At 49.3% G+C, this 49,797-nt stretch carries 46 protein-coding genes, 1 tRNA gene and 1 pseudogene; 20 read left to right on the top strand and 28 right to left on the bottom strand.

The window, feature by feature from the left end; all coding sequences use genetic code 11:
• Positions 1–113 precede the first annotated feature (113 nt).
• Positions 114–362, top strand: coding sequence for a hypothetical protein (locus CRG49_RS01925; RefSeq protein WP_097784572.1), 249 nt, complete (start codon positions 114–116; stop codon positions 360–362).
• A 207-nt stretch (positions 363–569) separates the two neighbouring features.
• On the opposite strand, the gene CRG49_RS01920 is transcribed toward CRG49_RS01925, so the two are convergent.
• The 4 genes from CRG49_RS01920 to dndC are packed head-to-tail and all read right to left on the bottom strand — an operon-like array spanning position 570 to position 5,554.
• Positions 570–2,141, bottom strand: a complete 1,572-nt coding sequence (locus CRG49_RS01920; RefSeq protein WP_095501660.1) for an FtsK/SpoIIIE domain-containing protein — start codon at positions 2,139–2,141, stop codon at positions 570–572.
• Between the two features lie 30 nt (positions 2,142–2,171).
• A complete protein-coding gene (locus tag CRG49_RS01915; RefSeq protein WP_095501661.1) occupies positions 2,172–4,217 on the bottom strand; it encodes an AAA family ATPase in 2,046 nt (681 codons plus the stop codon).
• A gap of 3 nt (positions 4,218–4,220) precedes the next feature.
• Positions 4,221–4,439, bottom strand: coding sequence for a DNA modification system-associated small protein (locus tag CRG49_RS01910; protein WP_095501662.1), 219 nt, complete (start codon positions 4,437–4,439; stop codon positions 4,221–4,223).
• Positions 4,436–5,554, bottom strand: a complete 1,119-nt coding sequence (gene dndC / locus CRG49_RS01905; RefSeq protein ID WP_095501663.1) for a DNA phosphorothioation system sulfurtransferase DndC — start codon at positions 5,552–5,554, stop codon at positions 4,436–4,438. Before dndC ends, CRG49_RS01910 begins: the two co-directional genes overlap by 4 nt.
• A gap of 73 nt (positions 5,555–5,627) precedes the next feature.
• On the opposite strand from dndC, the gene CRG49_RS01900 reads away from it, so the two are divergent.
• A complete protein-coding gene (locus CRG49_RS01900; RefSeq protein ID WP_095501701.1) occupies positions 5,628–5,891 on the top strand; it encodes a helix-turn-helix domain-containing protein in 264 nt (87 codons plus the stop codon).
• A gap of 83 nt (positions 5,892–5,974) precedes the next feature.
• Here the strand turns inward: CRG49_RS01900 and metE are convergent, their stop codons facing one another.
• From metE to hscA, 8 genes are all read right to left on the bottom strand, one after another.
• On the bottom strand, positions 5,975–8,248 hold the full coding sequence (gene metE / locus CRG49_RS01895; protein ID WP_095501664.1) for a 5-methyltetrahydropteroyltriglutamate--homocysteine S-methyltransferase: 2,274 nt from the start codon (positions 8,246–8,248) through the stop codon (positions 5,975–5,977).
• A 60-nt stretch (positions 8,249–8,308) separates the two neighbouring features.
• Complete coding sequence (metF, locus tag CRG49_RS01890) at positions 8,309–9,202, bottom strand: methylenetetrahydrofolate reductase (protein ID WP_095501665.1); 894 nt, start codon at positions 9,200–9,202, stop codon at positions 8,309–8,311.
• A 538-nt stretch (positions 9,203–9,740) separates the two neighbouring features.
• The gene (locus tag CRG49_RS01885) at positions 9,741–10,079 is read right to left on the bottom strand and encodes a hypothetical protein (protein ID WP_095501666.1); all 339 of its coding nucleotides are present in this window, start codon (positions 10,077–10,079) and stop codon (positions 9,741–9,743) included.
• Positions 10,079–10,273, bottom strand: a complete 195-nt coding sequence (gene iscX / locus CRG49_RS01880; protein WP_095501667.1) for a Fe-S cluster assembly protein IscX — start codon at positions 10,271–10,273, stop codon at positions 10,079–10,081. The genes CRG49_RS01885 and iscX overlap by 1 nt, the downstream gene beginning before the upstream one ends.
• A 203-nt stretch (positions 10,274–10,476) precedes the next feature.
• Positions 10,477–10,818, bottom strand: a complete 342-nt coding sequence (fdx, locus tag CRG49_RS01875) for an ISC system 2Fe-2S type ferredoxin (protein WP_095501668.1) — start codon at positions 10,816–10,818, stop codon at positions 10,477–10,479.
• Between the two features lie 19 nt (positions 10,819–10,837).
• The gene (locus CRG49_RS01870; protein ID WP_095501669.1) at positions 10,838–11,221 is read right to left on the bottom strand and encodes a TIGR02328 family protein; all 384 of its coding nucleotides are present in this window, start codon (positions 11,219–11,221) and stop codon (positions 10,838–10,840) included.
• A 36-nt stretch (positions 11,222–11,257) separates the two neighbouring features.
• The gene (locus tag CRG49_RS01865; protein ID WP_095501670.1) at positions 11,258–11,695 is read right to left on the bottom strand and encodes a tetratricopeptide repeat protein; all 438 of its coding nucleotides are present in this window, start codon (positions 11,693–11,695) and stop codon (positions 11,258–11,260) included.
• A 53-nt stretch (positions 11,696–11,748) separates the two neighbouring features.
• Positions 11,749–13,611, bottom strand: coding sequence for a Fe-S protein assembly chaperone HscA (hscA, locus tag CRG49_RS01860; protein ID WP_095501671.1), 1,863 nt, complete (start codon positions 13,609–13,611; stop codon positions 11,749–11,751).
• Positions 13,612–13,839: 228 nt separating this feature from the next.
• Here hscA and hpnD point away from each other — a divergent pair, with 228 nt between their 5' ends.
• From hpnD to CRG49_RS01845, 3 genes are all read left to right on the top strand, one after another.
• Complete coding sequence (gene hpnD / locus CRG49_RS01855) at positions 13,840–14,688, top strand: presqualene diphosphate synthase HpnD (RefSeq protein WP_095501672.1); 849 nt, start codon at positions 13,840–13,842, stop codon at positions 14,686–14,688.
• Between the two features lie 427 nt (positions 14,689–15,115).
• A complete protein-coding gene (gene hpnE, locus CRG49_RS01850) occupies positions 15,116–16,441 on the top strand; it encodes a hydroxysqualene dehydroxylase HpnE (RefSeq protein ID WP_095501673.1) in 1,326 nt (441 codons plus the stop codon).
• 124 nt (positions 16,442–16,565) lie between these two features.
• Positions 16,566–17,285, top strand: a complete 720-nt coding sequence (locus tag CRG49_RS01845) for an SDR family oxidoreductase (RefSeq protein ID WP_095501674.1) — start codon at positions 16,566–16,568, stop codon at positions 17,283–17,285.
• A 249-nt stretch (positions 17,286–17,534) separates the two neighbouring features.
• Here CRG49_RS01845 and CRG49_RS01840 read toward each other — a convergent pair whose 3' ends face one another.
• Entirely contained in the window at positions 17,535–17,831 is a 297-nt protein-coding gene (locus CRG49_RS01840) for a HigA family addiction module antitoxin (protein WP_095501675.1), read from the bottom strand.
• 28 nt (positions 17,832–17,859) lie between these two features.
• Positions 17,860–18,138 (bottom strand): type II toxin-antitoxin system RelE/ParE family toxin, encoded by a 279-nt coding sequence (locus CRG49_RS01835; protein ID WP_095501676.1) that lies wholly within the window; start codon positions 18,136–18,138, stop codon positions 17,860–17,862.
• A 361-nt stretch (positions 18,139–18,499) separates the two neighbouring features.
• On the opposite strand from CRG49_RS01835, the gene cysD reads away from it, so the two are divergent.
• The gene (gene cysD / locus CRG49_RS01825) at positions 18,500–19,414 is read left to right on the top strand and encodes a sulfate adenylyltransferase subunit CysD (protein WP_095501677.1); all 915 of its coding nucleotides are present in this window, start codon (positions 18,500–18,502) and stop codon (positions 19,412–19,414) included.
• Between the two features lie 96 nt (positions 19,415–19,510).
• Positions 19,511–20,404 (top strand): LysR family transcriptional regulator, encoded by an 894-nt coding sequence (locus tag CRG49_RS01820; RefSeq protein ID WP_095501678.1) that lies wholly within the window; start codon positions 19,511–19,513, stop codon positions 20,402–20,404.
• Positions 20,405–20,788: 384 nt separating this feature from the next.
• On the opposite strand, the gene CRG49_RS01815 is transcribed toward CRG49_RS01820, so the two are convergent.
• The 3 genes from CRG49_RS01815 to CRG49_RS01805 all read right to left on the bottom strand — a co-directional run bounded on the left by CRG49_RS01815 (position 20,789) and on the right by CRG49_RS01805 (position 25,454).
• Positions 20,789–23,239: a heavy metal translocating P-type ATPase gene (locus CRG49_RS01815; protein ID WP_095501679.1), complete on the bottom strand. Its 2,451-nt coding sequence runs from the start codon at positions 23,237–23,239 to the stop codon at positions 20,789–20,791.
• A gap of 22 nt (positions 23,240–23,261) precedes the next feature.
• Positions 23,262–24,473 carry a GTPase HflX gene (gene hflX, locus CRG49_RS01810; RefSeq protein WP_095501680.1) on the bottom strand — a complete coding sequence of 404 codons (1,212 nt, stop codon included), beginning with the start codon at positions 24,471–24,473 and terminating at the stop codon, positions 23,262–23,264.
• 132 nt (positions 24,474–24,605) lie between these two features.
• Positions 24,606–25,454 (bottom strand): phosphatidylserine decarboxylase, encoded by an 849-nt coding sequence (locus CRG49_RS01805; protein ID WP_095501681.1) that lies wholly within the window; start codon positions 25,452–25,454, stop codon positions 24,606–24,608.
• Between the two features lie 160 nt (positions 25,455–25,614).
• On the opposite strand from CRG49_RS01805, the gene uvrA reads away from it, so the two are divergent.
• Together uvrA and CRG49_RS13460 are read left to right on the top strand one after the other, a co-directional pair.
• Complete coding sequence (uvrA, locus tag CRG49_RS01800) at positions 25,615–28,467, top strand: excinuclease ABC subunit UvrA (RefSeq protein ID WP_095501682.1); 2,853 nt, start codon at positions 25,615–25,617, stop codon at positions 28,465–28,467.
• Between the two features lie 420 nt (positions 28,468–28,887).
• Positions 28,888–29,160, top strand: coding sequence for a hypothetical protein (locus tag CRG49_RS13460; RefSeq protein WP_229436953.1), 273 nt, complete (start codon positions 28,888–28,890; stop codon positions 29,158–29,160).
• A gap of 214 nt (positions 29,161–29,374) precedes the next feature.
• Here CRG49_RS13460 and CRG49_RS01790 read toward each other — a convergent pair whose 3' ends face one another.
• Positions 29,375–30,070 (bottom strand): VIT family protein, encoded by a 696-nt coding sequence (locus CRG49_RS01790; protein WP_195714687.1) that lies wholly within the window; start codon positions 30,068–30,070, stop codon positions 29,375–29,377.
• A gap of 830 nt (positions 30,071–30,900) precedes the next feature.
• Between CRG49_RS01790 and CRG49_RS01785 the strand changes: the two genes are divergently transcribed.
• The 6 genes from CRG49_RS01785 (at position 30,901) to CRG49_RS01760 (ending at position 35,618) form a co-directional block, all read left to right on the top strand.
• Positions 30,901–31,431 (top strand): transposase, encoded by a 531-nt coding sequence (locus tag CRG49_RS01785; RefSeq protein WP_095501684.1) that lies wholly within the window; start codon positions 30,901–30,903, stop codon positions 31,429–31,431.
• A 259-nt stretch (positions 31,432–31,690) separates the two neighbouring features.
• Positions 31,691–32,419, top strand: a complete 729-nt coding sequence (locus CRG49_RS01780; RefSeq protein ID WP_095501685.1) for an ankyrin repeat domain-containing protein — start codon at positions 31,691–31,693, stop codon at positions 32,417–32,419.
• 463 nt (positions 32,420–32,882) lie between these two features.
• A tRNA-Pro gene (locus CRG49_RS01775) sits at positions 32,883–32,959 on the top strand.
• 169 nt (positions 32,960–33,128) lie between these two features.
• Positions 33,129–33,437, top strand: a complete 309-nt coding sequence (locus tag CRG49_RS01770; protein ID WP_095501686.1) for a hypothetical protein — start codon at positions 33,129–33,131, stop codon at positions 33,435–33,437.
• A 161-nt stretch (positions 33,438–33,598) separates the two neighbouring features.
• On the top strand, positions 33,599–34,585 hold the full coding sequence (locus CRG49_RS01765; protein WP_095501687.1) for a malate dehydrogenase: 987 nt from the start codon (positions 33,599–33,601) through the stop codon (positions 34,583–34,585).
• A gap of 148 nt (positions 34,586–34,733) precedes the next feature.
• Positions 34,734–35,618 carry a DMT family transporter gene (locus CRG49_RS01760; protein ID WP_095501688.1) on the top strand — a complete coding sequence of 295 codons (885 nt, stop codon included), beginning with the start codon at positions 34,734–34,736 and terminating at the stop codon, positions 35,616–35,618.
• 59 nt (positions 35,619–35,677) lie between these two features.
• Here the strand turns inward: CRG49_RS01760 and lepB are convergent, their stop codons facing one another.
• From lepB to modA, 6 genes are all read right to left on the bottom strand, one after another.
• Positions 35,678–36,664: a signal peptidase I gene (lepB, locus tag CRG49_RS01755; RefSeq protein WP_095501689.1), complete on the bottom strand. Its 987-nt coding sequence runs from the start codon at positions 36,662–36,664 to the stop codon at positions 35,678–35,680.
• Positions 36,664–38,457, bottom strand: coding sequence for a translation elongation factor 4 (lepA, locus tag CRG49_RS01750; protein ID WP_095501702.1), 1,794 nt, complete (start codon positions 38,455–38,457; stop codon positions 36,664–36,666). Before lepA ends, lepB begins: the two co-directional genes overlap by 1 nt.
• 134 nt (positions 38,458–38,591) lie before the next feature.
• The gene (locus tag CRG49_RS01745) at positions 38,592–39,293 is read right to left on the bottom strand and encodes a 5'-methylthioadenosine/adenosylhomocysteine nucleosidase (RefSeq protein WP_095501690.1); all 702 of its coding nucleotides are present in this window, start codon (positions 39,291–39,293) and stop codon (positions 38,592–38,594) included.
• A 170-nt stretch (positions 39,294–39,463) separates the two neighbouring features.
• Entirely contained in the window at positions 39,464–40,126 is a 663-nt protein-coding gene (locus tag CRG49_RS01740) for a sulfate/molybdate ABC transporter ATP-binding protein (RefSeq protein ID WP_095501691.1), read from the bottom strand.
• A complete protein-coding gene (modB, locus tag CRG49_RS01735; RefSeq protein WP_095501692.1) occupies positions 40,126–40,800 on the bottom strand; it encodes a molybdate ABC transporter permease subunit in 675 nt (224 codons plus the stop codon). Before modB ends, CRG49_RS01740 begins: the two co-directional genes overlap by 1 nt.
• A gap of 66 nt (positions 40,801–40,866) precedes the next feature.
• Positions 40,867–41,610 carry a molybdate ABC transporter substrate-binding protein gene (modA, locus tag CRG49_RS01730; RefSeq protein WP_095501693.1) on the bottom strand — a complete coding sequence of 248 codons (744 nt, stop codon included), beginning with the start codon at positions 41,608–41,610 and terminating at the stop codon, positions 40,867–40,869.
• 362 nt (positions 41,611–41,972) lie between these two features.
• Between modA and CRG49_RS01725 the strand changes: the two are divergent.
• The 4 genes and pseudogenes from CRG49_RS01725 (at position 41,973) to rlmB (ending at position 45,642) form a co-directional block, all read left to right on the top strand.
• Positions 41,973–42,622: pseudogene (locus CRG49_RS01725) on the top strand (AzlC family ABC transporter permease).
• On the top strand, positions 42,619–42,918 hold the full coding sequence (locus tag CRG49_RS01720) for an AzlD family protein (RefSeq protein ID WP_095501694.1): 300 nt from the start codon (positions 42,619–42,621) through the stop codon (positions 42,916–42,918). Before CRG49_RS01725 ends, CRG49_RS01720 begins: the two are co-directional and overlap by 4 nt.
• Before the next feature lie 92 nt (positions 42,919–43,010).
• Positions 43,011–44,729 (top strand): phospho-sugar mutase, encoded by a 1,719-nt coding sequence (locus CRG49_RS01715; RefSeq protein WP_095501695.1) that lies wholly within the window; start codon positions 43,011–43,013, stop codon positions 44,727–44,729.
• 163 nt (positions 44,730–44,892) lie between these two features.
• Positions 44,893–45,642, top strand: coding sequence for a 23S rRNA (guanosine(2251)-2'-O)-methyltransferase RlmB (gene rlmB, locus CRG49_RS01710; RefSeq protein WP_095501696.1), 750 nt, complete (start codon positions 44,893–44,895; stop codon positions 45,640–45,642).
• Positions 45,643–45,713: 71 nt separating this feature from the next.
• Here the strand turns inward: rlmB and CRG49_RS01705 are convergent, their stop codons facing one another.
• The 3 genes from CRG49_RS01705 to pdxH form a co-directional block, all read right to left on the bottom strand.
• The gene (locus CRG49_RS01705; RefSeq protein WP_095501697.1) at positions 45,714–46,640 is read right to left on the bottom strand and encodes an aldose 1-epimerase; all 927 of its coding nucleotides are present in this window, start codon (positions 46,638–46,640) and stop codon (positions 45,714–45,716) included.
• 82 nt (positions 46,641–46,722) lie between these two features.
• Positions 46,723–47,853, bottom strand: coding sequence for a pseudouridine synthase (locus CRG49_RS01700; protein WP_154143276.1), 1,131 nt, complete (start codon positions 47,851–47,853; stop codon positions 46,723–46,725).
• A 249-nt stretch (positions 47,854–48,102) separates the two neighbouring features.
• Complete coding sequence (gene pdxH, locus CRG49_RS01695) at positions 48,103–48,735, bottom strand: pyridoxamine 5'-phosphate oxidase (protein WP_095501698.1); 633 nt, start codon at positions 48,733–48,735, stop codon at positions 48,103–48,105.
• Positions 48,736–48,841: 106 nt separating this feature from the next.
• Here pdxH and dut point away from each other — a divergent pair, with 106 nt between their 5' ends.
• On the top strand, positions 48,842–49,294 hold the full coding sequence (dut, locus tag CRG49_RS01690; RefSeq protein ID WP_095501699.1) for a dUTP diphosphatase: 453 nt from the start codon (positions 48,842–48,844) through the stop codon (positions 49,292–49,294).
• A gap of 73 nt (positions 49,295–49,367) precedes the next feature.
• Here dut and CRG49_RS01685 read toward each other — a convergent pair.
• Positions 49,368–49,797 (bottom strand): IS3 family transposase (locus CRG49_RS01685; RefSeq protein ID WP_157807891.1); only part of this gene is annotated, 430 nt, incomplete at its 5' end.

Here is a 49,797-nt window from a genome sequence, read left to right as displayed (position 1 = left end):
GCCCATGTGGCAGGGCAACGTCAAGCCTTGCAAAGCAAGATTGGGGCGGCCAAAACGGTTGATGCGCTCGATAAAATCAAGATTGAGTTCACCGCGCCGCCGGAGGCTACTTGATGGCTAAAGTTATCCATTACATCCGTTTCACGGCTATTGGTTTTGATCAATTCATCAATACTCTCCTAGGCGGTTATCCTGATGAGACACTATCTGCGCGCGTTTACCGTAATGCCATCAAACCAGATTCTGCCAAAAGCTGGTTAATGGCAATGGCCGTAATTAATAAACTGTTTTTCTGGCAGGCCAACCATTGCCGAGGCGCATACAACCAAGAGCGTGAGCGCAATCACAGCCCTAAAGAGTAATGCTATTTCATAAGAGCTGGATTGATTAAAGCCCATTTAAAAATAATTTAAATGGGCTTTAATCATGTGCAAAAGGTGGTAGGATTTATATTTTCAAAAAGTGCAAAAGCTGCCAAAAATTCGTGCAAAAGGTGTTGGCGACTTACAGATGTGCATAGAAAAAGCCGTCTGAAAAATATTTTTCAGACGACTTTTTTCTATTTAAACCTACACATCAAATCCATGCAGAAAAAACGGAGTACCATTATCCCATTTAACTAAATGATCACCTTTACCAAGTAAAAGTTCAGCACCCGTTTCATCTAAGATAATCTTAGATTCAGTAGACTTTTGCACACTTAGTGCAATCCTTGCCGGTAAATTACTACGCAGTGTACCATCTAATATTTTTGCATCAGGACGCTGGGTACTCAAAATTAAATGTATTCCAGAAGCCCTTGCTTTTTCAGCCAACATCATTAGTTGCTTTTCAATTCCATTATGATATTTGAGTAAATTAGCTAGCTCATCCACTACAATCACACGATAACGTGGACGGATATGTTCAGGAAGTTGGGCAATTTTTTCAACTCGATGTTGGCTCATAAGTAAATAGCGCTTTTCAGATTCTTCTACACTTTCAAGAAGAAATTGGTACATTTCATCATAGTTATCTAGAATCCGCTCCTCATAAAGATCTTCTTCATTTTCAAATATCCGATAATCAACTTTTTTTGGATCAAGGATCGCCACTTCCATCTTGTCCTGACCTTTACATAAATCAAATAAGCTGCGTAATAGTGTACGCACAAATACAGATTTTCCCGAGCCAGTAGTACCACCAATAAGCAGATGCGGTGCAGAAGCCAAATCTTTAAAATGAGCTTTGCCGTATTCATCTATTCCTACACACACAGGCAATATATAATCTTTATTATAACTTTGTAGGGCCTCTGCAAATTTTTCTGCGCCTAATTTATGCCATGTATTCTCGTCACGTAGCAGCTTCACATCATAAGCATGACTTTCATTGTTGTAACATGGCACAATATGTAAAGCGCTCTCTTTCACACCTAATTCTGAGCACAAGCCTTGGTGATATCTATCTAAATCAGCATATTTGCTCAAACGCAAACGATAAATATCATAACGTGCCCCTGCGTGATGGAATTTCAAATCTGCGATACTAATATTTTGGCGTATGAATGCACTACGCAGGCGTTGTTCTTGGTTCTCGAATGGTATTTTCTCTCCTTCTTGGTAATCTGAAACTATTTTTTGTTTTCCTAAACCTGCATTTTTCACAGCTAAATCAGCTAACTCATTTAAGAAGATTTGTCTAGCTGCTAATTCATCATCAGGCTTAAAGCGCTTACATCCCTCCCAAAAATGTTCCAGCTCCACTGCTCCTGTATGCCATAACGAATGGATAAATATATACAAATCTTCTTTACTTAAATCTTTATCAGGATTCAATCTAAATAATGCCTCACTTAGCATAACCAACCATAGCCTTGAATAATCCTGAAAACAGGTTTGAAAAGAAGCAATCTCCGTACCCTTAGCATTTGGTGCTGGAATAAGTTTATTTGGAGTATCAGTGAAGCCCTTAACAAAACAATAACCTATACACAACATTGCCCAATCGTAATGGCCATCAAAGGCTGGAAGTGCACCTGCCTCATTGAGCTTAACACGAATTTTTTTTGCTTCTTCGCTGGAAATAATTCGCTTTTCACTCATCAAAGTATGAAAAAAGTCGGTATCCCACTTTTTATCAGTATGTTCTAATCGGTACATGATGTTTCCCTGTATATCTCAGATAGCTGATTATTCAAAATAAACGTCAGCAGTAACCTGCGAACGCGCGCCGGCACTTGCCAAAGATTCAGCTTCCACTAAATAAGTACGACTGATATGCGGCTCTAAACGATGATAAACCTCAGGCGTGATTTCTGTATCCTGCGACAATAAAATAACTTGCTGATTTAAACTGCTCCAATGCTTAAATAAGCCTTCACGATGACCTTCATCCAAACGAGCTAACGGAGTATCAATGATAAACGGTGCCTGATAGCGTGTGACCTCTGCCAATGCTGATACCAACGACATAATGAGAATCTGCATTTGTCCTGCTGATAAATCTACACGTGATTCGTATCCGTCTCGGCCAAATAAACCCATTTTTCCACTTGCTTCAATGCGTATGCGGTCTATACGTTCATCATGCGCAATCGAACGGTTAATCCGTGTAGCAGCTTCACCAACTGCTTCAACTTTCTTTTTCAATAATTCCTCTGTTAAGCGTACAATTACTTTATCCATCTCACCAGCACGACGGGATTTAATTAACTGAGGATTACTTTCACTAATTTTATTTTGTAAATCAGAAACTTCTTTAAGACAGCGTTCTTTAGTTTTTTCATGTTGAATCAAATTACTTTTCAGATGGCCTGTACGTTCTTTATATTTATCGGCTTCCTGATTAGCCTCTTTCAGTTGTTCAACCAATTCATCGTTGTTGGTTCCTTTCAAATTTTCTATTTCAGCAATAATATGCTTTCGTTCAGCTTCTTTTTTTGCATTTTCTTCAAGCAATTTACCAATCTCACCCTGCGGCATACCACTCAAACGAGCGATTTCATTTTGAATTTCAGCATGGGCATTAACGGAAAGATAATTATGTTCGATTTTATCGGCACAGTTTTCAGGTAACGGATAAAACAATTGTTCCCAACAATCTTCTACAGCCTCTTTCAGTAATGGCTGACTGAAAATCACACCAGCCATTTGCCCTAATGCCTGATTTACTTTTTCACTACCAACAAACGTATTCCAAAAATCATCAACTTTTTCGGCAATTTGGTTTTTTCCTGCTTCATGGTTTAAACGATTTTTCTCATACTCTAATTGTTTCTGCAAATCGTTCAAGCGGCCTCTAGGTAAAAACGCCAGCGGCATGGCTTTAATAGCAGCTTTGATATGGCTTTGGAATTCAGCCATTTCTTTGTCTAGTTTCTCACGTTGAGCCATTAAATCTTGAGATGAACGTATATCACTACCACCACCAAGCTGTTGCATTAAACTATCTCGTTTTTCTGTCCAATGCTGCCATTGTGCGTTTGCATCAGATAATTCTTCGTTAAACACATCCAAATGGGCTTCAGCGTGGCTTAACTTACGTTCTGCATTTGCTAATTCTTCCTGCATTTTATTACTACTGTTTTGAGAAATATTTTTAGTACAATAATCTCTCAAGCTAACACGCAACTTCTCCAATAAAGTAACACCTAATAAACCTTTCAGAGCCTGGTTAAGCCAAACCCCCGCACCACTTCCTTCTGCCGTTTTAACGATTTTCTCCCCATCAAAAAAGAAAAAAGGTGCATAATCAATAGGTAAAGCGAATGCATTAAGATATTTTCCTGCCATATCTTCATCAATCAATTCATAATAGCCATTTTTAGCTAATTCGATGATCATTGAACTATCAGTAGGTTTGTATTTTCCGTCAACATCGAAATACCATTTTCTTTTGATACGTAACCCGTATTCTTGTCCTTGATAGTGCTGACAAATTTCCAGTTCTAATACCATTTCACTGCGGCCATATTTCATTTCTGCTTGATGATGCAGGGCAGATTGCAGAAACTCAACATAACTTTTTTCTTTACCTTTGAGACCAGCTCGTTGGAGATGACTAATCGCATCTTTATCGTATAAACAAAGATAAACTGCTTCTAAAAGCGTGGTTTTACCATGACCATTTTGAGCACCAATTAAGACAATATTTCTCTCATCCTTTGGCTCGGGAAAATGAAAAACAGCATTATCGTAAGACTTAAAATTCCGTAACCGGATTGAATGTATCCACATAATTTATTTCCAGTAGTTTTTGTTATCAAAAATTTCATCAAACATTTCTGTCATACCACGTCTGCGAATTCGCTCTTGTTGGTCGCGCTCCCATGCTACTAGTTCTGCCAATGCTTCAATGGATACACCATGTTCTTCAGCAATTTCAATCATGAGCTTTTTGGCCGCTTCATCACTCCAGAGTAGTAAATCAGCTACTTTTTCTTCGATTTTCCTGTTCATGCTTTTTTCCTTGTATGAGATTGAATCAAATCTTCCGCCCAAATCTGTTTAATCAAATCGACTTCTTCCTGCGTAATCAATTGCTGCCCGTAAACTGCTTGAATTTCCAACAACTTCGCTAAAATCATTTGTCTCGCTTCGACGGTAAACGGTCCTGGAATATGCTTACCATCTTTAATCGTGATGGTGCCGTTGCGCCGCTCGACTTGGCGGTATTCAGGCTTATTACGGATTTCTACCAACCAATCTCTAAAATTAATTAGCGGCTGATACTCAGTTTTTCCCACATCAACAAAACCTTGTAAGCTTCTATCTTTATTCACGACTGTGCATGTCCAACAGCCAAAACGGCTGGAATTAGTACCACAACCAGGCGCTTCTTCCTGTGACAATACAATTGGACATTCGCCCCCCGCAGCTTCACGGTAAAGTTTGACCAATGCAGAATGTGAACCACCCCACGGTGGATTGTTGCTTGCTAAAAACTCCCATACATCGTCAGTGCTTAAATCAACAATTGGGCGATATACAAAGGCGTTGGGCAAACTACCATGCGGCGTAAGATTAGAATCAGTAAGGTTTTGGTGACTTTCAATGCTCGCTTTACGAGTAGAGGATTCATCTTTGCGTACACCTAAAATAATGATGGCTGCACCATTCTCGGCAACTTTATCCAAAATAAATTTACTGGTTGGCTGAATTTTTAAACGGTCAGTACACCACCGCATACTGCGATTAGGCGATGGATAACCTTTACCAATTAACAGCGTCCAGAATGTCTCTTGTAATTTTGGTGTAGTAACCTCACCACTAACCGGCAATTTGAAAATCTTAGCGGCTTTTAAAATTTTATTAAGTTCACCGCGCATATGCTGCACAACCAATGGGCTTTCCACTAATGTGTCATTGGATACAAAAAATACCTCCCGCTTACGCATACTGGCAGGCAAAGCAAGCAAAGCCTCAAAAACCAAATGCGCCACTAAAGTACTGTCTTTACCGCCTGAAAATGTCACAATCCAAGGATAGGACTGCTGCAAACTCAAATATTCTTCAATAATTTGTTCACGAATATTGTCAAATGGTGTTTCTGTATAAATAGGGATGGCGTTCATAAACTACTTTTAAGATTAAATGTTATTTGCACCTAAAACAGGTGCAAATAACATTGTACCTAAAATCGGTGCAATGAAAAACCTGCGCCTCTCTATTTATTCAACTGAGCATTTGTATTTACGACAAATGCTAACTGCACGACGCATTGAGCTTGGCTTATCCCAAAGAGCATTAGCCGAACGGCTTGATGTTGTACATTCTTTTATTGGCAAAGTTGAAACTGGAGACCGCCGCTTAGATTTGTTTGAGTTTTTGGTTTATTGCGAAGGTTTAGAATTAGATTCCTTGAAAGTAATAGAAGAAATAATTCATCGAACCAGGCCACAAAAATGGTAGAAAATATTGATACAACAAAAATGCCGTCTGAAAGATTTCCTCTTTCAGACGGCCTTTATCACTCAATTCAAATCAACTCAAAATCAAGCCAATTCTTTGCGCAGTTTCTCGGTAACGTTCATCATCACCTCCAACTGCTCGATGGTTTCTTTCCAGCCGCGGGTTTTCAAGCCGCAGTCTGGGTTGACCCACAGGCGTTCTACCGGTACGACTTCGATGGCTTTGCGCAGCAGGTGTTCGATTTCGCCTTCGGTCGGCACGCGCGGGCTGTGGATGTCGTATACGCCCGGGCCGATGTCGTTCGGGTATTTGAATTCGCCGAATGCGGTCAACAATTCCATGTCGGAACGTGAGGTTTCGATGGTAATCACGTCCGCGTCCATGCTGGCGATGGCCGGCAGGATGTCGTTAAATTCTGAGTAACACATATGGGTGTGGATTTGGGTACTGTCTTCGCAACCGGTTGACGACAGGCGGAAAGCTTCGCTTGCCCAAGCCAAGTAGGCATCCCAATCGGCACGTTTCAACGGCAGGCCTTCGCGGATGGCCGGTTCGTCGATTTGAATCACTTTAATACCGGCTTTTTCCAAATCCAATACTTCGTCATTTAAGGCCAAGGCGATTTGTTTGCACACGGTGCTGCGCGGAATATCGTTGCGCACAAATGACCATTGCAGAATCGTTACCGGACCGGTCAACATGCCTTTCATCGGGCGTTTGGTCAGGGTTTGGGCGTAGGTTGACCAAGCCACAGTCATGGCGTTCGGGCGGCTGACATCGCCGTAAATCACCGGTGGTTTTACGCAGCGTGAGCCGTAGCTTTGCACCCAGCCGTATTGGGTAAAGGCAAAGCCTTCCAGCAATTCGCCGAAATATTCCACCATGTCGTTACGCTCGGCTTCGCCGTGTACCAACACATCCAAATTGAGTTTTTCTTGCTCTTCAATCACCAAGGCGATTTCTTTTTTCATCGCGGCTTCGTAATCAGCGGCAGACAATTCGCCTTTTTTGAACGCGGCACGCGCTTGGCGGATTTCAATGGTTTGCGGGAACGAACCGATATTGGTGGTCGGCAGCAACGGCAGGTTCAGCCACGCTTGTTGCGCTTTAATGCGCTCGGCAAACGGTGATTTGCGTTGATCGGCATCGGCCGGCAAATCGGCCAAACGTTTGGCCACTTCGGCGCGGTGGATTTCGGTACTGTTGGCGCGTGAATCGGCAGCGGCTTGGCTGTCGGCCAATTCGGCGGCAACGGCTTCGCGGCCTTGGTTCAATGCGGTTTTCAACACGCGTAATTCTTGGGTTTTCTGCAAGGTGAAAGCCAACCATGAGAACAAGGCAGGTTTGTTGGCTTTCAGCTTTTCTTCTACCGACAAATCATATGGCGTGTGCAGCAGCGAGCATGAGCTGGAAATCCACAAGCGGTCGCCCAATTTGGCTTTCAACGACTCAAGTGTGGCCAATACGTTGTTCAAATTGACGCGCCAAATATTGCGGCCGTCAATCACACCGACAGACAATACTTTGTCGTAATCGGCAAATGCATCCAATTGCTCGGGCGCGCGCACCAAATCAATGTGCAAACCGGCCACAGGCAAGGCTTTCAGACGGCCTGCGTGTTCTGCAACCGAGCCGAAATAAGTGCTCAGCAAGATTTTGGCATTGACTTGGCTTAAAGTTGCGTAAACATCTTGGTAAGCATCCAACCACGCTTGCGGCAGGTCAACCGCCAATGCAGGCTCGTCGATTTGAATCCATTCGGCACCGGCAGCAGCCAATTCGGTCAGGATTTCAACATAAACCGGCAATAATTTTGGCAACAGGCTCAAGCGGTCGAATTCGGTTGCGCCTTTTTCTTTACCGATCCACAGGTAAGTCAGCGGGCCGACGATGGTCGGTTTGGCTTTATAGCCCAAGGCTTGCGCTTCTTTCAATTGTCGAACATAGTGCGCGGCATTGGCTTTGAATTCGGTATCGGCGTGGAATTCAGGCACCAAATAGTGGTAGTTGGTGTCGAACCATTTGGTCATTTCGATGGCAAACTGATCTTTATTACCGCGCGCCAATTGGAAATATTGTTCCAAAGTCAGGTTTTGGCTGTCGAAACCAAAACGCGCCGGAATCGAGCCGGTAGCCACTTGCAAATCCAAAATGTGGTCGTAAAAAGTGAAATCGGCCACCGCCACAAAATCCGCATCGGCTTCGGCTTGGTGTTTCCAGTTTTTCTCACGCAAACCCTTTGCCACGTCCAGCAGCTCTTGTTCGCTCACTTCTTTGCGCCAGTATTTTTCTTGCGCAAATTTCAATTCACGGAATGCGCCAACGCGCGGGAAACCTGAAAAATGTAATGTAGCCATGTGCTCTCTCCTGATTAAAAATGTTCGTTATTGATTCAAAAATAAAAGCTTATTCAATATTTAAGCGGCTTGCGGCAATGGGCGTACACCCAAAGTGTGACAAATCGCATAAGTCAATTCGCTGCGGTTGAGCGTATAAAAGTGGAAATCTTTCACGCCTTCACGCGACAATACTTTGACCATATCGATGGCAATGCTCGCCGCCACCAAATTGCGTGTGCCTTGATCGTCGTCCAAACCGTCGTACATACGCGCCAGCCAGTTCGGAATCTTCACATTGGTCACTTGCGCCATCTTGCCCAATTGCTTGAAATTGGTTACCGGCAAAATGCCCGGCACAATTTCGGCATCAATGCCAACCGTGACGCAGCGGTCTCGGAAGCGCAGATAGCTTTCGACATCAAAGAAAAACTGGGTAATCACATGATTGGCACCGGCATCGATTTTGCGTTTTAAATTAATCAAATCCGCCTGCGCCGATTTGGCTTCGGGGTGCACTTCCGGATAAGCGGCCACGGAAATATCGAAATCGGCCACCGAACGCAACACTTTGACTAAGTCTTCAGCATAAAACGGCTTTTTCGCATAACCTGCCGGCTCATCACCACGCAGCGCCACAATGCGGCGGATACCACTGTCCCAATAATCTTGCGCAATTTGTTTCAACTCTTCAGGCGAAGCATCGATGCCGGTCAAATGCGGTGCAGCATCCAAACCGGTTTGCTGCTTGATGTTTTTGACGATGCCGTGTGTGCGGTCGCGCTCGCCCGAATTGGCGCCATAAGTCACCGAAACAAACTTAGGATGCAGGTTTTTCAGGCGATGAATCGAATCCCACAGCATGGTTTCCATTTGCTCGTTTTTCGGTGGGAAAAATTCAAACGATACGTTGATATCGCCTTTTAAATCACACAAACTGTTGTTTAGTGCATTAATTTCTTTTGCGTAACTCATGGCTTTTACCTCTTGTGCAATGGTGCTGTGTTTTCTGTTAACGCTATCTTATTTTTTTCTTTATCATGAGTCAATTTCAAAATTTTCCAATTAATCATGAATTTTTTTAATAATAAAGTAAATTTGTATTTTTATCAGATTTTCATAATCCTTTTTTAATTCAGATAAATATTAAAAATGCCGTCTGAAAAAGAGTGTTTTCTTTTTCAGACGGCATTTTCAAAAGATTCATGCTTAATGCACACAATCGAACGCGGAATGCTCAGCACATATCCACTTAAATATGAATTTCGTTCATCAAAAATAAAAAGGCCGTCTGAAAGTGAATACTTTCAGACGGCCTCTTAGTTTTTCAAAACTCAATTTGAACCAAGAAAATAAGGGTCGTCATTCCCGCGCAGGCGGGAATCCAGAATTATCGGTTTCAGGAATGCTGAACTATTTCAGAAATTTGACGTTCTGGATTCCCGCCTGCGCGGGAATGACGGCCTAAAGATTTCTAAAAATTTACGAGTTTTACAAAGATCTCGATCGCTTTTCAATCTTTATCCTGCTTCTGCATTTTCAACCAAAACAAATGGCGACAAGAATCGGTAAAGCGCTTACGCTCAGGTGTGATGCGACCATGCTCCGGATGCTTCAACACCTGATAGCTGATTTCACACGGCAAACAAGCAGCCGCCTCGGGCTCGATATCGAAATTACCTTCGTCTTGCTCCACGCGGTAGCGCAACACCGCTCCATCGACAAAACGGTACATCGTTTCATCCAACACGCCGTCTGAAAGCTTTTCAGACAGCGTGTCTTCTTTGGTAATCACGGCCACGTCGCCCAAACCATGCGCGGCGCGGACATACCGTCCCAGCGGCAAATCCATTATTCAGCTTCTTCAATCCAAGCCTGTTGCACGGCTTCGAGAATACGCTCACCACAACGCGCCGGATCGTCGTCAAATTCCGGCAGCGCCATAATCAATTCGCGCAAGTGGGTGAATCGGATGGTTTTCGGATCGATGTCGCCGTGTGTGTCATACAATTCTTCGGCGATGCGTTGGGTATCAGTCCATTTCATGAATGTGTCCTTTCGATGTGTAGCGACTTGGATGTTTATCAAAGCGCTTTATCCATACAGCATACCAGGTTACCAATAAAAGCATCTTGAGTATATTTCTTTACCCTATACTTTTCAAATTTAAGCCTTATTCCAAGATGTTCACACACGCACAGTTTTTACTTTAACTTCAATCTGCTTGTGCAACGGCTCCAACTTGTTCATTAATGATCTTCACGCGCATGGTTGATGGTGTATTTCGGAATTTCCACCACCAAATCTTCATCGGCCACCACTGCTTGGCAGCTCAAACGTGAATCGGCTTCCAAGCCCCATGCTTGGTCGAGCAAGTCTTCTTCGATTTCGGTCGGCTCTTCCAAGCTGTCGAAACCTTTGCGGATAATCACGTGGCAAGTGGTGCAGGCGCATGATTTTTCACAGGCGTGATCCACTTCGATGTCGTAATCCAACAAAACGTCCAATACGGTTTTGCCTTCCGGCGCATTCTCGATGACCGCGCCTTCAGGGCACAATGTTGCGTGTGGTAATACGGTAATTTTTGGCATTTTTATGTTCTCGTTGATGTCAATGGTTTGTGTCGGGCATGTGTAACACGATGCCTTTTTGCTTTAAATTGTCCAAACACTCTTGCAGATAATCCGCATCATGCTCGGGGTAAATCGGGTAGTCGGCAGGTAATGGCGTTTGCTCGGTATAAGGCGGCTCGGTTTTACCGCGATACAGCGGGTCGAACCACGCTTCATCAGGCCGATAACCGCGCCGGTGCATTTCCTGCATAATCAGCACATGATACTGAAAAAGCTTATACGGCGGATGGGTAAACACATAATCCACCGTCGCATGCGGCCGCGCCCAGCCTGCCCCGCGCAAGGCGGCACATTCGCGGTGTTGTCCCAAAAGCTGCTGGCGCGGCAATTGGCTAATCAAAGATTCGTGCCGCAAGCGCATGATTTTCTTTCATTATTTTTTCAGACGGCCTGAATATTAAGGAATCACAATGCCGTCAACTTTGGCCGCCAAAAATTGCAGGTATTTTTCGTCTTCACCGTCCCACAATTCTTCATCGCCCAATTCATAGGCCGTCTGTAAGGCTTCGAGCGCAGCTTTTTCTTCGCCCAATTCAAACTGGCTTTGCCCCAAGCGCAGATAGATAAACGGATTATCCAGCGCATTGATATAGGCCAAGGCTTCGGTCAAATCTTTAACGGCTTGGCGGTATTTGCCGTTTAAAAAATGCGTGTCGCCCATCGCGGCCAAAATCCACGTTGCCGCTTCCCATTGCGATTTTGGTTCGGGCAATAGCTTCCATGCTTCCTTATATTGCTTAACTGCTTCGTTAAACTGGCCTTCATCCGCCAAATCATCGCCTTGATCGCACAACGCGCTGATTTGTTGGTATAAATCTTGATTTAATGATTCCATATCGACTTTCTTTTTTCAGACGGCCTTAATTGAAAAAGGCCGTCTGAAACTGCTTAAATATTATCTACGCTCTGCCCCATCAACGCGCGCTGGATGTTGCGGTTCATGCGCTTGGCGGCGAAACCATCGGTGCTGTGGCTCAACGCCGTCACAGCGGCGCGAATATCATCGGCACTGCCATTTTCTACACGGCCTTGCAAAGCAGTGATGTCGGCTTCGATTTTGGCCAATTCTTCCGCTTCGAGCAAATCGCTGTCGAGTTCCAGCGCGGCTTTGATGGCGTCCATCAGGCTTTCGGCTTCAACCGTCGCTTCGGCGCGTGCGCGCGCGGCTTTATCGTCGGCAGCATTGCTCATGCCTTCTTTCAACATTTGCGTGATGGTGTCGTCGTCCAAACCGTAAGACGGTTTCACTTCGATTTGCGCGCTCACGCCGGTGGTTTGCTCTTGCGCCGATACCGACAGCAAACCATCGGCATCCACTTGGAACGTTACCCGAATCCGCGCCGCACCGGCCACCATCGGCGGAATGCCGCGCAAGGTGAATTTGGCCAAGCTGCGGCAATCGGATACCAATTCACGTTCGCCCTGCACCACATGAATCGTCATGGCGGTTTGGCCGTCTTTAAATGTAGTGAACTCTTGCGCACGCGCCACCGGTAAGGTGCTGTTGCGCGGAATGATTTTTTCCGCTAAGCCACCGTAGGTTTCCAAGCCGAGCGACAAAGGTGTCACATCAAGCAGCAGCCATTCGCCCTCGGTTTTATTACCGGCCAACACATTGGCCTGCACCGCCGCGCCCAGCGCCACCACTTCATCGGGATTCAGGTTATTTAAAGGCGTTTGTCCGAAGAAAGTCGCCACCGCTTGTTGAACGTGCAACATACGGGTCGAGCCGCCCACCATAATCACGCCTTTGATATCGGCCTTGGTCACGCCCGCATCTTTTAACGCCTGCTTCACCGGATCAATGGTTTTTTGCACCAAATGCTGCGTTAATTGATGAAACTCTTGGCGCGTGATGGTTACATCAACCTTGTGGCCGTCTGAAAGCGTAGCCTGCACGGTCGCGCTGGTTTCAGTGGTTAAGGTTTCTTTGGCTTCGCGGGTCAAGGCCAGCAATAATTGGCTGTCTTGCTCGTTGAGTTTCGACAAATCGGCGCGCTCCAAAATATGGCAGAACAAACGATGGTCGAAATCATCGCCGCCCAGTGCAGAATTGCCGCCCGTAGCCTTCACTTGGAACAAACCTTTGGTCAATTGCAACACCGACACGTCAAACGTGCCGCCGCCCAAATCGTACACCACAAACGTGCCTTCCGAGCCGTTGTCCAAACCGTAGGCAATCGCCGCCGCGGTCGGCTCGTTGAGCAGACGCAACACATTCAATCCGGCCAAACGCGCCGCATCTTTAGTTGCTTGGCGTTGCGCATCATCAAAATACGCCGGCACAGTAATCACCGCGCCCACCAAATCGCCACCCAAACTCTCTTCGGCGCGCGCTTTCAAGGCTTTTAAGATTTCCGCCGACACTTCAATCGGCGTTTTCGCGCCCTGCCGCGTGTTCAATTCAATCACGCGTTCGTTGTTGCCGAAGCGGTAAGGCAGGTAGTGCGTTTCTTTTGATAAGTCGGCCAAAGTGCGGCCGATTAAGCGTTTGGCCGAACTGATGGTATTGAGCGGATCGATTTTTTGCGCTTTCAAGGCATCCGCGCCAACTTCCACGCGACCGTCTTCGCAATAGCGTACGACAGAAGGAAAAGTTTTGCGACCGCGTTCGTCAGACAAGCAGACTGCACTGCCGCTGCGCACGGTGGCGACCAAGCTGTTGGTGGTGCCGAGATCGATGCCAACGGCTAAACGGTGTTGATGTGGTGCGGCAGACATGCCGGGTTCGGAAATTTGCAAAAGTGCCATGGTTGGTGTGCCTTTTGGTTTTATGGTGTCATCGGCCATATTCTAACAGATTTAACGGCGATAGTTGAGTGGTTTAGTCGGGAATAATAGCCAATCTCAATGGGCTATTTAGCCCTGCAACATATCAAAGGCCGTCTGAAAAACACAATTTTTTCAGACGGCCTTTAGTTCAGCTCCAAATCGCTATACAATCCATCACCATAACCATACCAACTCACAGGACACGCCGTGCAACCCATCGAATACTGCCGCCAAAAAGCCGCCGAAAGCGGTTCCAGCTTTTTATCGGGCTTCAAATTCTTGCCCGAACACCAGCGCGATGCGATGACGGTGTTATACGCCTTTTGCCGCGAACTCGACGACGTGGTCGATGATTGCAGCGACAAAAATATCGCCCAAACCACGCTCAATTGGTGGCGCATCGATTTGGCACGCTCCTTTTCAGACAGCCTGCCTGAACACCCCGTCAACCAAGCCCTACAGCCCGTTGCCCGCAGCTTTAATCTACCGCAAAGCGAATTTGTCGAACTCATCGACGGCATGCAGATGGATTTGGATCAAGCCCGCTACACCACGTTTGACGAACTCAAACTCTATTGCCGCCGCGCCGCCGGCGTGGTCGGCTGCCTGATTGCCCGCATTTTAGGCTTCACTAATCCCCAAACCCTTGATTACGCCGACAAAATGGGCTTGGCGCTGCAATTAACCAACATCATCCGCGATGTCGGCGAAGATGCCCGCAACGGCCGCATTTACCTGCCGATGGAAGACCTGCAACGCTTCAACGTGCCCGCCGCCGTGATTATGCAATACCAAGCCACACCCGAATTCGGCGACATGATGACCTTCCAAATCCAACGCGCCCGCGACACCTACCGCCAAGCGCTTACCCTGCTGCCTGATGCCGACAAAAAAAACCAAAAAGTCGGCTTGGTCATGGCCGCGATTTACTATGCTTTATTAAATGAAATCGAACGCGACGGCGCGCAGAACGTGTTGAAATACAAAATCGCCATTCCTTCACCGAGAAAGAAACGGATTGCGCTGAAGACTTGGGTGTTTGGGTTTAGGGTTTGAGTTTGTTTTTCAAATATTTAGGAAAGATTAGATGACGGCTTTTGAATAAACCTTTTTCGACAACATTCAAAATCTTGAATAAAAGGTCTTATCATAAAGGAATGAAAAATGAATTGTATTCTAGAAGATATTTTAAGTTCTTTCTTTCGCCAATATGATTTTTCACAGAAAAAATATATTAATGCCGTATTCAAAGGGATTTTATTGGGAACAATAATGTTCTTATTATTTTTTGTCGGTACCTTTTTAAACCAAGCTTAGATTTCAAATTTATAGAGTTAATCGTCATCTTGCTAGAAATCAACCTCATCAGTGTTGCTATCATGTCATTAGTTTATTTGATTGATCGTGTTATGAACAAGCTATAAAGGATGAGCTTTAATGCCGTCTGAACCCTCCCTTAACCCCAACCCAAAAAAGAAAAGCCATGTTCCCTAATCAACAATCCAAACCCAAAATTGCTGTTATCGGTGCCGGATGGGCCGGTTTGTCGGCAGCGGTAAAACTGGTTCACCGTGCAGATGTGACACTATTTGAGGCAGGCAAGCTGGCGGGCGGGCGGGCGCGTTCGTTTGGTGGCGACAAGGGCGGGTTTTCATTTTTAGACAATGGCCAGCACATCATGATTGGCGCGTATCACGGCGTGTTGGCTTTGATGAAGCAAATCGGTGTGCGCGAACAGGATGCGTTTGTGCGGCTGCCGTTGCAATGGTATCTGCACGACGGTTTGCGCTTTCAGACAGCCGCATTGCCTGCACCTTGGCATGTGTTGCTGGGTTTGTTAGGCGGCAAGCAGATTTCTTGGGCGCACAAATTTAAATTGTTAGGCGATATGCATGCGTTGCAAGGCCGTCATCGCCGAAATTTGCCGGATACGCCGATTGCTGCGTGGCTGAATGAGCGCGACACGCCGCGCAAATTGATTGCGCAATTTTGGCAGCCGCTGGTGTGGGGCGCGCTCAATACGCCGCTGGAGCAGGCGAGTTTGAATATTTTGTGTAACGTGCTTTCAGACGGCGTGCGGGCAAATAAGGCAGGCAGCGATTATCTGTTGCCGAAAACGGATTTGGGCAACATTATGGCCAATCCGGCGCTGGCTTATCTGCGCAATCATGGCGCGACCATCCGCTTGGAAACGCGCGTGCCGCCTTTGGAAAACCTGCCCAGTGGCCAAGTGCAGGTTAATGGTGAAGCATTTGATGCGGTGATTTTGGCCGTTGCGCCGTATCATGCTGCAGCCTTAATGCCGTCTGAAACGCCGGATTACATTCAGACGGCCTATCAGAATATAGAATACCGCGCGATTACCACGGTGTATCTGCGTTATGCGCAAGCGGTGAACCTGCCAGCGCCGATGACGGGTTTTGCCGAAGGCACGGCGCAATGGCTGATTGCACGCGGTGCGCTCGGTTTGCCGCCGCAGGAAGTCGCCGCCGTGGTGAGCGTATCCGACCATATTGACGCGGTGAAAGCGGATGAATGGGCGGCTAAAGTGCATGCCGATGTGAAACGCGTTTGCCCTGATGTCGGCGAACCGGTGGCCAGCCGTGTGATTACGGAAAAACGCGCCACCATCGCATCGAAAGTCAACCGCCCTCTCCCCGATTTTGCGTGGCTGCATCACCGCGGCATTTATCCTTGCGGCGACTACCTGCACCCGCGCTATCCGGCCACGCTGGAAGCGGCGGTGCAATCGGGTGTAGCGGCGGCGGATTTGTGTTGGCATGATTGGCAAACGCGGATTCAGCCATAGCGTGTGGCAAACAGGCGAATCAAGCCAGTTGTAAAGGTTAGCAAAGTGCAATACACTGTTAATATTCTTTAAAAGGCCTTCTGAACGTTTTTCAGACGGCCTAGCCGAACACCGAGGATTCTTCATGTCAACATTACAAAACAAAACCATCATCGTCACCGGCGCATCACAAGGCTTGGGCGAACAAGTGGCCAAGGCGTATGCCGCCGCCGGCGCGACCGTGATTCTGATTGCGCGCCACCAAAAGCGTTTGGAAAAAGTGTACGACGCGATTGTCGAAGCCGGCCACGCCGAGCCTTACGCCATCTGCTTTGACCTCTTGACCGCCGAAGACAAAGAATTCGACCAATTGGCCGCCACCGTGGCCGAAGCTACCCAAGGCAAGCTAGACGGCATCGTGCATTGCGCCAGCTATTTCAATGCCCTGTCACCCTTGGATTTCCAAACCGTGCCCGACTGGATTAAGCAATTTCGCATCAATACCATCGCCCCGATGGGCTTGACCCGCGCCTTTTCGCCATTATTGAAAGAATCGCCGGACGCTTCGGTGGTGTTCGTCAGCGAAAGCCACGGAGAAACCCCACAAGCCTACTGGGGCGGCTTCGGCGCATCCAAAGCCGCGCTCAATTACTTAGGCAAAGTCATCGCCGACGAATGGGAACGCTTCCCTAACCTGCGCGCCAATATCTTGGTACCGGGTGCGATTAACTCGCCGCAACGCATCAAATCCCACCCCGGCGAATCGCAAAGCGAACGCAAAACCTATGAAGACGTGTTGCCGCAATTCGTTTGGTGGACGAGCGAAGAAAGCAAAGGCCGCACGGGCGAGATTGTTTATTTGTAAGATTCGGTTTGAACAAAGGCCGTCTGAAAAATCATGTTTTCAGACGGCCTGAGACCTTTGCAAAACTCAATTTGAACCAAGAAAACTATGCCCGTCATTCCCGCGTAAGCGGGAATCCAGATTGATAGTTTTCAGGAATATTTAATTATTTCAGTAATTTTATGTTCTGGATTCCCGCTTACGCGGGAATGACGGTTTAAAGATTTCTGAAAATTGACGAGTTTTGCAAAGGTCTCGGCCTTTTTGTGTTTAAGCCAATGCCAAAGGCGCAATGCGCATTAAGCTGTCTTGAATTTGCTCGCGCACCATTTCGGCATCGTAATGGCTTTGCAGATTCAGCCAGCTTTGTGCATCCGTGCCGAAAAAAGCGGCCAAGCGCAGCGCAGTATCGGGCGTGATGGCACGTTTGCCGTGTACGATTTCATTGATTCGGCGCGGCGGCACGTCAATGGCTTTGGCCAGCGCATATTGACTGATGCCCAGCGGAATCAGCCAGTCTTCCAGTAAAATTTCACCGGGATGAGATAAAGGAATTTCTCGTTTCATAATGGCTCCTAACCTTTTCATCCGCAGATTAATGATAATCCACGATTTCTACTTGCGAGACATGCCCGTTGCGCCAAACAAAACATATCCGCCATTGTGCATTGATGCGTATGCTGTGTTGCCCTTCACGATCGCCACTCAGGGCTTCCAAATGATTGGCGGGCGGAATACGCAGAAAGTTTAAATCGGTAGCGGCGTGAAGCTGCTGTAGCTTTCGAATTGCCACCCTCTCGATATTGACGAAACGCTTCACCCTTTTGCCTGCAAACAGCATTTCCGTTTCTTTGCACGCAAAATCTAAAATCATGCTGGTTCCTTATTTTGCGTTTTGAATTATCATAACGTTATGCGTTAATATCGTCAAGCGTTATGAATGATTAAAGGCTGAGACCTTTGAAAAACCCCAGATTTGAGTACAGTTCGAAGTTATAGCAGCGCAGAAAGCGCAGACATATCAATTAGATAGGCAAGCTTTCGAGCAGCGCATAACGAAAAAATGTGCCAAAGATGGGGGTTTTGCAAAGGTCTCAGGCCGTCTGAACAATATTATTCAGACGCTCTCAGCAATATAACAAAATCATCTTTCTATCAAACAAACCATTCTTTCCCTTTTTCAGACGGCCTGTTTAAAGTATGCGCTATCGAGCATTCCACAAAAGAGAAACCGCATGTCTATTCAAAACCACCACCTCGATTGGCTTGAAGCCGAATCCATCCACATCATCCGCGAAGTCATCGCCGAAGCGAAGAATCCGGCATTGCTGTTTTCCGGCGGCAAGGATTCTGTTGTGTTGCTGTCGCTGGCGGTTAAGGCGTTTCAAATCGAAGGCCGTCCGCTGAAATTGCCGTTCAAACTGCTGCACGTCGATACCGGCCACAATTATCCCGAAGTGATTCAGTTTCGCGATGAAACCGTAGCGCGTACGGGTGTGCAGTTGGTAGTAGGCAGTGTGGAAGAATCCATCCGCAAAGGCACCGTCGTGTTGCGCCGCGAAACCGATTCACGCAACGCCGCGCAAGCGATTACTTTGGTGGAAACCATTGAAGAACAAGGCTTTGATGCGCTGATGGGCGGTGCGCGTCGCGACGAAGAAAAAGCGCGTGCAAAAGAGCGGATTTTCTCGTTCCGCGACGAATTCGGCCAATGGGATCCGAAAAATCAGCGCCCTGAATTGTGGTCGCTTTACAATACCCGTCTGTTCCAAGGCGAAAACATGCGCGTATTCCCGATTTCCAACTGGACGGAACTCGACATCTGGCAATACATCGCCCGCGAAAAACTCACCCTGCCGCCGATCTACTACACCCACAAACGCGAAGTGGTCGAGCGCGACGGCCTGCTGATTCCGGTAACTCCACTCACGCCGAAACGTGACGGCGATGTATCGGTGATTCGTGACGTACGCTTCCGCACTGTCGGCGACATTTCCTGCACCGCACCTGTGGCCAGCACCGCCGCCACACCGGAAGACATCATCGCCGAAACCGCTTCCGCCACCATCTCCGAACGCAGCGCCACCCGCATGGACGACCGCGTTTCCGAAGCCGCAATGGAAGAGCGCAAGAAAGCAGGCTATTTCTAATTTTTCGGTATAACAGGCCGTCTGAAAGCCGATTGCTTTCAGACGGCCTCAATCACGATTCCACTTTACCCGTTCAGACGGCCTTTATCGACCACCATGCAAACCATCAAAACCCTAGACCTGAACCTGCTCAAAGCCCTTAACGCCCTGCTCGACGAGCGCAACGTTACCCGCGCCGCCGAGAAGCTTTCCGTGTCGCAACCGGCCATGAGTGGCATGCTCACCCGCCTGCGTGACAGTTTCAACGACCCCCTGTTTATCCGCACCCAACACGGCATTTTACCCGCCGACCGCGCTTTGGGCTTGGCCATTCCCGTGAAGCAGATTCTCGAGCAGGCGCAAGGTTTGCTGGCTGAACCCGAGTTCGACCCTGCCAGCGCCGAACTCAAGATCAACATCGCCGCCAGCGATTACGCCATGCGCACCATCGTCACGCCTTTTCTGGCCGCGCTACACCACCAAGCGCCCAATATTCAAGTCAACATTACCTTATTCAACCCGCGCAGCATACAGGAAGATTTGGAGCGCGGCACACTCGATTTTGTGCTGACCACATCCGAGCAAGCACCGGATAATCTGCATACGCGTGCTTTGTTTGACGAACATTACGTCTGCGCCGTACGCACCGACCATCCCGTTTTGCAGCACGGCCAGCTCGATTTGGCTACATTTTGCGCCTTGCAGCATGTTATCGCTTTATCAGAGCATACCATCAACAATACGCCTGCCCGCGCCCTAGCCGACATCGGCATCAACCGCCGTGTATCGGTACAAAACGCATTGGCACTGCCCGATATCGTGCGCCACAGCGATTTATGCGCCGTCACCCCTTACCGCCTGATTGCCGGACAAACCGACATCAGCCATTTTCCGCCACCGGTCAATATTCTCGGATTCACCACTACCTTAGTGTGGCACGAACGCACCCAGCGCAATCCAGCACACCAATGGCTGCGTGATTTAATCGTGCAGAGTTGCCAGCAAACGTAGGTCGGATACTTGTATCCGACATTCTTGAATATGCGGCAAACAAATAACAACTTCCCAAGTAAAATTAAGCTGAGTTTTCATGCCGTCTGAAAAGTTTGATCATCTTTCAGACGGCATTTTTCGTATTTTAAAATGTCGGATACAAGCAAACGTAGGCCGGATACTTGTATCCGACATTCTTGAATATACAATAAGCAAATAACAACTTCCCAATCAAAATTAAGCTAAACTTTAATGCCGTCTGAAAGTTTGATCATCTTTCAGACGGAATTTTTCGTATTTTGAAATGTCGGATACAAGTATCCGACCTACGATTATGACAAGCGGCAAAAAATTTTAAGAAAAAGATTTCAGACGGCCTTCCATACCCGCGCAAACCCAAAATCACTTGCGTTTCAATAATCGCAACGCATTCCCCAACACCAGCAACGAGCTCAAACTCATACCCAGCGCAGCAATCCACGGTTTGACATAGCCCAACACCGCCAAAGGCACGGCAATCAGGTTGTAGGCGGTTGCCCAAGTCAGGTTTTGCTGAATGATTCGTCGTGTGCGGCGGGCTTGGTCGAGCATCTGCGGCATAATGCGCATATCGTCGTTGAGCAACACCACATCGGCGCCATCACGCGCCACATCAGCGCCACCGGCCACCGCCACGGAGACATCAGCCTGCGCCAACACGGGCGCGTCGTTGATGCCGTCGCCCACCATCAACACTTTACGGCCTTGTTTTTGCAGCGATTCGACATAGTTCAATTTATCTTCCGGCGTGGCTTCGGCGTGATGGGCATCAAGCGCCAAGGTTTGGGCGACATGGGCGACGGCGGCTTCTCTGTCGCCGCTCAATAAGTGCAGGCGGATGCCCTTGGCTTTCAAATCGGCCAACATTTCTGCCGCACCGGCTTTGATTTCGTCTTCCAATAAAAAGGCCGTCTGAAAGCCGCTTTGGTTGCCGAGAAACACCATGCTGTCGTTGTGGGCAATGTGGGCTGCTTCGGGCAACGTGCCGGCAATTTCGGCCACAAACTCCGCCCGCCCCAATGCCCAGATTTGCGTTTGTCCTTCAAAAGTAATTTGCGCGCTGACACCGTGGCCGACGCGGTTGACCCGTTGTCCGACAATCACGCCGTCTGAAAAGGTATTATCGGGCGCATGATTCAAAATAGCGCGCGCAATCGGGTGTTCGGATTGCTGCTCCAAGGCTTGCGCGATGGCTAAGCCGTCTTCATTGTTCAGACGGCCTAAGGCGATGATGCGGCTGACGGATAATTCGCCGCGCGTGAGTGTGCCGGTTTTGTCGAACACCACATCATCAATCTGCCCCAAGGCTTCCAGCGCGTTTTTACCGCCAATCAACACGCCGTCTTTGGCGAGCGCGCCGGTGGAAGCGGCCAGCGCGGTCGGTGTGGCCAGCGATAAGGCACACGGGCAGGTAATCACCAACAGCGCTACGGTGATCCACAAGGCAGTTTGCGCATCGGCGTATAGGGTCCAGCCGATAAATACCGGCACCGCCAAAATCAATTCGGCAGCAACAAAATTAGACGCATATTTTTCAGCCAACTCGGCCACACGCGGCTTTTGCGCCAACGCGCGGTCGAGCAGTTTCACAATATGCGACAAGCGCGTTTCGCTGCCGACGGTATCAGTGCGGATAATCAGCGGGCTGGCGGCATTGAACGTGCCGGCAATCACTTTATCGTCAACACGCTTGACCACGGGCAGACTCTCGCCGGTAAGCATGGCTTCGTTGACTTCACTCTCGCCCGATAAGACCGTGCCGTCAACCGGAATCACTTCGCCCGGTTTCACCACAATCATTTCGCCGCGCTGCAATTTGGCGACCACGGCTTCTTCGGTTTCATCGCTATTCGGATAATCTTTCAGGCGATGGCAAAACGCAGGCACGAGTTTCACCAAGCGTTCGGCTGCATCACCGGCTTTGCGTCGCGCGATTTGTTCCATAAAACGGCCGCCGAGCAGGAAAAACATCAACATGGCGATCGATTCGAAATACATGCCCTCACTGGTATTTTGCACCATGCTGTAAATACCGGCGGCAAACGTCATCAACACCGCAATCGCAATCGGCGTATCCATACCGGCGCGGCGGTTTTTGAAATCACGCAGCGCACCTTTATAAAACGGCACGGCGCAATAAAACACCACCGGCAACACCATCAAAAAGCCGCCCCAATGCAAAATTTGCAGATAAAGCGGTTCGATGTCATTGCCGTAAAGATAAGTCGGCAAGGCAAACATCATGGTTTGCATGGCACACATACCTGCCACCGCCAAGCGCACGATAAATTGTTTGCGCTCTTTATTGGCCGACTCTTCCACTTTTTGTGCATCATAAGGCGAAGCGGTATAACCGGTTGACTGCACGCGCAATAAAATATCCGAAAGCGCGACTTGGTCGTTATTCCACGATACTCGCGCGCGATGGGTGCTGTAATTCAAATCCACGCGTTTCACCCCCGGCAGGCGCAACAATTGCTGTTCAATCAGCCACACACAAGCCGCGCAAGTAATGCCGCCAAGCATCAACACCGCTTCACGCTCATCACCCTCGCCCACTTCGACAAATTCGGCTTGCACTTCGGGCAAATCATAGAGCTTCAGTTGCGACAAAATATCCTGCTCGGGCAAAGCGGCTTTTTCCGCATCGGCGGTGCGCTGTTTGTAGTAGTTGCCCAAGCCGGCATCAATGATGCTTTGCGCCACTGCCTGACAACCCATACAGCATGTTTCGCGCTCTTCATTGTCATAAATTACGGGTAAATGAATATGCTCGGGAATTTCGAGTCCGCAGTGGAAACAATTTTTTTTCATAATAATAACCGTCAATCTTCAATTATTCTTTTGTCGTTGGCAACGAAGAGGAATGATGGCATAAAACCATTTCAGACGGCCTATCCGCCAACGCATATTCAATCATCGCTTCGCGCAAAGCTTCCAAGCCCGAACTTTTCTCCACCGAAATATTCACCGCCACCGCTTTGCCGCGATGGTCGCGCAATACACCGGCTTCACGCTCACCTTCGGGCAGCAAATCGATTTTGTTATACACCACCAATTGCGGCACTTCATGCGCCTTAATTTCATGCAATACTTCGTTCACGTCATCGATTTGGCGTTGAAAATCCGGATTCGATGCGTCCACCACATGCAGCAACACATCCGCCAGCGCCGTTTCTTCCAATGTAGCCGAAAAAGCCGACACCAATTTATGCGGTAGATCGCGTACAAAGCCCACCGTATCCGTGAGAATCACACTGGCTTCATGCGATAAAAACAAGCGGCGCGCGGTGGTGTCGAGCGTAGCGAACAATTGGTCTTTCGCCAACACATCAGCCTTGGTTAAGCGGTTGAACAAGCTGGACTTTCCGGCATTGGTGTAGCCGACAATGGCAAAGGTTTTCAGACGGCCTGATTCACGCGATTTGCGGCGTGTGGCACGCTGCTTACGTACGCTTTGCAATTGTTTTTTCAACGCGGTGATTTTTTGGTTAATCAAGCGGCGGTCGGTTTCCAATTGCGTTTCGCCCGGGCCTTTCAAGCCGATGCCGCCTTTTTGGCTCTGCATATGGCCATAGCCGCGTACCAAGCGGCCGCTCAAATGCGACAGCTGCGCCAATTCCACCTGCAATTTACCCTCTTGCGATTGCGCGCGTTTAGCAAAAATCGCCAAAATCAAGCCCACACGGTCGAGCACACGGCATTGCAATTCTTTTTCCAAATTGCGCTCTTGTGTTGGCGTGAGTTCGTGGTTGAACACCACCAAATCCACATCATGCTGCTTCACCGCTGTGGCCAGCTCATCGGTTTTACCCTTACCGACAAACAGCGCCGTATGCGCTTTATCGCGTTTGGCAGTTTCTATCTGTACCAAATCGCCACCGGCTGCGCGCACCAAATCGGCCGCTTCCTCCAAGGCCGTCTGAAAAGACTGCTCGCGCAATTCATTGGCACCGGAATAATCCGCACTCAACATCACCCCGACCAACATCACGCGCTCGGGTTTTTCCAAAGACTTATCAACGGGGAACAAACGGGCTTTACTCAAGAGATTTCCTTTTTCAGACGGCCTGAATCAAAATACCTATTCTACGTCAAACACACCAAACGTGCGCTTGTTTCACACATAAAAAAAGGTTTTCAGACGGCCGTCTGAAAACCTTTTCATCATTTCATATTATTAAGACTGAACAGCTTTAGCCGCTGCTTCTCGCACTTTGTCCGCCGCTTCTTCAATCGCTGCTTGGCTCACCTCGGCAGTATTTTCCGCAGCTGTCACCACTGATTCGGCAGTTTGCGGGGCTGTTGCTGCCACTGTTTGCAGCGCTGCATTAGCCGCATTCACCGGCGCATCGTCAAACGGTTTAGCATCCGGTGATTGCAACGGCAAACGCGCCAAGATGGTGGTCACGCCGGTCACTTTGTCCCCAATCGCCACTTCTGCTTTGGCATCCAAAGGCAGGTAAACATCAACGCGCGAACCGAAGCGGATAAAGCCGTAGCGTTCGCCGCGGCTTAATTTGCGGCCAACTTGGGTGTAACACAAAATGCGGCGCGCCACCAAACCGGCAACCTGCACAAAGGTAATTTCGCGGCCTGTGGCGGTGGTCACCAACACGGCATTGCGTTCGTTTTCGGTGCTGGCTTTGTCTAAATCCGCATTCAGGAATTTGCCGCGGTTGTATTCAACGGCTTCAACTGTGCCGTCCACCGGCGATTTTTGCGAATGCACGTTAAACACGTTCATAAAAATACTGATTTTCAAGGCTTCGGTTTTGCGGTATGGGTCTTGCGCGCGCTCAACCACCACCACGCGGCCGTCAACCGGACTCAACACCGCATCCGCATCTTGCGGAATGTAGCGCGCCGGATCGCGGAAAAACTGCAAGGCAAAAATGGTAAACAGCCAAAACGGCAGCGACAACCAGCCATTAACGGCCGTCACCAACACGCTGGCGATAAAACCGATGGCGATAAATGGCCAGCCTTCGCGGGCAATAATTGGATGCGGATAAGAAGGTTTGTTCATGCAGATTCCTTTATTCGTAGGGTTTGGGTGATTATAACGGATTATCGGCGTAAATAGTCAGGCCGTCTGAAAAAATCAACGGCGCACATCACCATGTTGAACATCAGAAAAATGCTACAATATCCTATTCTTGATTTTATTTTCAGACGGCCTAAACACTATGTGCAACCATCATCACAAAAACGCTTCCGACAACGACACCATCCGCATCCGCGGCGCGCGCACGCATAATTTGAAAAACATCGATTTGGATATTCCGCGCCATAAATTGGTGGTGGTCACCGGTTTGTCAGGCAGCGGCAAATCCAGCTTGGCGTTTGACACGCTGTATGCCGAAGGCCAGCGTCGCTATGTGGAAAGCCTTTCCGCCTATGCGCGCCAGTTTTTGCAGATGATGGACAAACCCGATGTCGATTTGATTGAAGGCTTGTCGCCGGCGATTTCGATTGAGCAGAAATCCACCAGTCACAACCCGCGTTCTACCGTCGGCACGGTGACCGAAATCCACGATTATTTGCGTTTGCTGTATGCCCGCATCGGCACGCCTTATTGCCCTGAACACGACCTGCCTTTGTCGAGCCAAACCGTGTCGCAGATGGTCGATCATGTGTTGGGCTTACCGGAAGACACGCGCGTGATGATTTTGGCACCGGCCGTGCGCGGCCGCAAAGGCGAATTTGTTGATTTCTTTGCTGATTTGCAGGCGCAAGGCTTTGCACGCGTGCGTGTGGACGGCGAAGTGTACACGCTGGATGAAGTGCCGAAACTGCAAAAAAACATCAAACACGACATCGATGTGGTCATCGACCGCGTGAAAGTAAAAGCCGACATCAAACAGCGCTTGGCCGAAAGCTTTGAAACCGCACTGCGCCACGGCGAAGAACGTGCGCTGGCTTTGGAAATGGACAGCGGCGAAGAACATTGGTTTTCCGCGCGTTTTGCCTGTCCGGTGTGTTCATACAGCTTACAAGAATTAGAACCGCGCCTGTTTTCCTTCAATAATCCGGTCGGTGCCTGCCCAAGCTGCGACGGCTTAGGCAGTAATAATTTCTTCGACCCTGAGCGCGTGGTGGCACATCCCGAATTGTCTTTGGCCGCCGGTGCGATTGACGGCTGGGACAAGCGCAATCAGTTTTATTTCCAAATGATTCAATCGCTTGCCGCGCATTATGATTTTGACGTGAAAACACCGTTTGAAGAATTACCGGCCAATATCCAAAAAATCGTGTTGCACGGTTCGGGCAAGGAAGTGATTGAATTCCAATACCTTTCCGAGCGCGGTGGCACATTCACACGCAGCCATGCTTTTGAAGGCATTATCCCCAATATGGAACGCCGTTACCGCGAAACCGACAGCGAAACCATCCGTGACAAACTGCGCGAATACCAAAGCCACCGCGCCTGCCCGAGCTGCGGCGGCGCGCGTTTGCGTAAAGAAGCGCGTTATGTTTATGTCGGCAAACAACCTTTGCACGAAATTTCCGCATGGCCGCTCACCCAAACCTTAAATTTCTTTGAAACGCTGGCTTTAGAAGGCAACAAGCAGCAAATTGCCGAAAAAATCCTCAAAGAAATCACCGAGCGCTTGGGCTTTCTGATTAACGTCGGTCTCGATTACCTCAACCTGTCTCGCTCCGCCGAAACCCTATCCGGCGGCGAAGCGCAGCGCATCCGCTTGGCCAGCCAAATCGGCAGCGGCCTGACCGGCGTGATGTATGTGTTAGACGAACCTTCCATCGGCCTGCACCAACGCGACAATGACCGCCTGCTCGCCACCCTCAAACGCCTGCGTGATTTGGGCAACAGCGTAATTGTGGTCGAACACGACGAAGATGCCATCCGCGAAGCCGATTTCGTCATCGATATGGGGCCGGGTGCGGGCGAACACGGTGGCAATGTCTTGATTGCTGACACACCGGAAAAAGTTGCCCAAAGCAAAGATTCCATTACCGGCCAATACCTCAGCGGCCGCAAAACCATTCCCGTGCCGTCTGAAAGAACACCGGTCAACCCTGACCGCATGCTGGTCTTAAAAGGCGCGCGCGGCAACAACCTCAAAAACGTCACCCTCGAACTGCCGCTGGGCTTGATTACCTGCATCACCGGCGTATCCGGCAGCGGCAAATCCACCCTGATTAACGACACGCTGGCCAAAATCACCGCCCGCGAGCTGAACCGCGCCCACGAAGAACCCGCACCCTACGACGACATCAGCGGCCTCGACCACCTCGACAAAGTGATCAACGTCGACCAATCCCCCATCGGCCGCACCCCGCGCTCCAACCCCGCCACCTACACCGGCCTGTTCACCCCCATCCGCGACCTGTTCGCCGGCGTACCACTTGCCCGCGAACGCGGCTACAACGTCGGCCGCTTCTCGTTCAACGTCAAAGGCGGCCGCTGCGAAGCCTGCCAAGGCGACGGCGTGATTAAAGTAGAAATGCACTTCTTGCCCGATGTCTATGTGCCCTGCGAAGTGTGCCACGGCAAACGCTACAACCGCGAAACCCTCGAAATCCAATACAAAGGCAAAAACATCAGCCAAGTGCTGGACATGACCGTGGAAGAAGCACGAGCATTCTTCGATGCCGTGCCCACCGTATCGCGCAAACTGCAAACCCTGATGGACGTAGGCCTCGGTTACATCCGCCTCGGCCAATCCGCCACCACCCTCTCCGGCGGCGAAGCCCAACGCGTCAAACTCGCCTTAGAATTATCCAAACGCGACACCGGCCGCACCCTGTATATCCTCGACGAACCGACCACAGGCCTGCATTTCGCCGACATTGCCTTGTTATTAGAGGTAATAGGCCGTCTGAAAGGCAAAGGCAACTCGATTGTGATTATCGAGCATAATCTGGACGTGATTAAAACGGCGGATTATATTGTGGATTTAGGGCCGGAAGGTGGTGATGGAGGGGGGCGGATTATCGCTAAGGGTTCGCCGGAGGAAGTGGTGAAGATTGAAGGGAGTTATACGGGGAAGTATTTGAGAAATATTTTAAATCAATAAAAAGCAATCCATAGCCTGCATGAAACCTAAAATCAACACGTAGGGGGCATTCCCAAGCATGCATGCGTTCTTTGGGCTTCATATTCAAAGCCGTCTGAAACTTTTCAGACGGCTTTGTTTTATTTCCTACTCTGGAAACCGCTGACTCAATCGGGTTATTTTGTTTCGCTGTTCTATCAACAAACGCGCGCATGCTTGGGCATGCACCTTACCTTTCATTGAAAAATGCCATCTGAATTTTTTCAGATGGCCTCGCTTTATTTGCAGGAAAAGCTAGCGTTGTTTACAGTATAGTATTTGAAAGACAATACTGCATGAACATCCATAAAAATACCCGGCTAACCCCGCATAACCACCGGGTCATTTAGCGCGCTTATACGCAAGATAAAATCAGTGTCACTTTGTTGACGCAACAATACCGTGTCAGTTGCCATTGATGATTTTCCCCGCGAACCGTATGCTGAAATATTGCCAGACCGTACAGCAGCCATCGCAGCCCAATTTCTTTTGCGAGATGTGATAGATTTTCCCTATACCATCGAATGCTCCTATTCCGACAACGGTGTAGAATATCGTGGCAATGCGGAGCATCCGTTGGGGATTGCCTGTGTGCAAAACAACATAAGCCAAAAATTTACCTGTATTGCCTGGCCACAAACCAATGGTAAAGGCGAGTGGGTTATCCTACCTTAATGGAAATGTGGCATGACCAGCATCCGTTTAAGGATTTGGTGCACCGGCAAAAGAGTTATGCCGTTTTGTTAACTTTTATAACCGTCAAGCCCCACAGAAGCTTGAAAAGCGACACCCTTTTTGAGGTTTTAGAGACTTATTTTTCTCAACCTGTTGTGTAAACAACCCGACCATTTCCTACAAGCAATGGAAATCGTCGGGTTGTTTACACTTTTTACACAGCTATACCGACTAACTTACCAATCAAGGTCGTCACGCCCATTGCCACACAACCCCAAATTACCACACGCATCATTGCAGGGCGAGCTGGTGCGCCACCCAGTTTCGCTGAAAGATAACCTAAGCCTGCAAGTCCGATTAGCGTCGAAACAATTAACGCAGTCCAAAGCATATTCAATGGTAAGAGCAAAATCACCAACATCGGAATAGCTGCCCCAACAATAAAGGCAACCGCAGAAGAAAACGCCGCTTGCAACGGATTCGCAAACGTCTCTTCACTGATCCCAATCTCATCGCGCATATGGGCATCTAGGGCATTGTGTCCGGTTAGCTGTTTCGCCACTTCTTGTGCTAATTCCGGCGTTAAGCCTCTCTCTTGGTAAATTGTGGCAAGTTCTTGTAACTCCTCTTCGGCGTGCAGTGCCAACTCACGCTTTTCCATCTTCATATCGGCTTTTTCCGTATCCGCTTGGCTGGACACCGACACATACTCCCCTGCCGCCATCGAAATTGCCCCGGCAACCAATGCCGATGCTCCGGCTAACAGCAGCGTATGGAAGTCCGGCTTCGCAGCCACCATGCCGGTTAAAAGACTGGCAGTCGAAATCAGCCCGTCATTCGCCCCCAGCACCCCGGCACGCAGCCAGTTATTGCGGTGACTCAAATGGTGTTCATTATGTTTTGTTTTCATCAGTAATACCCTATATGCGTTTTTTCTCCACTATACACCTACTTCAAACCAGCAGCGTACCCATTGGCAAGCACCTTTTGAAACCACAAAAGCCAAGACCTTTGCAAAGCTTAAAACTCATCATTGTCGGGCTTAGACCCGACAATCCAACTGTTCCCCAACAATCACCTTGCCCAGAATGTCAAAAATTAAACCATTGAATCAAATAAACTTTCTTTGAACTTAAATCTCTGAGATTCAAGAGCCGGATTGTCGTGTCTAAGCCCGACAATGACGGCTACCTGTTTGTAGGCTAAATCAGGGATTTTACAACAGTCTCAAGCCGTCTGAAAACCTGTTGTTCGGTTTTCAGACGGCTCGGATACCAATCAGCCTGAGTCTTTCACACTTTGGTTTTGCTCTGCCCTTTTCGCTTGGACTTAGACTTGACTTCGTCCTTACCTTTTAGCAAGCGTAGCCTTTTATACTCTATCTACTCGCGTGCGTGGCTGCGCCACACACCTACTAACGCTTGCCGATCCAGGTGTAGCAACTGTATTTTTAACCCCATCAGCAAGCCGTAGCCTGCATGAAACCTAAAGTCAACGTGTAGCAAACGTAGCCTGTATGCTCCATCTAACCGCGTGCGTGGCTATGCCACACACCCTACCGCTGATTCACCGATTGCTGATTTCAGGTGTAGGGTGTGTGCGGTACGCACGCACGCGTTCGTTGGGTTGAGCAATCCCCCTATACGTAAGGCCGTCTGAAACCGATGTTTCAGACGGCCTTTTGCTTTCTTACTCCCTTTGTTATGATGACACGAATCAAAATAATCACAAGGGAAACAAATGTCGCGCTATCGCCGTAGCTACGTCGCTGGCGGTACTTTTTTCTTTACCGTCAAACTTGCCGACCCGAAATCGCGTTTGCTGGTTGAGCATATCGACCTGCTCCGTGAAGCCTATGCTTTTGTGCAAAAACGCCATCCGTTTGAAACGGTTGCCATTTGTGTCATGCCCAATCATCTTCATGCCGTTTGGACTTTGCCCGATGGCGACAGTGATTATCCGCTGCGCTGGCGTTTAATCAAAACGCGTTTTTCACATCATTTTGCTGCTTCGACTGTTTTATCCGCCAGCAAGCAGCGGCGGCGTGAAAAGGGGATTTGGCAGCGCCGTTTTTATGAGCATACCGTGCGCGATTATGCGGATTTGCGGCGCGTGGTGGATTATGTGCATTTCAATCCGGTGAAGCATGGTTTTTCGGATTGTGTGAAAGATTGGCCGTTTTCTTCGTTTCACCGCTTTGTGCGCGATGGTTTATTGCCGCCGGATTGGGGTGGAACGATTGATACCCGGATAATGAATTTTGGGGAATGATGGAAATGTAAGCAAACAAGCGACCGTGTGCGTGGCCACGCCACACACTACCTCTGATTTAACGCTTGCTAGGGTGTGTACCCCAAGGCACGCACGCGTTGTTTGGGTTAAGCAATCCCCATACGCAAGGCCGTCTGAAACCGATGTTTCAGACGGCCTTTTCCTCCCCCCGCAAATTTGCGTGCAGCCGCTAATCTGTGTTACTAATAGCAGCCGAAATATAGCAAACCTCGTTTGATTTTCAGATAAGGAAACGATGATGAATAAAACCTTGTTGCTTGCTTTATGCAGCCTGACTGCTTTGGCGGCCTGCAACGGCCATTCTGCGCAAAACCTTCAAGCTTCAAGCCCTGCGGCGGATAAGGGCTGGCGTTTGAGCCGTGCGGAAATGAAAGATATTGCCAATCCGGATAAGCTGCGCTGGCGTATTTTTTACGAGAAGCCGTCGGAAGGCAAAGATGCGGCTTGGTTTGATGCGGTAAAACGCGGCGATTTTGCCAAGGTGAAGCAGATGGTGGAAGCCGGTCAGGATTCGGAAGCAAAAGACGAAGCGGCTTTGGGGCAAACGGCTTTGGGCTGGGCGGCGTTTATCGGCTATGAAGACATTGCCGACTATTTGATTGAAAAAGGTGCCGACTTGCGTGCGACCGACCGCGGCGATGTGTATAACGTTTTGAAATCGGCGACTTTGGGTAAAAACACCAATATCGTGAAGAAAGTGCATAACCTGCTGCGCGCGGAAACGGATTTGAACGATCAAACGGTGGAAGACGATGCGGAAACGCTGATGATTGTGTCGGCCAGCAACGGGCGCTTGGAAACGGTGAAATATCTGCATTCGCAAGGTGCGGATTTGAATTTGGTCAGCAAAAAAGACCAAAGCGCGCTGTCGTTTGCTTGTGAAAAAGGCCATACAGCGGTGGTGGAATACTTGGTTGCGCAAGGTGCAATCAACCATAAAACGGGCAAATCGGATTGTCAGAAATAAAAGCCGCTACACGTCTATCCTATAGGCCGTCTGAAAGCATCGTCAGATGTAGGATGTGAGCCCTAAGGCACGCGTGTTGGTTGGGATCGGTCAATCCATACACTCAAAGCCGTCTGAATCATTGATTTCAGACGGCCTTTTTCTATTCATTTTTATAAAACTCGTTGAGATAAAAAACAACCCGAATCCCCGCATAACCCCACACCGCGTGCGTGGCTACACCACACACTCTACCGACGGTTCAACGCTTGCGATTTCAGATGTAGCAAGCGCAGCCCGCATCACCCGCCCACCGCTTGCGTGTCTGCGCCATACCCCTTGTTTCACAAGGTCTTGCCATCAGTAAAGCTTTGCCTGTACGGCAAGTAAGTTTGCTTTCCATCATCAAGCGCATATATTGAAATCTACCTCCCACCCTGTTTGCCAAATCGCCCAACAATCTTTATAATTCCTACTTCCCAACCGGAATGTAGCGCAGCCTGGTAGCGCACCTGCATGGGGTGCAGGGGGTCGGAGGTTCGAATCCTCTCATTCCGACCATTTAAAAAAGCAGCCTGATTAATTTTAGGGCTGCTTTTTGGTTTGTTGGCCGCCCGAAATTTTTCAGACGGCCTTTTGTTTATCTTTTATCAAACTTTATGCACACTCTTCTGATTTTTTAGATATACAGTTTTATAATGATGAAGTTAATTGTTTAAAGGAATTCATGATGAATCATGCTTTCAGATGGCTGCTGTTGGCAGCCATAGCAGCTTCGGCTTCTGCTGCTTCGGCGCGCAGTATGCACAAACACAAGCCTTTGGCTTTGGAAGAAATGCCGCCGGTTTGCCAAGAATATTTCAAGCGTGCGGAAGCGTGTTATCGCAAGGTAGGTGAGAAAAAGGCATTGTTTCAGAGCGGCAATACGACATTCTTGCGCCAATCGCTGCCTGCTGCCGATGAAAAACAGCGCGTGAAAATGTGTGAAATCGCGCTGCATGATTTTCCGGAAAAGGTCAAAAATTTGAATTGTGAATAATCATGCTATGAAGGCCGTCTGAAAAGCAACAATCTGTTGTTGCTTTTCAGACGGCCTTTTCTATTTTTGTAATAAATTTTCTCTTTTTGCCACATTATTGCCATCACTCTTTGTTATAATCCTACTTCTTTAAATTTTTGTTTTCCTTGCGGAGATTGATGATGACTTTGAAACCCCCTATCCGTATTACGGTCACCGGTGCGGCCGGACAAATTGCGTATGCGACTTTGTTCCGCATTGCCGGCGGGATTATGCTCGGGCGCGACCAGCCGATGATTTTGCAGCTGCTGGATTTGCCACATGCGCAAAAAGCTTTACAGGGTGTCATCATGGAAATGCACGATTGCGCGTTTCCGTTGCTGCTGGATGTGTTTGCCACCGATGATCCGGAAGTGGCATTTAAAGAGGCAGATATTGCGATTCTGATTGGCGCCCGTCCGCGCACGCAAGGTATGGAGCGTTCGGATTTGCTCAATGCCAATGCGGCAATTTTCAAAACACAGGGCGAAGCCTTGAATAAAGTGGCCAGCCGTGATGTGAAGGTTTTGGTGGCGGGCAATCCGGCCAACACCAATACTTACATCGCCATGAAATCGGCACCGGATATTACGAAGAAAAACTTCAGCGCACTGATGCGTCTTGATCATCACCGTGCAGTCAGCCAAATTGCTGAAAAAATCAATCGCCCGGTCACTTCGGTCGAAAAAATGTGCGTATGGGGCAATCACAGCCCGACCATGTATGCCGATTACCGCTACGCCACCAGCGATGGCGATTCGGTAGTCGATATGATTCACGATGAAGCTTGGTACACCGACGTTTACATGCCGAAAATCGCCAAACGCGGCGCGGCCATCATCGAAGCGCGCGGCGCATCTTCAGCGGCTTCGGCAGGCAATGCCATCATCTACCACTTGCGTGATTGGATTTTGGGCACCAGCGGCAAATGGGTCACCATGGGCGTGCCGTCGGATGGTTCATATGGCATTCCTGAAGATGTGATTTTCGGCTTTCCGGTGATTTGTGAAAATGGCGATTATCAGATTGTGCAAGGCTTGGATTTATCCGACGAATTCAGCCAACAGCGCATTGCATTGACTTTAAACGAATTATTGGAAGAACAAGAAGCGGTAAAAGATTTGGTATAAACCTTATTTATTGATGAGGCCGTCTGAAAGTATGAGAAACTACTTTTCAGACGGCTTTTTGTTTCAGACGGCCTTTAACAATGATTCAATTTGCGTCAAAAATATGGCACAATCCAAAGCCCGATTTCTCCATATTTATAGGAACATCATGTCTGAACGACACGCCTCACATGCCGCGCCGCTGCTGGTGGTCGGCTGCATTATTTTCGGCTTGGGCAGCCTGATTGTAAAATTTGTCGATGTCGGCTCGTATGCCATTGCCTTTTGGCGGTTGGCAATTTCCGGCGTGGTGTTTTTCTTTTTGGCACGCTTTTTCGGCCAAAAATTGCCGCAAAACAAAAAAGCCGTTTACACCGCCCTGCTCTCCGGTGTATTTCTTGCGTTTGATTTGGCGCTGTGGCACGAAAGCATCCACGCTGTCGGCCCTGGCATTTCCACCCTGCTCAACAGCCTGCAAATCTTTTTCCTGTCCGCCATCGGCTTTTTCTTTTTCGGCGAACGCCTAAGCAAGCTGCAAATGCTCAGTTTGCTGATTGCCATTACCGGCGTGGCCTTCATCGGCAGTCCGGAATTCGGCTACAACAGCGATGCCGTATGGGGTTTTGTTAGCGGCATTGCCTCAGGTGCGATGTTGGCTCTATCGATGGTGTTTATCCGCAAAACCCATCAAATCGAACAAACCGCGCTGTTTCCTTTAATGATGATTTTGAGCTTCGGCGGCGCATTCTCGCTGATTTTACCAGCCTTGATTTTCGATGCGGGCGCGCTGTATCCGACCACTTTGCGCGATGTGGGCTTAGTATTGATTTACGGCGTGGTGATGCAGTGTTTCGCTTGGGGCTTGATTGCTTATGCCATTCCGCTGCTGTCGCTCTCACTTACCGGTTTGCTGCTGCTTTCGGAACCCGTCGCCGCCTTGGTCATCGACTATTTCTGGCTCGACAAACCAATCAATGGTTTGCAATGGTTGGGCGCAGCGATGACGTTGCTCGCGATTTATTTGGGCTCGCTTAAAAGTAAATCAGCAGATTAATCTACATAACAACAGGCCGTCTGAAAAATAAATTTCAGACGGCCTTTTCATATCAGCTTTTATTTAATCGATGTACCGATTCGGCTCATGTCACCGAAGTTCATCCACACAAAAAATGCTTTGCCGACAATCAGTTTGTCGCTGACAAAACCCCAATAGCGGGAATCTTCGCTGTTGTCGCGGTTATCACCCATCATAAAATAATGGCCTTCCGGCACGGTGCATTTAAAGGCGGAACCGTCTTGCGCGTATTCGCAGTTTTCGCGGTGGGCAAAATTGGCGCGCACGGCTTGCGGTAGGAAGCTTGGTTGTTCAGCCATTTTCAGCACTTGGAAGCTGTGGCTGCCGATGTTTTCACGGAAGGCTTCGGCTTCGATATCCACCATGCCGTATTGGCGGGTGTTTTCAGCGTAGGTCTGCATGCCTTCGGACTGCTCGGTAATGGTTTGGCCGTTGATGCTCAAGACTTTGTCTTTATATTCAACAATATCACCCGGCAAACCGATGGCGCGTTTGATGTAGTTGATGCTCGGATTTTCCGGATAAGTAAACACCACCACATCGCCATGCTCGACTTTTCCGGTTGGAATCAGCACATTATTGATAATCGGCGTGCGGATGCCGTATGAAAACTTGTTCACCAAGATGAAGTCGCCCACCACCAAACCCGGGCGCATCGAGCTTGACGGAATTTGGAAAGGCTCGGCGATAAAGGTGCGCAACACAAACACGATTAAGATAATCGGGAAAAAGCCGCTCATGTAATCGGTGAAGTGGCCTTCGTCTTGATGCGCAGGATCTTTTTTCAGACGGCCTTTATGGATAAACCACACAATGCCGGTAAATACCACAAACACCAGCAATACGGCGGTAAAACTCATGAAAAACGACAACACGCCGAACACGCCGATCATCATCAGCAGATAGCCCCATTGCAGGCCACCGCTCCATTCGCCGTTGTCTTCACGCACTTTGCTGCTTTTCAGATACAGCACCACGCCGAACACAAAGGCAGCGATGGCTGCAAACAATAAATTCGTACCCATTATTTGTCACTCACTTGCAAAATCGCCAAGAACGCGCTTTGTGGAATTTCCACATTGCCCACCTGTTTCATACGGCGTTTACCGGCTTTTTGTTTTTCCAACAGTTTTTTCTTACGCGTGATGTCACCGCCGTAACATTTCGCCAATACGTTTTTACGCAGGGCTTTGACGTTTTCACGGGCGATAATCTGGCTGCCGATGGCGGCCTGCACGGCAATGTCAAACATTTGGCGCGGAATCAGTTCGCGCATTTTGGCGGCCAATTCGCGGCCGCGATGTACTGCTGTTTGACGGTGCACAATCAGGCTCAAGGCATCGACTTTTTCGCCGTTGACCATAATATCCAATTTAATCAAGTCAGAAGCTTGGAATTCTTTAAACTGATAATCCAAAGAAGCATAGCCGCGCGATGTGGATTTGAGCTTATCAAAGAAATCCATCACCACTTCATTCATCGGCAAATCATAGGTCAACATCACTTGGCGACCCATGTATTGCATATTCACCTGCACGCCACGCTTTTGGTTACACAGCGTCATCACGTTGCCGACATATTCCTGCGGCACGAGAATGGTCGCGGTGATAATCGGCTCAAGAATGGTTTCAATCTGGCTGATGTCGGGCAGTTTGGACGGGTTTTCCACTTCGATTTTTTCGCCGTTTTTCATCACCACTTCATACACCACCGTCGGCGCCGTGGTAATCAAATCCATGTCGAATTCGCGTTCCAAACGCTCTTGCACAATTTCCAAGTGCAACAAACCCAAGAAGCCGCAACGGAAACCGAAACCCAAGGCTTGCGACACTTCTGGCTCGAATTTCAAAGCCGCATCGTTGAGTTGGAGTTTTTCCAAGGCATCGCGCAAGGCTTCGTAGTCGTGGCTTTCCACCGGATACAAGCCGGCAAATACCTGACTTTGCACTTCTTGGAAGCCCGGCAGCGGCTCGGCAGCAGGATTGGCCATCAGCGTGATGGTATCGCCCACTTTGGCCGAACCTAATTCTTTAATACCGGTAATCAAAAAGCCCACTTCACCGGCTTTCAATTCCGGTTTTTGCACCGATTTCGGTGTGAACACGCCCAATTGCTCAACCTGCGTTTCGGCTTTGGTGCTCATGAAACGCACTTTGTCTTTGAGTTTCAGACGGCCTTGTTTGATACGAATTAACATCACCACGCCGACATAATTGTCAAACCACGAGTCGATAATCATCGCTTGCAAAGGCGCATCTTCATCACCTTCCGGCGCCGGCACTTTGGCCACGATTTCTTCCAACACATCTTCCACGCCCAAGCCGCTCTTGGCCGAACACTGCACCGCGCCAATGGCATCGATGCCGATGATGTCTTCAATTTCTTGTTCCACACGTTCAGGGTCGGCAGCAGGCAAGTCGATTTTGTTCAACACCGGCACCACTTCCACGCCCAAATCAATGGCGGTATAGCAGTTGGCCACGGTTTGCGCTTCCACGCCTTGCGACGCGTCCACCACCAACAGCGCGCCTTCGCAAGCAGACAGCGAACGCGACACTTCGTAAGAAAAGTCAACGTGTCCCGGGGTGTCAATCAGGTTGAGCTGGTAAGTTTGGCCATCACGCGCTTTGTAGCTCAAAGCCGCAGTTTGCGCCTTAATAGTGATGCCGCGCTCTTTTTCAATATCCATAGAATCCAGCACCTGCGTGCTCATTTCACGCAATTCCAAACCACCGCAATACTGAATGAAACGGTCGGCCAGCGTTGATTTGCCATGGTCGATGTGGGCAATAATGGAGAAATTTCGGATATTTTTCATGTGGTTATTTTGATGAGAAGTTCGATGGCTCAAAAGGCCGTCTGAAAAAACACGGTAAGCTTTCAGACGGCCTTCCAAATAGAATTAAAATAGCTGTGTATTTTAGCGGAAATTTACTGTTTTTGCATGGGTTTTTAAAGCTTGGCGACAATCTCCATCACCATCTTCGCCGAACTCACTGCCGCAGTTTTCAAAAATTCTTCAAAACTAATATCTGCTTTTTCATCGGCAGAATCGGATACCGCTCGAATCACGACTAATGGCGTATTCAATTGATGGCACGCTTGGGCAATGGCGGCTGCCTCCATTTCTACCGCTTGCACATCATTAAAATGACCGCGGATTTCCGCCACACGCTCGCTGCTGTGGACGAATTGGTCGCCGCTGACAATCAAACCACGGCTGACTTGGGCGTGTTCAAATGCTTGCGCGGCATCTTTGGCTACGGCCATTAATTGTTCATCACTTTCAAACACAGCAGGTTGCTGCGGCACTTGTCCCCACACATAGCCGAATGCGGTCACATCCACATCATGATGCGCCACGCGCTCGCCAATCACCACATCTCCAACTTTTAAACCCTTACCTAAGCCGCCCGCGCTGCCGGTATTGATCACACAATCGGGTTGAAACTGATGAATCACCCATGCGGTGGCGATTGCGGCGTTGACTTTACCAATTCCGCTCAACACCAACACCATGCGCTTGCCGTTGAGCGTACCTTCATAGGCATTAAATTTACCGAATTGATGTGCTTTAATGTCGTCCATACGCGTTTTCAATAATTCAATTTCCTGCGCCATCGCACCGATAACGGCCACTGTGTTCATGCTCATGATTCTGCCTTTCTAAATGATTTGCGTGGATTATAACGCAAAGTACCGCTCCTAAATAATGGATAAACCACTATGCGCCTGCGAGGTTATGCCGATTCTTTAACATTGATACCTCAAAGGCCGTCTGAAATCCGTTCAGACGGCCTGAGCTCTTTTATTCCATTCATCATTTAATATGAATACTCTTTCTCCAACTCCAACACCCCGTTTTCCATGTGCCAAATTTCCTGCCCCAAGGCTTCGGCATCGGCGCGGTCGTGGGTAATCAAAATCATCGGCACGCCAGCCGCTTGCTGCAAGGCCAATACTTCGTGGCGGGTGTGTTCGCGCAATTGGGCATCCAATGCGGAAAACGGCTCGTCCAAAAGCAATAATTTCGGCTCGGTAATTAGCATTCGCGCCAAAGCGGTGCGCTGTTTTTGCCCACCGGAAATTTGGTTGGGATAATGGTCGGCAATACGCGCTAATTCAAGTAAATGCAACCAATACTGCGCTTTTTCAGACGGCCTTTTGCTTGGATTACGCCAACCTGTTTTCAAACCAAAGTCGATATTTTGCGCCACGGTCAAATGCGGAAACAAGGCATAATCTTGAAACAGCAAGCCGGCCTTGCGCGCTTGCGTATTCAGTTTTGTGCGCTCGTCCCACCATGTTTCGCCATTGAGGAGGATATGGCCGCTATCTGGCTGAATCAACCCAGACAATAATTGCAGGGTCAGGCTTTTGCCCGAACCGGATGCACCTAAAATCACGATACGCTGCGCCTCGGATTTCAGGGCGACATTCAAGGCAAACGACGGCAGCGTTTTGTGTAATTCAATATCAAACAGCATTATTTTCTCCCGTATTTCACGCGCATTAAATGTCCGGCAGCCAGCAAAATTAAGATACACACCGCCGACACCAGCACCACCAAACCATTGGCCAACGCTTCATCTCCAGCCTGCACCGCTTCATAAATCGCAATCGACAAAGTCTGCGTCTCCCCCGGAATGCTGCCGGCAATCATCAAAGTCGCACCAAATTCACCCAAGGCACGGGCAAACGCCAACAAAATACCGGCCAAAATGCCGCGCCACGCCAAAGGCAGGCTGACGCGGAAAAACACCGCCGCTTCACTCAAGCCCAATACCCGCGCCGCCTGCTCCAATTGCGGATTCACTTCTTCAAAAGCCGCCCGTGCCGGTTTGAAAATCAGCGGAAACGTCACCACCATCGCCGCAATCACCGCGCCCTGCCATGTAAAAATCAGGTTGATGTCGAACGTGTCTTTGAGCCACACGCCGAATGCGCTGTTGCGGCCGAATGCGACCAAAAGATAATAGCCCAGCACCGTCGGCGGCAGCACCATCGGCAGAGTCAGCAGCGTATCCAGCACATTGCGCCCGATAAAACGCCAACGCGCCAAAGTAAAGCCGACCGCCACCGCCAACACAGTATTCAACAGCGTGGCGGTTGCGGCGATTTTGAGCGAAAGGAATAAGGTAGTGAGTAAGGTTTCGTTCATAGATGGATTCAAGGCCGTCTGAAAAATATGCTTTCAGACGGCCTGTTTTATTTTTCATTCAAAATATTAAGGCTTTCTAAAACCATAACGGTTCAACACCGCCTGCCCTTGCGCCGACAACACATACTGCACAAACCGCTTCGCTTCCGCCGCTTGTTTGGCGTTTTTGCTCACCGCAATCGGGTAAGACACGGGGTTTTGTGTCGGCACGGTTGCCAAGATTCTGACCTTGTCCCTCATCAACACCGCATCGGTTCGGTAGACAAAACCGGCATCGACTTCACCGCGTGCAATGTAATCTAAAGATTGGCGCACGTTTTGCGTGGTGATGATTTTCGGCTGCAAACCTGCCCACAAACCGGCTTTTTCCAAGCTGGCTTTGCTGTAACGACCGACCGGTACGCTGGCCGGATTGCTTACGGCGATGCGGCCGAACTGTCGGCTTTGTAAATCGCTGAGTTTCGTGACCGCATATCGGCTGTTTTTCGGCGCAGCAATCACCAAGTCATTGAGCGCAAACGTTTTGCGGCTGGCCGCATCAATCACGTTTTTCTGCTGCGCCTGATTCATGGTGACTTCATCGGCAAACGCCAATACATCCACCGGCGCGCCCTGTATTGCCTGCTGCAACAATGCGCCTGAACCGGCGGTATTCAGCTTGATTTTGCTTTGCGGATATTGTTTGTGATAGCGCGTGATGATGTCGTTGAACGCATCTTTCAGGCTCGCGGCAGCGGATACAGTGATTTCCGCCGCGGATACTTGGCTTGCAACAAAACAAGTCAACAAAAAGGCATAAGGGATTTTCATACGGCCTACCCGATGGATAAAAAACGTTGTTGTACCACTTCTCCCAATACCCTTTTATACTCATAAAGAACTAATTCATTCAGTTAATATCTCAATAGACCGAGACCTTTGCAAAACCCTAGATTTGAGTACAGTTCAAAGTTGTAGCAGCGCAGAAAGCGAAGACATATCACTTAGATAGGTAAGCTTTCGAGCAGCGCACAACGAAGAAATGTGCCAAAGATAGGGATTTTGCAAAGGTCTCAGGCCGTCTGAAAATCAATGAGTGTATAATGCGCCTTTTTAATATTGAAATGTTCCCCCACACCATGATGGCTTCCCCCAAACAAGAATTTTTACGCGGCATTAAAGACTGCTCGCCCATGCTCATTGGCTTATTGCCGTGGGCGATTATTTTGGGCGTACAAGGCGGGCAAAAAGGCATGAGTTGGCTGGAAATGATGCTGATGACGGGGATGAATTTTGCCGGCGGCTCGGAATTTGCTGCGGTTGATTTGTGGACGCATCCACTGCCAATTCTGCTGATTGCCAGCGTAACCTTATGATCAATTCGCGCCATATTTTGATGGGGGCGGCTTATGCGCCCTATATGAAAAATGCGCCGATGAAAAAAGTGTTGCCGTCGCTGTTTTTTATGTGTGACGAATCGTGGGCACTGGGTTTGGCCGATGCACAAAAACGCAAAGCGGCCGGTTTGAGCGGCTTTAATTTTGCCTATTACGGCGGCACGTGTTTCATTATGTACACCACTTGGATTTTGTTTGCCACCATCGGCGCGGCGGTCGGCCCGATGTTCGGCGATGTGGCTGCGTGGGGCTTCGGCATGGCGTTTCCGGCGGTATTTTTGGTGATTATGCGCGGCTTGTGGAAGAGCTTTTCGGCAGCGCGACCTTGGTTTGTCAGCCTGATTGTGGCGGGCATTACCTGCTTGAGTATTGACGGCCCTTGGTATGTACCGGCCGGCGCATTATCGGGCTTACTCACCGCCTATCTCTTAGGGGAACAAGAATGATTACGCTTGATTCCTTCCTGCTTTTTTGCGCCATGTTGTGCGTGACTTATTCCACCCGCCTTATCGGCTTTTTCGCCCTACGCAACCGCACCTTGAGCAAACGCGCGCAAGCAGTAATGGAAGCCGCGCCTGGCTGTGTGTTGATTTCGGTGATTGCGCCGTATTTTGTGTCCGACAAACCGCATGAGCTGATTGCCATTGCTTTGACCGTCTTGGCCGCCAGCCGTTTTTCGATGTTGGTTACCGTCATCATCGGCGTGGCTTCATCGGGCATACTCGGCTACTTGATGCGTTGATGCTGCCGTATATCGGTTTATCGCACGCATCGCGTCGCAATCACGTATAATCTTGTTCATAATCCGTTTATTACCCTCAAAGGATGATTCAGATGGCCTATCAAGAAACGTATCAAAAATGGTTGGATTTTGCCGACATGCCCGACTTCTTAAAACAAGAATTGTCGGACATGGATGAAAAAACCAAAGAAGACGCATTCTATGCCCCGCTGGAATTCGGTACTGCCGGTATGCGCGGCGTCATCGGCGCCGGTATCAACCGCATCAACCGCTATGTGGTGCGCCAAGCCACCGAAGGCTTTGCCCAACTGATTGCCGCCAAAGGCGAAGCCGCAAAAAACGCCGGCGTGGTGATTGCCTATGATTCGCGCCATTTTTCGCAAGAATTTGCCTTTGATTCCGCTGCTTTGTTGGCGCAACACGGCATTCAGGCGTATGTGTTTGAATCCTTGCGCCCGACCCCTGAATTATCCTTTGCCGTGCGCGAACTCAAAGCCGCCGGCGGCATCATGATTACCGCCAGCCACAATCCGGCTGAATTCAACGGCTATAAAGTCTATGGCGAAGACGGCGGCCAATTGTCGCCAGATGATGCTGCGGCGTTGACCAAGCTCATCCGCGCCGTCGAAGATCCGTTCACCATTCAAGTGGCCGATTTCGAGGCCGCCAAAGCCGACGGCAAAATCAAGCTGCTGTGCGAAGAGATGGACCAAAAATATTTGGCCGCCGTCAAAACCGTCACCATCAATCCCGAATTGATTGCCCAACACGGCAAAGACCTGAAAATCGTCTATACCCCGCTGCACGGCACCGGTGAAATGATGGTGCGCCGCGCCTTGAAGCAAGCCGGTTTTGAGTCGTTTGAACTGGTTGAAGAACAAGCCATCGCCGATCCAAACTTCACCACCGCACCTTCGCCAAATCCCGAAAGCCAAGCCGCGTTTGCTTTGGCCGAAAAACTGGGCGCAGCAGTCGGCGCTGATTTGCTGCTCGGCACCGACCCCGATGCCGACCGCTTGGGCGCGGAAATCCGCCAAGCCGACGGCAGCTACTTGACCTTAACCGGCAACCAAATCGGTGCGGTCATGGCGAAATACATTTTGAAAGCCCACCGCCAAGCCGGTACACTGCCAACAAACGGCGCGATTTGTAAATCCATCGTTTCCACCGAACTTGTCGGCAAAATCGCCGAAAGCTATGGCGTGACCGTATTCAATGTTTTGACCGGTTTCAAATTCGTGGCCGAAAAAATCGCCGAATTCGAGCGCACGCAAGCTTATGATTATTTGTTCGGTTTTGAAGAGAGCAACGGCTATTTAATCAAACCGTTCGCCCGCGACAAAGACTCGGTGCAAGCCGCAGTGATGTTTGCAGAAATCGCCGCCTACTACCGCTCGCGCGGCATGACGTTGGCCGATGGTCTTGACGAAATCTATCGCGAATACGGCTATTATTTCGACAAACCGATTTCCATCACCATGACCGGCATCGACGGTGCGGCAGAAATCCAAGCGATTATGGACAAATTCCGTGCCAACGCGCCGAAGCAGTTTAACGGCACAAACATCATCAAAGTAGAAGATTTCCAAGCGCAAACCGCCACCGATTCAGACGGCAAGGTTACTGCTTTGAACACATCGCCAAGCAATGTTTTGAAATACTACTTGGCCGATGGTTCTTGGGTAGCCGTGCGCCCTTCCGGCACCGAGCCGAAAATCAAATTCTACATTTCAGCCGTCGGCAGCAGCATGAACGAAGCTGAAGGCAAGTTCAAAGAAATGTATAAAGAAATCAAAGCCTTTATTGCTTGATTGGGTTTGATTTTTCGACAACAAGGCCGTCTGAACAATCAATTTTCAGACGGCCTTCTGCTTATCTATCGATTCAAATTGTTATGCTTCTACACCACAATTTTCACGCGCCGACACGCAAATCCCGTATAATGCCGTCTGAAACATTTTCTTAAGTAAAACAATGGCCAACCAAAGATTGATTTACGGCTTTCACGCCGTTAACGCCCGCTTGTGGCAAAACCCGAAATCCATTACCGAACTCTACATTCAAGAAGGCAAAAACGATGCCCGCACACGCGAAGTGTTGGAAAAAGCCGCCGCCGAAAACGTGCGCCTGCATTTTGCCGATGCCAGCCGTCTCGATACCATCGCCAAAGGCGCGCGCCATCAAGGCGTGGTCGGCTTTATCGACGCGTCTAAAAACCACGTCCACTTGGAAGACGTATTGGAAAACCTGCGCGAACCGGCCTTTTTATTGGTGCTCGACGGCATTACCGACCCACACAATCTCGGCGCGTGTCTGCGTACCGCTGATGCCATGGGTGTGCATGCGGTAATTGCACCCAAAGACAAAAGCGCGGGCTTGAATGCCACTGTCAGCAAAGTGGCCTGCGGCGCGGCCGAAACCGTGCCTTACATTACCGTCACCAATTTGGCACGCACCTTGCGCGAATTGAAAGAATACGGCATTTGGATTGTCGGCACCGATATGGGCGGCCAATCCGATTTGTACCACACCGACCTGCCCGAAAGCGTGGCATGGGTGATGGGCAACGAAGGCGAAGGCATGCGCCGACTGACGCGCGAACATTGCGATATGCTGGTGTCGATTCCAATGTTCGGCACGGTCGAGAGCATGAATGTGTCGGTATCCGCCGGTATGGTGTTGAGCGAAACACGCCGTCAGCGGGTGTTGAAAGCAGAACAGTAAACCTACACATCAAAATGCCGTCTGAAAATGTTTTCAGACGGCATTTTTTATTGGAATTTCAAAACGCATTCCTACAATAAAGACAACACATAGCGCGTAGCAAACGCCTGCGTTTCCCCTGCCTGCAATACCTGCAAGCCCAAGCCATTATTGAAACTGTCCGGCGCACCGCTCAAGTTTTCCAAAGCAATCGAATCGCGTGTCTGCGGAACATAGATTTGCAGATACGGATAGCGTGAATCCGGATAAATGCGCAGTTGCAGCTTTTCACCGCTCAACACGCAAGCCGGTTGGTTAAAATCAGTCAACACGAAACTGTTGTCCAGCGTGATGCCCTGCATACTCAAGGCCATCTGAAAGCGGGTATCGGGCAGGATATTGCCGTTGGCGACCAAATCTTGGTCGAATTCCAACCGCTCGCTGCTGTTGAGCTGCATCGTCCAATCATCCACCTTGCCGCCCAAAGTGAAATAAGGATGCCAGCCGTCGGCCAGCGGCATGGCGCGGTTGCCGGTGTTGGTTGCGCGCGTGGTGACACTCAGGCCGTCTGAAGCCAATCGGTACACAATATTCAGGCGATAGGCAAAAGGATAGCCGCTGTCATCTTGGCGGTAATCTGCCGCCAGCTCTACCCAAGCCGATTGCGCATCCGCGCCACTATCGACAATGACAAAATCACAGTCATATATCAAACCGTGCAACGCGTGGCCGGCTGCCTGAAATTTGCCCTCAAGCTGATAATGCTGCCCGTCAAACACATATTTACCATGCCGCACGCGACAGGCAAACGGGCTGAGTTTGGCGCTGTGAAAACCATCGGTCAGCATTTGGCGGCATTGCTCTGGCGATTGATGCCCTTTGATGGTGTTGAACCAAGTGCCGTCAGGCTGCAGGATTTCATAGCGGTTGAGCAAGGCGCCAAAGGTGTAAATTTCGGCGCGACGTTGGCCGCTGTAGGTTAATACAATGGTTTCTTCCGATAAATCAAGGCTGAACATCTTCGCTCATTTCTCCATACACAAAATGCCGTCTGAAAATCATTTCACAGACATTCAGACGGCATCGATTTCACTCAACTACTTACGAACGGCGTCGGCGGTACTCACCCGGCAGCAGCATATCCGCCCATTTCATGATGTTGGCGACTTCTGCTGGGTTCAATTCGTAAAACTGGCCGCGTTTCAAACGGTTCGGCAGACCAATCGGGCCAAAACCCACGCGTACCAAACGACTCACGGTCAAACCTTGGCTTTCAAAAATGCGGCGTACCTCGCGGTTGCGGCCTTCTTTAATCACCACGTTATACCATTTGTTCATGCCCTCGCCGCCCTGCTCGTAAATACGCTCGACTTTGGCCAAACCGTCTTCCAGCATCACGCCTTCTTGCGTCAGCATACGCATTTGCTCGGTACTCAATTCGCCCAACACGCGTACGGCGTATTCGCGCTCGACTTCAAAGCTCGGGTGGGCAAAACGCTGCACCAATTCGCCTGAAGTGGTCAAAATCAGCAAACCGCTGGTGTTGATGTCCAAACGGCCAATCGCCACCCAACGGCTGCTCGCTGCTTGCGGCAAACGGTCGAAAATACTCACGCGGCCTTGCGGGTCGTCGCGCGACACGATTTCGCCTTCTTGTTTGTAATACAAAATAACGCGTGGCAAACGGTCGGCCCACTTCAGCTTGATGACGTTGCCCTTCACCGTCACATGGTCATCGGGCGTGACTTTTTCGCCCAATTCGGCCACGCGGCCATTGACCGTCACCCAGCCGTTGGTAATCCATTCTTCCATCTCACGGCGTGAACCCACGCCCGAAGCGGCCAGCACTTTTTGCAAACGCTCCGGCTCGAAGCGCGACAAATCGCTGCGGCGCTCTTTCAAATCGCGTGCGTGTTCCATAATTTTTTGGTTCGGATTGCGCACCATCAGCTTTTTCGCCTTGGATGCACGCTGCTTCGGCGCACGCGGATTTTGCTCGGTCGCTTGGTCACGGAAACTTGATTTTGCGTTTTTGCCTGTTTTCAGGCCGTCTGAAACGGCTTCACCGCGCGCACGGCGGCCGCCTTTGAATTCGGTTTCTTGTGATTTGGATTTAAAGCCGGATTCGGCTTTCGGTTTGCTTTTGAACGATACGCTTTTCTTGGCGGGCTTTTTGGCGGCGGTGGACACGCCGTCACGCCATTCGCGCTTGCTGGTCGGCTTTTTGGCCATGATGAATCTCCTAACACGTTGGATATGTTGAAAACAACGGTTCTTCTGCGGCACATGCGGCAGGATGGTTGAACAATAAATACTGGGGGAATACTGAGGCCGTCTGAAAAATAAGCGCTTTCAGACGGCCTTTTATATCAACGGCGATTTTACCCTATTTTATTGAATTTGTGTTGGTTTTAATTGAGAAAAGGCCGTCTGAACACAACTTATTTCAGCCATTCATCCCCATTGTGAAACTCAAGCCCATCAAGGTGCCAAACGCTCTTTCACCCACACGCCGTTTTCCAGTCGATACTGAATGCGGTCGTGCAAACGGCTCGGGCGACCTTGCCAAAATTCAATGCGATCGGGAATCACGATATAGCCGCCCCAATGTGGCGGACGGGGTACATGCAGCGGGTGTTTCGCGCCAACTGCCGCGGCTTTCGCCACCAGCATGGCTTTACCGGAAATCACTTCGCTCTGATTGCTCGCCCATGCCCCGATGCGGCTGGTGTAAGGGCGACTGTCGAAATACTCATCAGAAGCAGCGGCGTCCAGTTTTTCAATGCGCCCTTCAATGCGCACTTGGCGCTCCAATTCCGGCCAGAAAAACGTCATCGCGGCAAATGGGTTGACGGCAAACGATTTACCCTTGCGGCTGTGGTAATTGGTAAAAAAGACAAAACCTTGCGCGTTCACTTCTTTCAGCAAAACCATGCGGCTGTTGGGGCGGCCGTCTTCGCCGACTGCAGCCACGTTCACCGCTGTTGGTTCGTTGACCTGCGAATGCATAGCTTCTTGCAGCCATTGTTCAAATTGGGTAATGGGGTTGCTGTCGCACTCTGATTCCGACAGCTCGCGTTTGCTGTAGTCTTCGCGGATATTGTGCAGATCCATGATGGTTCTCCTGTGGTTTACTCTAATGATACGCTTTTTTTTCAGACGGCCTCAAGCTTGTTATTTGTTATAATGCCGTCTGAAAAATATCCATGCGAGAAAAACCATGCAAACAGAAGTCGAACTGAAAATCTTAAACCCGAAAATGGCCGAGCAGCTGCCCGCCTACGCCACCCCCGGCTCTGCCGGCTTGGATTTACGAGCGTGTTTAGACGAAGCCGTAACGCTGCAACCGGGTGAAACCTATCTGGTGCCAACCGGCTTGGCCGTGCATTTGGCCAACCCTGCCTACGCCGCCGTCTTGCTGCCGCGCTCCGGCCTTGGCCACAAACACGGCATTGTGCTGGGCAATCTGGTTGGCTTAATCGACTCGGATTATCAGGGCGAATTGAAAGTGTCGGTGTGGAACCGCAGCCAAACCGCATTCACCATCGAACCGATGGAACGCATCGCGCAAATGGTGATTGTGCCGGTGACTCAGGCGGCGTTTAAAGTGGTGGACGAATTTGCCGCCAGCGAACGCGGCGAAGGCGGATTCGGCAGTACCGGTAAAGCTTAAATCTATGATTTAAAAGGCCGTCTGAAACCCATGTGAACTGTCCCCCAATTCTTGGACAAGTTAATAATCTTTCTCAAACAGCCTGTTCAAGCTGGGTTCTGTAAGCCACAGGACTCAGCTTTTTTAAATTCAAACTAATACGTTCATAATTGTAGTAACGTATGTAATCATCTATCACTTTGGTCAATTCTGTCACCGATAACACACCTTCCTGATAGAAGCTCTCCACCTTCAATGTCCCGAAGAAACTCTCCATCGGTGCATTGTCCCAGCCATTCCCTTTGCGCGACATGCTTTGCACAATGCCTTTCTCGGCCAGCTTTTCCCGATAAGCCTGGGTTCGGTAAAGCACACCTTGGTCGGAATGCAGCAGCGGCGTTTGTCCGTTCAGACGGCCGAATGCTTTATCCAGCATCTGCATCACCATCTTGCTGTCCGGCTTTCTACTGAGCTCATAAGCCACTATCTCACGATTGAATACATCCAATATCGGTGATAAGTAC

It is taken from the genome of Neisseria sp. N95_16 (assembly GCF_002551535.2).
In the GTDB taxonomy this organism is placed as follows: Bacteria; Pseudomonadota; Gammaproteobacteria; order Burkholderiales; family Neisseriaceae; genus Neisseria; species Neisseria brasiliensis.
The sequence above is the reverse complement of the archived record's forward strand: the minus strand, read 5'-3'. Positions and strand labels throughout refer to the sequence as shown.

What these genes read in the sequence shown, in the direction of transcription:
- CRG49_RS01925 (WP_097784572.1), top strand. Translation starts at nt 114, where the DNA reads ATGGCTAAAGTTATCCATTACATCCGTTTCACGGCTATTGGTTTTGAT.
- CRG49_RS01920 (WP_095501660.1), bottom strand. Translation starts at nt 2,141, where the DNA reads ATGTACCGATTAGAACATACTGATAAAAAGTGGGATACCGACTTTTTT.
- CRG49_RS01915 (WP_095501661.1), bottom strand. Translation starts at nt 4,217, where the DNA reads ATGTGGATACATTCAATCCGGTTACGGAATTTTAAGTCTTACGATAAT.
- CRG49_RS01910 (WP_095501662.1), bottom strand. Translation starts at nt 4,439, where the DNA reads ATGAACAGGAAAATCGAAGAAAAAGTAGCTGATTTACTACTCTGGAGT.
- dndC (WP_095501663.1), bottom strand. Translation starts at nt 5,554, where the DNA reads ATGAACGCCATCCCTATTTATACAGAAACACCATTTGACAATATTCGT.
- CRG49_RS01900 (WP_095501701.1), top strand. Translation starts at nt 5,628, where the DNA reads ATGAAAAACCTGCGCCTCTCTATTTATTCAACTGAGCATTTGTATTTA.
- metE (WP_095501664.1), bottom strand. Translation starts at nt 8,248, where the DNA reads ATGGCTACATTACATTTTTCAGGTTTCCCGCGCGTTGGCGCATTCCGT.
- metF (WP_095501665.1), bottom strand. Translation starts at nt 9,202, where the DNA reads ATGAGTTACGCAAAAGAAATTAATGCACTAAACAACAGTTTGTGTGAT.
- CRG49_RS01885 (WP_095501666.1), bottom strand. Translation starts at nt 10,079, where the DNA reads ATGGATTTGCCGCTGGGACGGTATGTCCGCGCCGCGCATGGTTTGGGC.
- iscX (WP_095501667.1), bottom strand. Translation starts at nt 10,273, where the DNA reads ATGAAATGGACTGATACCCAACGCATCGCCGAAGAATTGTATGACACA.
- fdx (WP_095501668.1), bottom strand. Translation starts at nt 10,818, where the DNA reads ATGCCAAAAATTACCGTATTACCACACGCAACATTGTGCCCTGAAGGC.
- CRG49_RS01870 (WP_095501669.1), bottom strand. Translation starts at nt 11,221, where the DNA reads ATGCGCTTGCGGCACGAATCTTTGATTAGCCAATTGCCGCGCCAGCAG.
- CRG49_RS01865 (WP_095501670.1), bottom strand. Translation starts at nt 11,695, where the DNA reads ATGGAATCATTAAATCAAGATTTATACCAACAAATCAGCGCGTTGTGC.
- hscA (WP_095501671.1), bottom strand. Translation starts at nt 13,611, where the DNA reads ATGGCACTTTTGCAAATTTCCGAACCCGGCATGTCTGCCGCACCACAT.
- hpnE (WP_095501673.1), top strand. Translation starts at nt 15,116, where the DNA reads ATGTTCCCTAATCAACAATCCAAACCCAAAATTGCTGTTATCGGTGCC.
- CRG49_RS01845 (WP_095501674.1), top strand. Translation starts at nt 16,566, where the DNA reads ATGTCAACATTACAAAACAAAACCATCATCGTCACCGGCGCATCACAA.
- CRG49_RS01840 (WP_095501675.1), bottom strand. Translation starts at nt 17,831, where the DNA reads ATGAAACGAGAAATTCCTTTATCTCATCCCGGTGAAATTTTACTGGAA.
- CRG49_RS01835 (WP_095501676.1), bottom strand. Translation starts at nt 18,138, where the DNA reads ATGATTTTAGATTTTGCGTGCAAAGAAACGGAAATGCTGTTTGCAGGC.
- cysD (WP_095501677.1), top strand. Translation starts at nt 18,500, where the DNA reads ATGTCTATTCAAAACCACCACCTCGATTGGCTTGAAGCCGAATCCATC.
- CRG49_RS01820 (WP_095501678.1), top strand. Translation starts at nt 19,511, where the DNA reads ATGCAAACCATCAAAACCCTAGACCTGAACCTGCTCAAAGCCCTTAAC.
- CRG49_RS01815 (WP_095501679.1), bottom strand. Translation starts at nt 23,239, where the DNA reads ATGAAAAAAAATTGTTTCCACTGCGGACTCGAAATTCCCGAGCATATT.
- CRG49_RS01805 (WP_095501681.1), bottom strand. Translation starts at nt 25,454, where the DNA reads ATGAACAAACCTTCTTATCCGCATCCAATTATTGCCCGCGAAGGCTGG.
- uvrA (WP_095501682.1), top strand. Translation starts at nt 25,615, where the DNA reads ATGTGCAACCATCATCACAAAAACGCTTCCGACAACGACACCATCCGC.
- CRG49_RS01790 (WP_195714687.1), bottom strand. Translation starts at nt 30,070, where the DNA reads ATGAAAACAAAACATAATGAACACCATTTGAGTCACCGCAATAACTGG.
- CRG49_RS01785 (WP_095501684.1), top strand. Translation starts at nt 30,901, where the DNA reads ATGTCGCGCTATCGCCGTAGCTACGTCGCTGGCGGTACTTTTTTCTTT.
- CRG49_RS01780 (WP_095501685.1), top strand. Translation starts at nt 31,691, where the DNA reads ATGAATAAAACCTTGTTGCTTGCTTTATGCAGCCTGACTGCTTTGGCG.
- CRG49_RS01770 (WP_095501686.1), top strand. Translation starts at nt 33,129, where the DNA reads ATGAATCATGCTTTCAGATGGCTGCTGTTGGCAGCCATAGCAGCTTCG.
- CRG49_RS01765 (WP_095501687.1), top strand. Translation starts at nt 33,599, where the DNA reads ATGACTTTGAAACCCCCTATCCGTATTACGGTCACCGGTGCGGCCGGA.
- CRG49_RS01760 (WP_095501688.1), top strand. Translation starts at nt 34,734, where the DNA reads ATGTCTGAACGACACGCCTCACATGCCGCGCCGCTGCTGGTGGTCGGC.
- lepB (WP_095501689.1), bottom strand. Translation starts at nt 36,664, where the DNA reads ATGGGTACGAATTTATTGTTTGCAGCCATCGCTGCCTTTGTGTTCGGC.
- lepA (WP_095501702.1), bottom strand. Translation starts at nt 38,457, where the DNA reads ATGAAAAATATCCGAAATTTCTCCATTATTGCCCACATCGACCATGGC.
- CRG49_RS01745 (WP_095501690.1), bottom strand. Translation starts at nt 39,293, where the DNA reads ATGAGCATGAACACAGTGGCCGTTATCGGTGCGATGGCGCAGGAAATT.
- CRG49_RS01740 (WP_095501691.1), bottom strand. Translation starts at nt 40,126, where the DNA reads ATGCTGTTTGATATTGAATTACACAAAACGCTGCCGTCGTTTGCCTTG.
- modB (WP_095501692.1), bottom strand. Translation starts at nt 40,800, where the DNA reads ATGAACGAAACCTTACTCACTACCTTATTCCTTTCGCTCAAAATCGCC.
- modA (WP_095501693.1), bottom strand. Translation starts at nt 41,610, where the DNA reads ATGAAAATCCCTTATGCCTTTTTGTTGACTTGTTTTGTTGCAAGCCAA.
- CRG49_RS01720 (WP_095501694.1), top strand. Translation starts at nt 42,619, where the DNA reads ATGATTACGCTTGATTCCTTCCTGCTTTTTTGCGCCATGTTGTGCGTG.
- CRG49_RS01715 (WP_095501695.1), top strand. Translation starts at nt 43,011, where the DNA reads ATGGCCTATCAAGAAACGTATCAAAAATGGTTGGATTTTGCCGACATG.
- rlmB (WP_095501696.1), top strand. Translation starts at nt 44,893, where the DNA reads ATGGCCAACCAAAGATTGATTTACGGCTTTCACGCCGTTAACGCCCGC.
- CRG49_RS01705 (WP_095501697.1), bottom strand. Translation starts at nt 46,640, where the DNA reads ATGTTCAGCCTTGATTTATCGGAAGAAACCATTGTATTAACCTACAGC.
- CRG49_RS01700 (WP_154143276.1), bottom strand. Translation starts at nt 47,853, where the DNA reads ATGGCCAAAAAGCCGACCAGCAAGCGCGAATGGCGTGACGGCGTGTCC.
- pdxH (WP_095501698.1), bottom strand. Translation starts at nt 48,735, where the DNA reads ATGGATCTGCACAATATCCGCGAAGACTACAGCAAACGCGAGCTGTCG.
- dut (WP_095501699.1), top strand. Translation starts at nt 48,842, where the DNA reads ATGCAAACAGAAGTCGAACTGAAAATCTTAAACCCGAAAATGGCCGAG.